39 protein-coding genes, 1 tRNA gene and 1 pseudogene are annotated in these 50,171 nt (G+C 70.2%); 22 read left to right on the forward strand and 19 right to left on the reverse strand.

The features are described from left to right. On the forward strand, window positions 1–598 hold a 598-nt coding region (locus tag ITX44_RS39005), incomplete at its 5' end, for a galactose-binding domain-containing protein (protein ID WP_205364484.1). Between the two features lie 64 nt (window positions 599–662). Here the strand turns inward: ITX44_RS39005 and ITX44_RS39010 are convergent. The 3 genes from ITX44_RS39010 to ITX44_RS39020 all read right to left on the reverse strand — a co-directional run bounded on the left by ITX44_RS39010 (window position 663) and on the right by ITX44_RS39020 (window position 3,145). Then, window positions 663–2,255: a SpoIIE family protein phosphatase gene (locus tag ITX44_RS39010; protein WP_205364486.1), complete on the reverse strand. Its 1,593-nt coding sequence runs from the start codon at window positions 2,253–2,255 to the stop codon at window positions 663–665. A gap of 172 nt (window positions 2,256–2,427) precedes the next feature. Next, entirely contained in the window at window positions 2,428–2,886 is a 459-nt protein-coding gene (locus ITX44_RS39015) for a type II toxin-antitoxin system VapC family toxin (protein ID WP_205364488.1), read from the reverse strand. Further along, window positions 2,876–3,145, reverse strand: coding sequence for a type II toxin-antitoxin system Phd/YefM family antitoxin (locus ITX44_RS39020; protein WP_205364497.1), 270 nt, complete (start codon window positions 3,143–3,145; stop codon window positions 2,876–2,878). The genes ITX44_RS39015 and ITX44_RS39020 overlap by 11 nt, the downstream gene beginning before the upstream one ends. A gap of 382 nt (window positions 3,146–3,527) precedes the next feature. On the opposite strand from ITX44_RS39020, the gene ITX44_RS39025 reads away from it, so the two are divergent. Beyond that, window positions 3,528–4,277 carry a vWA domain-containing protein gene (locus ITX44_RS39025; RefSeq protein WP_205364499.1) on the forward strand — a complete coding sequence of 250 codons (750 nt, stop codon included), beginning with the start codon at window positions 3,528–3,530 and terminating at the stop codon, window positions 4,275–4,277. A 79-nt stretch (window positions 4,278–4,356) separates the two neighbouring features. On the opposite strand, the gene ITX44_RS39030 is transcribed toward ITX44_RS39025, so the two are convergent. Then, a complete protein-coding gene (locus ITX44_RS39030) occupies window positions 4,357–5,469 on the reverse strand; it encodes a YopA family protein (protein WP_205364501.1) in 1,113 nt (370 codons plus the stop codon). A 381-nt stretch (window positions 5,470–5,850) separates the two neighbouring features. On the opposite strand from ITX44_RS39030, the gene ITX44_RS39035 reads away from it, so the two are divergent. The 4 genes from ITX44_RS39035 to ITX44_RS39050 all read left to right on the forward strand — a co-directional run bounded on the left by ITX44_RS39035 (window position 5,851) and on the right by ITX44_RS39050 (window position 13,096). Next, the gene (locus ITX44_RS39035) at window positions 5,851–7,113 is read left to right on the forward strand and encodes a helix-turn-helix domain-containing protein (protein ID WP_205364503.1); all 1,263 of its coding nucleotides are present in this window, start codon (window positions 5,851–5,853) and stop codon (window positions 7,111–7,113) included. Window positions 7,114–7,190: 77 nt separating this feature from the next. After that, on the forward strand, window positions 7,191–7,670 hold the full coding sequence (locus ITX44_RS39040) for a flavoprotein (RefSeq protein ID WP_372441101.1): 480 nt from the start codon (window positions 7,191–7,193) through the stop codon (window positions 7,668–7,670). 91 nt (window positions 7,671–7,761) lie between these two features. Then, window positions 7,762–8,586: a hypothetical protein gene (locus tag ITX44_RS39045; protein WP_236062454.1), complete on the forward strand. Its 825-nt coding sequence runs from the start codon at window positions 7,762–7,764 to the stop codon at window positions 8,584–8,586. A 478-nt stretch (window positions 8,587–9,064) separates the two neighbouring features. Next, on the forward strand, window positions 9,065–13,096 hold the full coding sequence (locus ITX44_RS39050) for a glycoside hydrolase family 3 C-terminal domain-containing protein (RefSeq protein ID WP_205364515.1): 4,032 nt from the start codon (window positions 9,065–9,067) through the stop codon (window positions 13,094–13,096). 145 nt (window positions 13,097–13,241) lie between these two features. Here the strand turns inward: ITX44_RS39050 and ITX44_RS39055 are convergent, their stop codons facing one another. After that, the gene (locus ITX44_RS39055; protein WP_205364517.1) at window positions 13,242–13,976 is read right to left on the reverse strand and encodes an SMI1/KNR4 family protein; all 735 of its coding nucleotides are present in this window, start codon (window positions 13,974–13,976) and stop codon (window positions 13,242–13,244) included. Window positions 13,977–14,252: 276 nt separating this feature from the next. Here ITX44_RS39055 and ITX44_RS39060 point away from each other — a divergent pair, with 276 nt between their 5' ends. From ITX44_RS39060 to ITX44_RS39070, 3 genes are all read left to right on the forward strand, one after another. Next, on the forward strand, window positions 14,253–15,665 hold the full coding sequence (locus ITX44_RS39060; RefSeq protein ID WP_205364519.1) for a family 2B encapsulin nanocompartment shell protein: 1,413 nt from the start codon (window positions 14,253–14,255) through the stop codon (window positions 15,663–15,665). A gap of 45 nt (window positions 15,666–15,710) precedes the next feature. Further along, window positions 15,711–16,940 carry a family 2 encapsulin nanocompartment cargo protein terpene cyclase gene (locus ITX44_RS39065; RefSeq protein WP_205364521.1) on the forward strand — a complete coding sequence of 410 codons (1,230 nt, stop codon included), beginning with the start codon at window positions 15,711–15,713 and terminating at the stop codon, window positions 16,938–16,940. Window positions 16,941–17,018: 78 nt separating this feature from the next. Beyond that, window positions 17,019–17,939: a geranyl diphosphate 2-C-methyltransferase gene (locus ITX44_RS39070; protein WP_205364523.1), complete on the forward strand. Its 921-nt coding sequence runs from the start codon at window positions 17,019–17,021 to the stop codon at window positions 17,937–17,939. A gap of 50 nt (window positions 17,940–17,989) precedes the next feature. Here ITX44_RS39070 and ITX44_RS39075 read toward each other — a convergent pair whose 3' ends face one another. The 6 genes from ITX44_RS39075 to ITX44_RS39100 all read right to left on the reverse strand — a co-directional run bounded on the left by ITX44_RS39075 (window position 17,990) and on the right by ITX44_RS39100 (window position 23,677). Further along, entirely contained in the window at window positions 17,990–19,810 is a 1,821-nt protein-coding gene (locus ITX44_RS39075; protein WP_205364525.1) for a YcaO-like family protein, read from the reverse strand. Next, window positions 19,807–20,619: a nitroreductase family protein gene (locus ITX44_RS39080; protein WP_205364535.1), complete on the reverse strand. Its 813-nt coding sequence runs from the start codon at window positions 20,617–20,619 to the stop codon at window positions 19,807–19,809. Before ITX44_RS39080 ends, ITX44_RS39075 begins: the two co-directional genes overlap by 4 nt. Window positions 20,620–20,796: 177 nt before the next feature. Further along, window positions 20,797–20,985, reverse strand: a complete 189-nt coding sequence (locus tag ITX44_RS39085) for a hypothetical protein (protein WP_205364537.1) — start codon at window positions 20,983–20,985, stop codon at window positions 20,797–20,799. A 190-nt stretch (window positions 20,986–21,175) separates the two neighbouring features. Next, window positions 21,176–21,484 carry a hypothetical protein gene (locus tag ITX44_RS39090; protein ID WP_205364539.1) on the reverse strand — a complete coding sequence of 103 codons (309 nt, stop codon included), beginning with the start codon at window positions 21,482–21,484 and terminating at the stop codon, window positions 21,176–21,178. Beyond that, window positions 21,481–21,711 (reverse strand): hypothetical protein, encoded by a 231-nt coding sequence (locus tag ITX44_RS39095; protein WP_205364547.1) that lies wholly within the window; start codon window positions 21,709–21,711, stop codon window positions 21,481–21,483. Before ITX44_RS39095 ends, ITX44_RS39090 begins: the two co-directional genes overlap by 4 nt. 238 nt (window positions 21,712–21,949) lie before the next feature. After that, window positions 21,950–23,677, reverse strand: coding sequence for a ricin-type beta-trefoil lectin domain protein (locus ITX44_RS39100; RefSeq protein WP_205364555.1), 1,728 nt, complete (start codon window positions 23,675–23,677; stop codon window positions 21,950–21,952). A 399-nt stretch (window positions 23,678–24,076) separates the two neighbouring features. Here ITX44_RS39100 and ITX44_RS39105 point away from each other — a divergent pair, with 399 nt between their 5' ends. Then, complete coding sequence (locus ITX44_RS39105; protein ID WP_205364564.1) at window positions 24,077–25,222, forward strand: acyl-CoA dehydrogenase family protein; 1,146 nt, start codon at window positions 24,077–24,079, stop codon at window positions 25,220–25,222. 159 nt (window positions 25,223–25,381) lie between these two features. On the opposite strand, the gene ITX44_RS39110 is transcribed toward ITX44_RS39105, so the two are convergent. After that, window positions 25,382–27,340: a non-ribosomal peptide synthetase gene (locus ITX44_RS39110; protein ID WP_205364566.1), complete on the reverse strand. Its 1,959-nt coding sequence runs from the start codon at window positions 27,338–27,340 to the stop codon at window positions 25,382–25,384. 193 nt (window positions 27,341–27,533) lie between these two features. Here ITX44_RS39110 and ITX44_RS39115 point away from each other — a divergent pair, with 193 nt between their 5' ends. Both ITX44_RS39115 and ITX44_RS39120 read left to right on the forward strand, forming a co-directional pair. After that, window positions 27,534–29,366 (forward strand): condensation domain-containing protein, encoded by a 1,833-nt coding sequence (locus tag ITX44_RS39115; RefSeq protein WP_205364568.1) that lies wholly within the window; start codon window positions 27,534–27,536, stop codon window positions 29,364–29,366. Continuing rightward, entirely contained in the window at window positions 29,360–30,709 is a 1,350-nt protein-coding gene (locus tag ITX44_RS39120; RefSeq protein WP_205364570.1) for an MFS transporter, read from the forward strand. Before ITX44_RS39115 ends, ITX44_RS39120 begins: the two co-directional genes overlap by 7 nt. Before the next feature lie 78 nt (window positions 30,710–30,787). Here the strand turns inward: ITX44_RS39120 and ITX44_RS39125 are convergent, their stop codons facing one another. Beyond that, window positions 30,788–32,602, reverse strand: a complete 1,815-nt coding sequence (locus ITX44_RS39125; RefSeq protein WP_205364572.1) for an ABC transporter ATP-binding protein — start codon at window positions 32,600–32,602, stop codon at window positions 30,788–30,790. Between the two features lie 452 nt (window positions 32,603–33,054). Here ITX44_RS39125 and ITX44_RS39130 point away from each other — a divergent pair, with 452 nt between their 5' ends. Together ITX44_RS39130 and ITX44_RS39135 are read left to right on the forward strand one after the other, a co-directional pair. Further along, entirely contained in the window at window positions 33,055–34,575 is a 1,521-nt protein-coding gene (locus ITX44_RS39130) for an arabinofuranosidase catalytic domain-containing protein (protein WP_307795695.1), read from the forward strand. A gap of 520 nt (window positions 34,576–35,095) precedes the next feature. Beyond that, the gene (locus tag ITX44_RS39135) at window positions 35,096–36,517 is read left to right on the forward strand and encodes an ATP-binding protein (protein ID WP_205364574.1); all 1,422 of its coding nucleotides are present in this window, start codon (window positions 35,096–35,098) and stop codon (window positions 36,515–36,517) included. A 312-nt stretch (window positions 36,518–36,829) separates the two neighbouring features. Here ITX44_RS39135 and ITX44_RS39140 read toward each other — a convergent pair whose 3' ends face one another. After that, window positions 36,830–37,054, reverse strand: coding sequence for a hypothetical protein (locus ITX44_RS39140; RefSeq protein WP_205364576.1), 225 nt, complete (start codon window positions 37,052–37,054; stop codon window positions 36,830–36,832). Window positions 37,055–37,229: 175 nt separating this feature from the next. On the opposite strand from ITX44_RS39140, the gene ITX44_RS39145 reads away from it, so the two are divergent. Both ITX44_RS39145 and ITX44_RS39150 read left to right on the forward strand, forming a co-directional pair. Beyond that, window positions 37,230–37,508: a hypothetical protein gene (locus tag ITX44_RS39145; protein WP_205364578.1), complete on the forward strand. Its 279-nt coding sequence runs from the start codon at window positions 37,230–37,232 to the stop codon at window positions 37,506–37,508. After that, window positions 37,505–37,933: a type II toxin-antitoxin system VapC family toxin gene (locus tag ITX44_RS39150; RefSeq protein ID WP_205364580.1), complete on the forward strand. Its 429-nt coding sequence runs from the start codon at window positions 37,505–37,507 to the stop codon at window positions 37,931–37,933. Before ITX44_RS39145 ends, ITX44_RS39150 begins: the two co-directional genes overlap by 4 nt. A 121-nt stretch (window positions 37,934–38,054) precedes the next feature. Here the strand turns inward: ITX44_RS39150 and ITX44_RS39155 are convergent. Beyond that, window positions 38,055–38,128 (reverse strand) — tRNA-Gly (locus tag ITX44_RS39155). A gap of 472 nt (window positions 38,129–38,600) precedes the next feature. Between ITX44_RS39155 and dcd the strand changes: the two genes are divergently transcribed. Then, entirely contained in the window at window positions 38,601–39,176 is a 576-nt protein-coding gene (gene dcd / locus ITX44_RS39160; protein WP_205364582.1) for a dCTP deaminase, read from the forward strand. Between the two features lie 23 nt (window positions 39,177–39,199). On the opposite strand, the gene ITX44_RS39165 is transcribed toward dcd, so the two are convergent. Both ITX44_RS39165 and ITX44_RS39170 read right to left on the reverse strand, forming a co-directional pair. Then, window positions 39,200–40,087, reverse strand: a complete 888-nt coding sequence (locus ITX44_RS39165; protein ID WP_307795696.1) for a Yip1 family protein — start codon at window positions 40,085–40,087, stop codon at window positions 39,200–39,202. Window positions 40,088–40,227: 140 nt separating this feature from the next. Then, window positions 40,228–42,492 carry a (Fe-S)-binding protein gene (locus ITX44_RS39170; RefSeq protein WP_205364584.1) on the reverse strand — a complete coding sequence of 755 codons (2,265 nt, stop codon included), beginning with the start codon at window positions 42,490–42,492 and terminating at the stop codon, window positions 40,228–40,230. A 376-nt stretch (window positions 42,493–42,868) separates the two neighbouring features. Between ITX44_RS39170 and ITX44_RS39175 the strand changes: the two genes are divergently transcribed. The 5 genes from ITX44_RS39175 to ITX44_RS39195 all read left to right on the forward strand — a co-directional run bounded on the left by ITX44_RS39175 (window position 42,869) and on the right by ITX44_RS39195 (window position 48,131). Further along, complete coding sequence (locus tag ITX44_RS39175; RefSeq protein ID WP_205364587.1) at window positions 42,869–43,684, forward strand: LCP family protein; 816 nt, start codon at window positions 42,869–42,871, stop codon at window positions 43,682–43,684. A gap of 154 nt (window positions 43,685–43,838) precedes the next feature. Further along, window positions 43,839–45,704 carry a molecular chaperone DnaK gene (gene dnaK / locus ITX44_RS39180; RefSeq protein WP_205364595.1) on the forward strand — a complete coding sequence of 622 codons (1,866 nt, stop codon included), beginning with the start codon at window positions 43,839–43,841 and terminating at the stop codon, window positions 45,702–45,704. After that, window positions 45,701–46,381, forward strand: coding sequence for a nucleotide exchange factor GrpE (gene grpE, locus ITX44_RS39185; protein ID WP_205364597.1), 681 nt, complete (start codon window positions 45,701–45,703; stop codon window positions 46,379–46,381). Before dnaK ends, grpE begins: the two co-directional genes overlap by 4 nt. 75 nt (window positions 46,382–46,456) lie before the next feature. Further along, a complete protein-coding gene (gene dnaJ, locus ITX44_RS39190; RefSeq protein WP_205364599.1) occupies window positions 46,457–47,650 on the forward strand; it encodes a molecular chaperone DnaJ in 1,194 nt (397 codons plus the stop codon). 4 nt (window positions 47,651–47,654) lie between these two features. Then, a complete protein-coding gene (locus ITX44_RS39195; protein ID WP_307795697.1) occupies window positions 47,655–48,131 on the forward strand; it encodes a heat shock protein transcriptional repressor HspR in 477 nt (158 codons plus the stop codon). A 143-nt stretch (window positions 48,132–48,274) separates the two neighbouring features. On the opposite strand, the gene ITX44_RS39200 is transcribed toward ITX44_RS39195, so the two are convergent. Next, entirely contained in the window at window positions 48,275–49,861 is a 1,587-nt protein-coding gene (locus tag ITX44_RS39200) for a phosphodiester glycosidase family protein (RefSeq protein ID WP_236062455.1), read from the reverse strand. Between the two features lie 110 nt (window positions 49,862–49,971). Next, a pseudogene (locus tag ITX44_RS39205) lies at window positions 49,972–50,171 on the reverse strand (cytochrome P450); the annotation flags it as partial.

The following is a 50,171-nucleotide window of genomic DNA, read 5'->3' on the forward strand; positions in this document are numbered from 1 at the left end:
GCTGCGGGTCAGCGGGTCCACCAGCACCCAGGTCGGCACGGCCACCGGCACCTCGTTCACGGTCACCGGGCTGACCGCGTCCACCGCGTACACCTTCGACGTGGTCGCCGCCGACGCGGCCGGCAACATCTCCCAGCCCTCCAACCAGGTGAGCGTCACCACCGACGCCCCCTCCGGCACCACCAACCTGGCGCTGCACAAACCCACGACGGAGAGCAGCCACACCCAGGTCTACGGCTCCGCCAACGCCACCGACGGCGACCCGAACACGTACTGGGAGAGCGCCAACAACGCCTTCCCCCAGTGGCTCCAGGTCGACCTGGGCCAGGACGTCCCCGTCAAGCGGATCGTGCTCGCGCTGCCGCCGTCCACCGCCTGGGGCACCCGCACCCAGACCATCTCGGTCCAGGGCGGCGACCCCTCCCCGACCACCACCCTGGCCCCCGCCGCGAACTACACCTTCAACCCGTCGACCGGCAACACCGTCACGATCACCCTCCCCTCCACCGCCACCGTCCGCTACGTCCGCCTCAACTTCACCGCCAACACGGGCTGGCCGGCCGGCCAGATCTCCGAATTCCAGATCTTCAGCGCCTGACCTCCCCCTTTCAGCCCCCGCCGGCCACGCGCACCCGTACGTCCTTCCCCGCGCGTGGCCGGTGTCAGGGCCGGTCCGCCCCAGCGCCGTCCCCGACACGGGCGAGCAGGATCGCGATGTCGTCGGCCTGTCCCCGCTCCAGGTCGGAGACGATGAGGTCGGCCAGGTCGCCGGGATCGTCGGGGCCGTCGTCGAGGAGGGCCCGGAGCCGGTGCTCGCCGCTGTCCAGGTCCGAGCCGCGCGATTCCAGCAGGCCGTCGGTGAAGAGCACCAGGGTGTCGCCGGCGCGCAGCCGGATGTGGGTGGTGGGGTAGTCGTCCGCCGCGTCGGGCCGCGGCAGGCCCAGCGGGAGCCCGCCGGCCGCCTCGACGGGTGCGCTGTGGCGGTCCGGGCCCTTCACGATCGGGTAGGGATGCCCGGCGCGGACGAGCCGGCCCGAGCCGGTTCGGGGGTCGAGATGAGCGCACGCGCAGGTGGCGAGGAGATCCGTGTCCATGTCGCGCAGGTACGCCGAGGCCCGGGCCATGATGGCCGACGGCGAGTGCCCCTCGGTCGCGTAGGCGCGAAAGGCGGCCCGTAGCTGCCCCATGACCGCCGCGGCATGGACGTCGTGGCCCTGGACGTCGCCGACCACCACCGCGAGCGTGCCGTCGGGCAGGGGCATCGCGTCGTACCAGTCGCCCCCCACCTGATGGCCGCCGCGGGCGGGCTGGTAGCGCACGGCCAGCCGTACCCCCGGCACCTGCGGGATGTGGCCCGGCAGCATCGCCTGCTGGAGCGCGACCGACATCGCGTGCTCCCGGTCGTAGAGCAGGGCCCGCTCGAGCGCCTGCGCGGCGGCCGACCCGAACGCGAGCATCAGATTGCGTTCCTCGGCGCTGAAGACCCGCTTCCCCTCGTACAGGATCGACAGCGCGCCGGTCGGTCGGCCCTGCGCCGCGAACGGGATGATGGCGGTCGACGTGAGCACCGTCGGCTCGATGTACGGCCACAGCCGCGGGTACCTGTCGCGTACGTCCTCGCGCGTGACGTACATGGCCTGCTGGGTACGGATGGCCTCCGCGATGGGCAGGTCGGCATCGACCCGTTCCGTCCCGAGGTCGCGCAGCAGCTCCGCCGGGAGCCCGGTCGTGGCCAGCAACTGCCGCCGGTCCTGGTCGAGCACACTGAGCACCACCCCGGAGGCGCCGAACACGTCCAGAAACGGCTGACCCGTGAAGAACGCGAGCAGGTCGTCAACGGTGAGCACCTGCGCGAGTTCCGCGCCGATCGCCTGCACCACGTCCGACTGATGCCTCCACTCCGATGCGAGCACCCCCTGCCGCGCCGCGTGCCCCAACTCGGCGTCCGCGCTCCGCACCGTACCTACCACCCGCGCCGGCCGCCCCTCCTCGTCCCGCCGCACCGACGCCTGCGCGTGCACCCACCGGACGCGCCCGTCGCGCGACCGAACACGGAAATACGTGCCGTAGTCCGACGCGGCGGCCAGCGCGGCCACGGCATCGTCCAGCACGCCGGGCAGATCCTCGGCCAGAAGCCGGTCCCTCACCGCCTCGATCTCACCCACGAATTCCCCCGGCGGAAAGTCCAGCGCGACCGCCGCTCCCGGGGTGAGCGCTATCCGGCCCGACCCCATGTCCCACAGAAAGCCGCCCATTTCGTTTTCCCGGAGATATTCCGGCAGCTCCGCCGCCAGTATCGACCGCACGTCTCCCCGAGCCGCCGAACCCGTCCCCTGAATTCCCCGTCCGCCACCTCTTCCCATCCCGACCTCCACCCGGGTCCGGTGCACCGCCCTCTCATTTCACGGTACAGCGGGGGCCGGGGCCCTATCGGTCGTGGAGGACGAGCGGCCGGGTGACGGGGACGACGGTGAGGAGACTGTCGAGTCCCCGGTAATCGTCGGGGCTGGTGGTGTAGAGGGGGAGTTCCTCGGCGATAGCGATGGCGGCGATCATGAGGTCGGCGACACGGCGTCGGGGTTTGCGTCCGGCGCCGATGACGGCGGCGCACAGTCTGCCGTAGATTCGGGCGGCTTCCGCGTCGAAGGGGACGGGATCGAACTCGTTCTCGGCACGTTGCAGGACGTCCAGGCGGCGGGCCCGCTCGGCGTGCTCGTCGTAATCGTCCTGTTCGTCGTTCCGCCGGACCTCGTGCGGTCCTGCGGAGAGTTCGGCCAGGGTGACGGCACTGATCGCCACTTCCGCCGGGAGTTCTTCGGGGTCGATCCACTTGCGCAGGATGACGATGTCGGTGTCGCTGAGCCCTTGCTCGTGCTCAGCGGGCATAGGGGTCGTCCGTCTCCTGCTCGGCGGTGGCGTCCTGGTCGTCGCGGAAGGCCTCCAGGGAGACATCCGAAGCGGTCCGCGACATGGCCGCGAACTCGCCTCGTGGGACGAACCTCCTGCGCCGCCGCAGCGGGATCAGCTCCCCGATTCGGTGCCCGTCCCGGGTGACTGTGAAGGACTGCCCGTTCTCGACGGCGTCCATGATCTCTCTGGAGCGGTTCCGCAGGTCGCGCTGGGTGATCTCGGGTTGCGCGGTCATGCGGAACGCGGTATCACTCGGTGCTACCGCGTGCTCCGCTTCTTGCCGCCGACGACGAGGCATCCCTCTGATCTGCGCGGACGGCGCACTGCATGTGGTCGAGCTGAAGTGAATTACCTGGTCGGCTCGGACGAGGACCGCCAACGGATTCGCGAAGAGCTCGGCATCGAATCCCGCCGAGCCGGCGCCATGGTGCTGATCGGGCACTCTTCGGTGCGGCCGTCCGTACCCGAGGAATCCATCGACGAGGCACTCCGCATATTCGGCACCCACGTGAATCGTGTCTCGCCTGACGAACCGGTCGAACTCCTCATCGCCGATCTACGGGAGATCTTTGGGATTCGGGCCCGCCCGGGGTGCGGAAGCTGGATAATCACACGCCATGGCCATCGATTACCGCAAACGTCCCAAGTCGCCCGCTGCCGCGATCAGCCTGGAGAAGGTCGCCCGCCGCGCGCCCGGCCTGGTCAACCTGTACAAGAGCGCCGCGGTGTCCCTGGCCAAGCGGGAAGTCGGCGGGCAACGGGCCGCGGTGTATCTGGTGCTGGACCGTTCCGGCAGCATGCGCCCGTTCTACCGGGACGGCTCCGTGCAGCACCTCGCGGAGCGTACGCTCGCGCTCGCGGCCAACCTGGACGACGACGGGGTGGTGCCGGTCGTCTTCTTCTCGACGGACGTCGACGGGGTCGCCGAGATCAGCCTCGACGCGTATCGGGATCGGATCAACCCGCTGCACGAGGGCATGGGCCGCATGGGCCGTACGAACTACCACTTGGCGATGCAAGCCGTCGTCGACCACTACCAGTCCTGCGGGGCCACCGATCCGGCCTTCGTGGTCTTCCAGACGGACGGCTCGCCGACGTCCAAGGCGGCGGCCGAGCATGTGCTGTGCATGGCGGCGTCATTGCCCATCTTCTGGCAGTTCATCGGTTTCGGGAACGACGAGTTCCGGTTCCTGCGCAAGCTCGACGAACTGCCCGTACCGCAGCGGCGGGTGATCGACAACGCGGGCTTCTTCGCCGCCGGCACGTGGCCGAAGGCCGTCTCGGACGAGGACCTCTACGACTCGCTGCTGGAGGAGTTCCCGTCATGGCTTGCGGCGGCGCGCGACGCCGGCATCGTCAAGAGCTGACGCGGTTGCATGTCCCGTCCGATGTCGCCGTCTTCCGGGCAGCCTGACGGCTACCGAGGGCTCGATGTTTTGTGCAATCTTACGCCCAAGGTACGTCTTCGACTTCGCCCACCCAGCGGTTCAGCTTCGCAAGGTGAGCGTACGGGCCGCGGTATCCGAGGGATTCCAGGATCAGCAGAGTAAGGTAATGACGGGTGAGCAGCCATGTTTCAGTGACCACCCCGGGGATTCGGTAGATAGCGTCCTGTGAGCCGCTTGGGTGCACCAATTTGTTGCGGACCCATGTTGTGACATCTGGGCCGTCCATTTGAGCTCCGAACTCCTGGTGTCTTCTTTCGGCCAACTTTGCGAGGGCGGGCAGGGCCTTGTCATCGATCGACCGATCGATCCCTGCATTTGTCAAAACCTCTCGCAGTAGCGAATGTGCAGAACGCCTGTGATACTGGGATTCGCTTAATTGTCCATTCAATACAAGGCGCTCCCACATGACATGTTCCAGGCCGGCTGCTCCGATCATCACGCGTTGCTCGACGAAGCCTGTGTCGTGGGTCGCTGCGATTGCGTAACTGATCTGGAGCCAAAGAGGCTCGACTCTGGCCGGGTCGCTGAAGGTAGGTATCAAGGCGTCGAGCAACGTTGCCAGTCCTTCGCTGTCCAGCGCGTTCCACCAACCGCCGCTGTTCTGCCGGGCAGGATCGCAATGCCGGGCCGCCCATTCCTCCCATACGAGATTGTTGTGAGAGTCGAGTCCCACAGGAAGGAACGGTGCAACCCATCGGCCCAGACCGAAGGAGACCCCAGCGTGTAGGGCTTTCAGAACGGGGTCGGCTTGTGTCGCAGTGAAGGCCGCGCCGTCACCTCTCACTATCTCCATGACATGGGTCATCACGTAGACGTTGGCCCTGTTCAAGTCATCCCAGACGTCTTTGTGGTCGGGGCGCACATCAATTGTGATCTTCCATCCCGAGACCTCGTGTACCCACCGTCCGCCGGTCCACAGCCTATCTCCCTGACTCGTCCTCTCGGCTAGATCGTGCTGCCCCGAGAAGCGTGGAACGTTGAACCAGTGGGCAATGATCCGCTGCAGCGGCGCTGCCGGATTGCCCAGAACTGCCCCGTTCGTCCAGCCATCGAATCGCCCCCGGACCCCTACCGCCAGGGTTACGTCCCCGTAGGGGCGACGAATCTCCAAGGTCACAGCGTCTCGCGGCACGGGAAGGTTGTCTGGAACAGGATCTACGTGCCAATCGATTCCTGGCTTGGGCGAGCAGCACAGCTCGATGCGACTGGGTGCATTCTGTCTGGTGGCTCCGCGTACCGGACCGTCATACAGGACGACAGCATCTCCGGGCGCGTTGAAGGCGTAGACACCGCTGAGAGGTTCTGAAGCTGAGTCCCACCGTGAAGTGTCCGTCATGTTGGCCTTTCGTGGGTGTACTCGTGTCATCGATGGGCGAGACCCCGGACGAGCTCCGGAGCGTGACTTATGCAGAATATGCATGGCGTACGCCGACGGTGCTTCTAACCTTGGCAGATGGGGAAGGATCGGCGACGGCGGAGGGAGCCGGCGCGTATGGCTGGGGAGCAGGACGAGGCGAAGAGGATTGGCGAGATTTTGCGGCGTGCGCGGGTGGTGGCGAGGCGTTCGCAGAGCGCGGTTGCAGCGGCGCTGGGGTACCACCAGTCCAAGATCAGTCGCCTCGAACAGGGCAGAGGCGTGCAGGACTTGCACGTGCTTCGTGCCGTTGCTGCTGAACTCCGCATCCCCTTGCACACGCTCGGGTTGGCGTCTGTTCCTGTTGCCGCCGACGTGGATCGAGAAATGACAGAGGACATGTACCGCCGAACCTTCCTTGCCGCCGGCGCCGCCACGCTCGCCACTCCGGCACCCCCGACGCGAGCGTACTGTGAACTCGTCCAGTCACTGCTGCCCGGCACGACACCCGCTGGTACAGGTGAAGACGACGTTCGCCGGTTGGGGGCGCGGATAAACCGGCTGCGTTCTCTCTTCTCTGCTTGTGACTACGCCCGTCTGGAGCTTCAGCTTCCTGCTCTCATCGGTGATCTGAGACGGGTTGGAGGCAACTCCTTTGAGGTGACAGGCATGCTGGCCGCCGCATACCAGACCTCGGCGAGCCTGCTGCTCAAGCAGGGCGACCACGGGCACGCGTGGCTGGCGGTCGGTCGAGCCATGGGCGAAGCCGAGCGATCGGGTGACCCGGTCGTCCTTGCATCCAGCGTCCGGCTGCACGCCCACCTCCTGGCCCGCGAAAACCATGCTCCTCAGGCCGTCGTCTTGATCCGGCACGCTGCAGACCAACTCGTCGGTTCCTACGACCGACGGTCCCCACGGCATCTGGCCGTCCTGGGGATGCTCCTTTTGCGCGGTGTGACTGCCGCCGCGCTGGGTAGCGACCGTGGCTCCGTGCGAGACTTCCTCTCCGAGGCCCGTGACGTCGCTGGGAGCATGCCGGGCAGTCCGCCGGACAAGTGGTCCAACTTCAACTTGGTCAATGTGGAGTTGCATGCGGTGAACGCCTCCGCAGTCCTCGGTGACGCCGGTATGGCGCTGGACGCCGCGAAGCCGCTTATGCATCGGCACATTTCCGTTCCCGAGCGTCGTGCGGCGTTGTGGACCGACGCCGCTCACGCCTACAGCCAGCAGGGGCGGCTCTTCGACGCCTACCAGGCGCTCCGGGTCGCCGAGAGCTGCGCCGCCCAGGACGTACGCCGCCCTGCGGTACGGGAGTTGGTTGCGGACTTGGCCGCACGTGACCGGCGCCGGGCTGTGCCGGAGTTGTATCACTTCGCCCGCCAATTGGGTGTGGCCGTGTGAGCTCAGGTTCCGTAGGCACCAGGGTGAAGAGGCCGTTCCTGTACGTGGTCGTGTGCGCGGCCGGGGTTGCCGGGGGCGTGAGCAGACTCATCTCGACTGCGCAGGAACGCGGCTGGAGCGTGGGTACGGTGGCCACGCCGCTGGGCCTGAACTTCGTCGACGAAGAGGCGATCGTGGCGCAAACTGGCTATCCGGTCCGGTCGGCATGGCGGCGGCCGGGGGAGGAGCGTCCGCTGCCGCCAGCCGATGCGATCGCGGTGGCACCGGCGACGTTCAACACGATCAACAAGTGGGCGGCGGGCATTGCCGACACCCTCGCGCTGGGCATCCTGGCGGAGGCGTACGGGCTGGGCATTCCGACAGCCGTCCTGCCGTACGTCAACAGCGCGATGGCCGCGCACCCGGCGTACGGCGAAAGCCTGTACCGGCTGCGGAGCATGGGTGTGCTGGTCAGCGGTTACGAGCCGCACCCGCCCAAGTCGGGTGGGGGCGCCGACCGTTTTCGCTGGGAAGAGGCGCTCGACCTGTTGGAACCGGCACTGCGGGCGAAGCGATGACAGGCGCCGTCACGGTCGACAGCTGACGACCACGGCGTTGGCGGGACTCTCTTCGTTCCTGTCCTCCGGCTTGCCTTGTCCGCTGCATTGAATGCAGTTCGTGCATGGACGGCAGCACTGGGCGCATGAGCTCTGGATCGCGGTTGGCCACACACGCTTTGGTCTTTCCAAGGCGACAACGGCAACCCGATCGGGAGACCCCATGAGGCATGCGAGCGAACACAGCACGTCGCGTACGTCAGCGCAACGACAGCCGGGCAGTGTAGGCAGCGAGGACGCGGTGCGCGAGGCGCTGCTGTATACCCGCGGAACGGCAGGACTGGCTTCCGTGCCGTACGTGGTGCGATGGAGCGGGGAACAGGACGGCGCTGTGCCGGTGGTGGTGCGGCGGGACCGTCGGGGGATCGGGTATGGCGACGAACGAGCCTTCGACCGGGACGAGCGGGGGGTGTTGTGGTCGCGGACGCCGTCCGAGCCGGGGCGGGGCAGGCCGGAGTTCGGGAAGGTGCACAGTCTGCGGCAGCGGCTTGCCATGGCCGGACTGCGTTGCCAGGTTTGTGGCGGGCCGGCCGACCGTACGGCCGACGGAGCGCTGTGGTTGATCGATGCCCGCGACGACGAGTTGCTCTCAGAACGGGAGGAGACGTTCCACCCGCCCCTGTGCCGTCCATGCGCTCACCGATCAGTCCGTGCGTGCCCGCACTTGCGGTCAGGGGTCATCCCAGTGCGCGTCCGCGCTTTTGCGCCGAGCGGCGTCAGCGGTGTCTTGTACGCCCCAGCCGGGCTGACGGCGCAGCCGGTCGAAACCGGCACGTTCCGGTTTGGTGATCCGCGCCTGCCGTGGGTGCGGGCCCATCAGTTGCTGATGCAGCTGGCCGACTTCTTCGTTGTCGATCTCGACGACCTCGATACCTGATCTGCCTGTCCGCCCCTTTCGTGGAGGAAGTGCCATGGCTTCCGTACGGAATGTGACCGAGTCCTTCTCGCCGGAGTTGGCTTCTGGGTGCACGTGGAGGATCACTACAACCAGCGGCTCTTCAGGCTCGCCCGGCGACTTTCGACGACTTTAGTCAGAAATGCCGCGGATGGGCTCGCCATATGCGTGGCCCCGCCAAACCGCGTCCGACCACTTAATTTCCAAGCCAGAGTGCTGATATGACGCCTCCTGTGCAACCATGCGAGCCCTGACAGAAGCCTTGACTTTTGCTCATAGCAAGCTAAACAGTGGATGAGTCAAGTTCTCATCGGTTCGGTGGGCGGCCGCGTGTGCGGTGCTTCGCGCGCGAGAGGAGACAACGTTGTCGGCCTGGGCGGGCCGGCAGGCCCCCTCACCGGTGCCGGCGTACTCCCCATGAACCTGTGCCCCAGCGGCGCGTGACGTGAAGGAGACAACTATGCGCTCCCGAAGACTGAGAACATCGGCCGGACGAATGGTGGCCGCCGCGATAGCGGCGACCGTGGTGGCCGGGGTGCCGGCCATCGCGCAGGCGCAGGCGAGCCCCCAGGACGCGGCGCAGTCGACGCAGCCGATCTACCTGAACACGCACTACACGTTCGAGCAGCGGGCGGCCGATCTGGTGTCGCGGATGACGTTGCCGGAGAAGGTGGGGCAGCTTCAGACCAACGACGCGCCGGCCATCCCGCGCCTTGGGGTCCAGCGCTACACGTACTGGAGCGAGGGCCAGCACGGCATCAACCGGCTCGGTGCCGACACCGCGGCCGGCGGCCAGGGTGAGCTCGACGTGACGGCGACCAGCTTCCCGGTGAACTTCGCGTCCACCATGTCCTGGGACCCGGAGCTGACGTACCAGGAGACCACGGCGATCTCGGACGAGGCGCGCGGCTTCCTGGACAAGTCGCTGTGGGGGACCGGGCAGAACAACCTCGGCCCGTCCGCGTCGGACTACGGCGACCTCACCTTCTGGGCGCCGACCGTCAACATGGACCGCGACCCGCGCTGGGGGCGGACCAACGAGTCGTTCGGCGAGGACACCTACCTGGCGTCCACCATGGCCGGCGCGTTCGTCGACGGCTACCAGGGCGAGACGATCACCGGCAAGCCGCAGACCCCGTACCTGAAGGTCGCGGCCACCGCCAAGCACTACGCGCTGAACAACGACGAGAACAGCCGGCACACCCAGAGCGCGAACACCACCGACGCGAACATCCGGGACTACTACACCAAGCAGTTCGCCGGCCTGGTGCAGAAGGCGCACGTGTCCGGCGTGATGACGTCCTACAACGCGGTGAACGGCACGCCCGCGCCCGCCGACACGTACACCGTGAACGAACTGCTCCAGGCGACGTACGGCTTCGGCGGTTACACCACCTCGGACTGCGGCGCGGTCGGCGACGTCTACTCCTCCGGCGCCCACAACTGGGCACCCCCGGGGTGGACCACCAACGGCACGACGTGGACGAACACCACCACCGGCAAGCAGGTCTCCGCGGCGGCGGGCGGCCAGGCGTACGCGCTGCGCGCCGGCACCCAGCTGAACTGCGCGGGCGGCGAGTTGACCACGCAGAACATCGACGCGGCGATCTCGCTGGGCCTGTTGACGCCCGGGGTGATCGACAGCGCGCTGACGAAGCTGTTCACGGTACGTATGCAGACCGGGGAGTTCGACCCCGCGAGCAAGGTCGCCTACACCAAGATCACGAAGGACCAGATCGAGTCGCCCGCACACCAGGCGCTGGCCGAGAAGGTCGCGGCGCAGGACCTGGTGCTGCTGCAGAACAACAACGTCGCGGGCACCTCGTCCCCGCTGCTGCCGGCCGACCCCGCCAAGCTGAACAACATCGTCGTCGTCGGCAACCTGGCGAACACGACGACGCTCGGCGGCTACTCCGGCCGGCCGACCCTCGAGGTCGACGCCGTGCAGGGGATCACCGCGGCGGTCAAGGCGGCGAACCCGTCGGCGACCGTCACCTTCGACGCCTGCGGCACCTCGACCACCGCCAAGACGCCCGCGGCGTGCTCCGACGCGACGCAGACCGCGATGAAGGCCGCCGACCTGGTGATCGTGGTCGTCGGCTCGGATCTCGGCGTGGCCGACGAGGGCACGGACCGCTCGACGCTGGCCCTGCCCGGCAACTACGACTCGCTGATCAGCCAGGTCGCCGCCGCCGGCAACCCCCGTACGGCGATGGTCATGCAGGCCGACGGCCCGTACGACATCCAGGCCGCGCAGCAGGACTTCCCGGCGATCGTGTTCAGCGGCTACAACGGCGAGAGCCAGGGCACCGCGCTGGCCCAGGTGCTCTTCGGCGAGCAGAACCCCTCCGGGCACCTGGACTTCACCTGGTTCGCCGACGACTCGCAGCTCCCGTCGATGGACTCCTACGGGCTCACCCCGTCCCAGACCGGCGGACTCGGCCGCACCTACATGTACTTCACCGGCAAGCCGACCTACCCGTTCGGCTACGGCCTGTCGTACTCCCGGTTCGCGTACTCCCACGTGAAGGTCGGACCCGGTGCCGTGTCCGCCGACGGCACGGTGAAGGTCGGCTTCGACGTCACCAACACCGGTACGGTCGCGGGCTCGACGGTCGCCCAGCTCTACGCGGCGCCGCAGTTCACCGTGCCCGGCGCCGAGTTGCCGAAGGAGCAGCTGGCGGGCTTCAAGAAGACGGCGGTGCTCGCGCCGGGGCAGACCCAGCACGTCAACCTGTCCGTCAAGGCCGCCGACCTCAGCCAGTGGGACGAGAGCGCCCTGAAGCAGGTCGTCCGCCCCGGTGCCTACGAGTTCCGCGTCGGACCCGACTCCGCCACCGTGGCCGGCTCCGGCACGGTGCGGGTGCACGGCGCCATCACGCCGCGGGTGCAGACGGTCACCGTCCAGCCGGACCAGGTGGTCTTCAAGCCCGGCGAGACGCTGAACCTCACCGACACCAACCCGTGGATCGCGCCGGACACGAATTCCGCGCTCGAGCAGAATCACGCGGCCGCGGACCACATCGTCGAAGCGGCCGACAACGACCAGTCGTTCGCCGACCTGTCCCACGCCCATGTCACCTACCGCACCAGTGACCCGCGGGTCGCCACGGTCAGCGGCACCGGCGTGGTCACCATGCGGGCCCCCGGCGCCGCGTCGGTCGACGTGACGGTCAACGGCGTGACCGGCACCGCTCCGATCGTGGTGCAGAACCCGTTCAGCCTGCAGGCGGCGGGCGTCGTGCAGCCGAACAGCACGATCACCGCGACCGCGACGTACGCCAACACCAGTGCGCACGCCGTCCACAACCTGTCGATGAACCTGACCGTGCCGAGCGGCTGGACGGCGACGGCGACCTCACCGGTCACGGTGTCCGACGTCGCTCCCGGCCGGCAGGTGACGGCCACGTGGAGCGTCACGATTCCCGCCGGCACGAAGCCGGGCACCAAGGCGGAGCTGGACGCGACGGTGGCGTTCACCGGCGCGGCCGGCGTCTACACCGAGGCGGCGGTCAGCTCGATCTCGGTGACCTCGGGTGCCACGCCCGTACAGGTCACCCCGGTGGTGACCGGGATGAGCCCGCCGGCCGGTTCGCTGAAGGTGGTCCTGAACAACCCGTCGGACACCCCGACGACAGTGACGGCGGTCAACTGGAAGCTCGGCAGCGCAACGGGCACGCAGCCGGTCAGCGCCACCATCGCGCCCCAGACGTCCACCACCGTGGACGTACCGATGACGGACATCAGCTTCGCCAAGCCCTACTCCTTCACGGTGACCAGCGCCATCGCCGGTGACCTGACCTCCGAATCCTTCTCCGGCCACGTCACCTTCCTGCCCGTGGTCAACAAGAGCCTCGGCACGTCGTGGACGCTTTCCCAGGTCCAGGACGGCCCCGCGGTGGACCTGGCCACGACCGCCGACGGCACCTGGGAGACGCTGGACTCCTCCCAGCCCTACGGCGGCGCGTCCGACCTGTCGGGCAAGGTGTGGCTCAACTGGGATGCTTCGAACCTCTACATCACGGCCGACCTGACCGACGACGTCTTCTCCGAGCCCGCCACCGGGGCCGACATCTGGCAGGGCGACTGCTTGCAGTTCGCTGCCACGTCGGGCGTCCCCGGCGCGTCGGCCACGGAAAGCACCGCCTCGGTCAACGGCCACTACGAGTACGGAGCCGCCCTCACCTCGGCCGGCGCCCAGTTGTACCGCTGGATCGCCCCGTCCGAGGGCAGCGGCCAGGTCACGAACGCGACCGTCCACGTGACCAGGGACGAGACGACCCACACCACCCTGTACGAGATGGCCCTGCCGTGGAGCGACCTCACCTCGGTCCAGCCCGTGGCGAACAACGTGTTCTCCTTCGCCCTCGACGACAACGACAAGGACAACGGAGTCCGCAAGGGCTACACCCAGTGGGGCGACGGCATCGGCACCAGCAAGGACGTGGCCGGCTTCAACATGGCCCAGCTGATGCCGGCCGGCGCATCCTGACCCCTTCGTCGTAGCCCGAGATCCGTACGATCACCTCGTGCCGGGGCGCGGATACGCCCCGACGCGCGACGCGACACGGCCGCCCGGCCCGCACGCGGAGCCCTTCGCTCCCCGCGCGGGCCGGGCGTCTTGCCGGACTGCGTTGTCAGAGCCATCCGTTACGGTGCCGGCACCGATACGGTGTCCCGGGTGCGGTGCTGGCCTGGGCCTGTCGGGTGGCGTGGGTCAGCCATTCCATGTACCAGGTGGTGAAGGTCAGGGGCTTTGCCGGCGCGTCGGCGGGGTGCAGTGGGGCGAGGTCGACGTCGTCGCAGCGGGCGTCGGCCCAGATGTGGCCGCGTTCCGGGCCGCTGACGACGAGCCATCGGCGCTCGGCGCATCCGATGTGGCACAGGCAAATGGCCCCGACGGTACGGTCGTTGGACCACATCACCTCGGCCCAACGTGTGTCCCAGACCTCGTACGCCGAGTCGTAGTCGTTCACGTCCTCGAAGTCGTCCTCCGCCGGGCGCTCCGCCGCCAGCTCCGGGATGCGATCGGCGTGGGGCGATTTGACGGGGAAGGGCTCGGCGAGGCGGTCGAGGTCTGTCATGTAGCCGCCGTCGCCTTCCCACCGCCAGTCACCGCCCTCGGTACGGCGTATGGGGAAGATGCCGTAGGCCGGGCCGGCACCCCCGGCGCCCACCTCCAGGAGGAAGGCCCGGTAGTCGTCCGGCAGCCGGATGCCCAGGCGGCTCTCCAGATCCGACAGTTCGCCGATCGACAGCGGTTCGGCCAGGGCGAAGCCGTGCCCGAAGTATCCGAAGACCTTGCCCGCGCCGGGCAGCGAGGCAAGCCCCTGCACCTTTTCGCGTACGCCTGCCCATGAGCCCGAAGTCATGCGCACACGTTAGGGGACCCTGCCGACAAGGCCACAGCGCCGGGGGCCGGGACCTTCAGGGCAGCCGACACCGCCGACAACCCGGACAAACCTTCTGCCAGTCATATCACCGTATCGGGTGAATGAGATCGGCTTCGTAGGGCCAGGCGGATGAACCGGCTGTTACTGTTCCACTGGATCTGGGCGGGTTACTTCGTATTTGCACCACTTTATTCCACTGCTTCAGTGACGCGCACTCCTGCCGCCCACCGTGCTACAGAAAGGAGAGCTCGCCCGATGACAACCGATGTCGAGCCGGAAGCCGCACCGGATGCACCCACGCGGTCCAGCCTGGACACGGCGGCCGCTCGTAATCTCGCCACCACGACCAAGTCCGCACCGCAGATGCAGGCGATCACCTCGCGCTGGCTGCTGCGGGTTCTTCCCTGGGTGGAAACCAAGGGCGGTACGTACCGGGTGAACCGTCGGCTGACCCACATCGTCGGCGACGGGCGGGTGGAGTTCGTTCAGGACGGCTCCGATGTCCGGGTGATTCCCGCCGAGCTCGGCGAACTCGCCTTCTTACGTGGCTACTCGGACGGGGAGGTGCTCACCCAACTCGCCGGGCGGTGCGTCCAGCGCGACTTCCGCGTCGGCGAAGTGCTGGTCGAACGGGGCACGCCCGCCGAACAGCTGCACCTGATCGCCCACGGCCGGATCAGGCGGACATCCGTCGGCCAGTACGACGACGAAGTCACCGTCGACGTCCTCACCGACGGCGACCGGTTCGGAGACGACGCCCTGCTGGACGCGGACGCCGGGTGGGACAGCACGGCCGTCGCGGAGACGGCCGGCACCCTTCTCACCCTGTCCCGCGCCGATTTCGCCGCCGTCCTGGCGGCGGCGCCGAGCCTCCAGGCCCACCTCCAGGAGTTCGGCTCACGTCCCGGCCGGCCGCAGAACGGGCACGGCGAGGCGGAGATCGCGCTGTCGGCGGGTCACACCGGCGAGCCCGCACTGCCCAGCACCTTCGTCGACTACGACCCGAAGCCCCGGGAGTACGAACTCTCCGTCGCGCAGACGATCCTGCGGGTCCACACGAGGGTCGCCGACCTCTACAACGGGCCGATGAACCAGCTCGAGGAGCAGCTCAAGCTCACGATCCAGGCGTTGCGCGAGCGGCAGGAGTACGAGCTGGTCAACAACCGGGAGTTCGGTCTGCTGCACAACGCGGACTTCAAGCAGCGCGTCCAGACCCACTCCGGCCCGCCCACCCCGGACGACCTGGACGAATTGCTCTCCCGGCGCCGTGACTCCCGGGTCTTCCTCGCCCACCCCAGGGCGATCGCGGCGATCGGGCGCGAGTTCAACGCCCGCGGGATCTATCCGAACCACGTCGACCTCGGCGGGCAGCAGGTCCCGGCCTGGCGCGGGGTGCCGATTCTGCCGTGCAACAAGATCCCGGTCACCAAGGAGAACACCAGCTCGATCCTCGTCATGCGCACCGGTGAGGACAACCAGGGCGTGGTCGGCCTGCACCAGACGGGTCTGCCCGAGGAGTACGAACCGGGCCTGTCCGTGCGGTTCATGGGCATCGACGAGAAGGCGGTCACGTCCTACCTCGTCAGCACGTACTACTCCGCCGCCGTCCTCGTACCGGACGCGCTCGGTGTCCTGGAGAACGTGCAGGTCGCCCGCAGGCCCGACTAGCGGGGCCCGCGCCGGAGGGTCACCCACCTCACCAAGGAGTCACGTATGCGCGCCCCTGACATTCCCCCGCCGCGGACGGGTCCGCCCACAGCGGCTTTCCCGGCGCCGGCCACGAGTTCCACGAGCTCCACGAACTCCGGCGTGGAGCGGATCCTGCGCGGCCCGAGCGGCCTGGGCACGGCGGCCCTGCATCTCGTACGCAACGAAAACCAGCCGACATCGCCGGCACCCCGGACCTCGCCGGACGACCTGCCCGAGTTGCCGGAGTCCTGGGACCCGTCGGCGGCCCCCGCGGAAGGCACCCCGGTCCCGGGCCTGTACTACCACCCCGTGCCCGAGCCCGACCCGGCACGCGTGGAGGAGGTCGGCCGCAGGATCAAGGCATGGGCGCTGGACGAGGTCGACCTGTATCCCGAGGACCTGGAGGACCAGTTCGACGGCTTTTCCGTGGGGCGCTACATGGTCGCCTGCCATCCGGACGCCCCCACCGTCGAGCACCTCATGATCGCCACCCGCCTGATGGTCGCCGAGAACGCGGTGGACGACTACTACTGCGAGGACCTCGGCGGCTCGCCCATCGGTCTCGGCGAACGCCTGCTGCTCGCGCACACCGCCCTCGACCCCCTGTACACGACGAGCGAATACGTACCCCCGTGGACGCGATCGCTCGAGTCGGACGCGCCCCGACGCGGCTACCGCTCCGCCATGGAGTACTTCGTGCGCGCCGCCAGCCCGTCCCAGGCCGATCGGCTCCGGCACAACATGGCCCGTCTGCACATGGGATACCTCGCCGAGGGAGCGTGGGCACAGGAAGGCGTCGTGCCCGAGGTATGGGAGTACCTGGCGATGCGCCAGTTCAACAACTTCCGTCCCTGCCCGACCATCACCGACACCGTCGGCGGTTACGAACTGCCGTCCGAGCTGCACGCCCTGCCCGCCATGCAGCGGGTCATCGCGCTCGCGGGCAATGCCAGCACGATCGTGAACGACCTGTACTCGTACACCAAGGAACTCGCTTCCCCCGGCCTGCACCTGAACCTGCCCGTGGTGATCGCCGAACGCGAGGGCATGTCCGTCCGCGAGGCGTACCTGAAGGCGATCGAGGTCCACAACGAGCTCATGCGCGACTTCGAGGCCGAGGCGGCGGCCCTGGCCGCGGTCTGCCCCGTCCCGAGCGTGCAGCGCTTCCTGCGGGGCGTCGCGGCGTGGGTCGACGGCAATCACTACTGGCACCGGACCAACACGTATCGCTACAGCCTGCCCGACTTCTGGTGACCCGACTTTCCACAGCCCGACGTCCGGCAGCCCGGCGTCCGGCACCCCCGACTTCCGTAAAAAGGAGTGAAGTTATTCGTGACCAGCCCTGAGCTCACTCGCGACGCCGCCCCCGCCGGCGCGGCCGCCGTCATCCCCGCGCCGGCGACGCCCTACCAGGGGGACATCGCCCGCTACTGGGACGGCGAGGCCAGGCCGGTGAATCTGCGGCTCGGCGACGTCGACGGCCTCTACCACCACCACTACGGCGTCGGCGCCGTCGACCACGCCGCCCTCGGCAACGGCGGCAACAGCGGCCACAGCGGCGACGCGAGCGACAGCGCGTACGAGAAGCGGCTGATCGCCGAGCTCCACCGGCTGGAGTCGGCGCAGGCCGAACTGCTCCTGGACCACCTCGGCCCCGTCGGACGCGACGCCACCCTGGTGGACGCCGGCTGCGGCCGGGGCGGCTCGATGGTCATGGCCCACCAGCGTTTCGGCTGCACGGTCGAGGGCGTCACCCTGTCGTCCGGCCAGGCGGACTTCGCCAACCGCCGCGCCCGCGAACTCGGCATCGACGAGCACGTCCGGGCCCGCGTCTGCAACATGCTCGACATGCCCTTCGAAACCGGGCAGGCGATGGGCTCGTGGAACAACGAGTCGAGCATGTACGTCGACCTGCACGACCTGTTCGCCGAGCACTCCCGTGTCCTCGCGACCGGCGGTCGCTACGTGACCATCACCGGCTGCTGGAACCCGCGTTACGGCCAGCCGTCGAAGTGGGTCTCCCAGATCAACGCGCACTTCGAGTGCAACATCCACTCCCGCCGCGAGTACCTGCGCGCCATGGCCGACAACCGGCTCGTGCCGCACGCCGTCATCGACCTCACCCCCGCGACCCTGCCGTATTGGGAGTTACGCGCCACGTCGTCGCTGGTCACCGGTATCGAGGAGGCGTTCATCAACTCCTACCGGGACGGTTCCTTCCAGTACCTGCTGATCGCTGCCGACCGCGTCTGACCCATGCGGGGCTCGTGCACGAGGGCGGGGTCGGCCGGGAAGGAGGCTCGCTACGCGAAAGCATGCGGATCGAGCGGCTCCTCGTCGCCGAACCCCGCGTCCCGCAGAAGAGTCCGTACGTCATCGCGCGCCGTCGGATCCGAGTCGTACCCGAAGGTCAGCGGAATCAGCTCCGGGTCGAGGACGCGTACGACGTGCAGGTCCGGCCCTCCGGAGGGGTAGGTGTACCAGCAGGCCCGCTCGCCGATCGGCCCGGGCCGGGCGACGGGGAACGGGAACTCGCCGACGTCGAGCTCCGGACCCTCGAGCATCCAGTCGAGCTTGGGACGCCACTGCGGCAGGTTGTACAGCCCGGCGTGATCCGCCGGCCGGAACACCTGCGTGACCTCGATGTCCATCTCGATGGGGTGCCGGGTCTGCAGGACGGCCTCGGTCGCGGCCTTGGCGACCGCGTCCTCGACGTCGTCGGCCGCGGCCGCGCCCAGGGCGACGGCGCGCTCCGTGTCGGCCCGGACCAGGACCACCGGGACGCCGGTCGGGCTGGGCAGCACGAGCGCGTGCGCCGACGCCTGCCCGGCCAGGTAGTCCATCAGCTCGCGTGCCTCCCCGCGCAGTGAGGAGGGGCGGATCCGGGACGGCGGCCGGGCCGGGCCGACGAACCGTGCCCGCTGGAAGGCGTCCCGCTCCACCAGCTCCAGCCAGGCGCGACGCCGGGCTCCGTCGTACGTCGGATGCGCGGCGACCCCGTTGGACGAGACGGCCGACGGGCTCAGCCACGCGGGGATGCGGGTGAACGGGAAGAACACCAGCGCCGCGGGGATCCATACGGGGCCGTCCCGGTCCTCGCCCCGCACCCACCACTCCTGGCCGTCCGGGTCGAAGGTGCCGAGGCCGAGGCGATCGCGCTGCGCCGGCGCGTAGTCGATGATCGACCTCGGGTCCAGCCAGGCCCCGGACAGGTCGCGGGCCGCGGCGCGGTGCAGGTCGTCGGCGGGTACGTCGCCGGCCGCGAAGCGCTCCGCGCCCTCGGCCTGGCACTTGGCCTCCGCGAGCAGGGGGTCGGTGGCCGCGCCGGCCGCTCGCGGGTAGCCGTTGCCCCGCAGCGCTTCGCGGTCGGCCAGCGCGGGGAAGTTCGCGAGGTTCGGGAAGGCGCTCCAGCCGCTGACCACCGTGATCGTCCGTTCGGCGGTGATCTGCCAGCGATCGGTGGGCGTGCTCGCCGTCACGCTCAGCCGTCCGGCGCGCGCGTTCCAGATGTCGCCCGGCTCCCGTACCACGCCGGTCGTCGAGCCGGTGCGGAGATCGATGACGCAGGGGTGGTCGCCGAGGGAGGCCGCTTTCCGGGCCGCCGCCAAGGCTTCTGCCAGCGCCTGGGCGTCGGGGCGGTCGCCCGCGACGGACAGGTCGTGGCCCGCGGCCAGCAGCGCGTAGACCTGGCACCGGTTCAACCCGCTCAGCCGGGAGACGAAGACGCGGAACGCGGCCCGGGCCGGCTCGGGGTCGGTACCCGGCCAGAACGCCTCGTCCGCGGTGTGGACGAGGGTTCCCGCGGCCAGGCGGGCGGGGTGCCGCAGGACGTCCGCCAACGCGGCGGTGTCCGCGACCGGGGGCCGGGCCTCGTCCGCGGTGCCGAGGAGGCCGGCCGCGTCGAGCGCTTCGGCGATCGCGGCGGCGTCCTCCCCGACGAGATCGGCGAACCGCCCCACGCTGTGGTGCAGCGACTGGGACAGGGCCACCGGGGGATGACTGCCGTCCAGCTGAATGTCCACGCGCGCCGCCCCGTCGATGACGGCGACGTGCGAGGGTTCGGCGGCGACGATGACCCGGGCTTTGAGGACGCCGGTCACGGGGCCGGTCACGAAGTCGGTCACGGCGCCACCACGACGAGGAAGAGCAGCGGTACGGCCGGTCCGCTCAGCAGCGCCTGCACGGCCCGGTCGTCGAAGCCGCCGATGGGGCGGACCGCCAGGCCCAGCGCCGTGGCGGCCAGGCTGATGTGGTGCATGGCGGCCCCGCATTCCATGAGGGCGAACCGCCAGCCGCGGTCGCCGTACTTGTGGACGGTACGGGTCGGGTCCGCCGCGATGAGGACAGCCGCGGCGCCCTGGTCCAGGGCACGCAACACCCCCGGTTCGGGCCCGAACAGCCGGGGCAGCTCGCCGGCGTCGACCGTGCCCGCTTCGAGGACCGCGGCGCGGTCGTGGTCGACCGCGAGGATCCGGCGCGGCGCCCCGGCGTCGTCGGCGCCGATGACCCAGAAGTGCAGCGGGTAGAGGGCGCCGCCCGAGGCGACGGCACGGTGGCCGCCCGTTTGCGGCCGGTACGCACCGTAGGCCAGCCCGATCGCGGCTTCCAGGCTCGCCGCGGGCCGGGGGACCACCGAGCCGAGATCGGCGGACCGCCGACGGGACGCCAACTCGTCGATCCGCGCCGGGTCTTCCACCGGCTTCGGCTCCAGGGCGGGCGCTCCGGTCACGGTCATCCTGGGCATGTCGTAGGCCAGGAACGGATCGTGGCCCGCGGGCAGCCGAACAGGGCTGGACGAGGCGGCGTGAAAGCGCCGCCAGCTGTCCCGGCCGCCGGTGACGGCGCCGATGTGTTCCAGCGCGACGATCAGGTCCTGCGTGGGATCCGATGCGTTCGTCGGATCCGTCGAATCCGTCGAATCCGCCGTTTCCACCGGAGTGGATTCATCTGCCGGCGGGCGTGTCAGCCCACGAAGCAGGGACAAGATCTGCTCGATCTCGTCCCTGGTTCCGTCGACCCGTACCTCGCCTCCCGACCCTCGGATCAGGACGTGGTCGTCGTTGTCCGTCAGACTCCCGACGAAGGCCGGAAAAGCCACTGTCGTGCGGCCTCAGCTCAGCGGGGGGCGCAGTTCGTCATGACCGTCGACCGCGGAGGTGGCCAGATCGACCACGCTCACGGCCGCGCAGTTCCCGGAACAGAAAAGGCAGAAGGAGATTTCCTCGTTGGCAGCGGACTCACCGGAGTGGGCTGCCTGAGCCGCCTCCGGCTGGTGCTCTCGGACCACAGTGATCTTCATCCCTGCTCCTGTCACGTCGGCTGGGCCATCACTGTAAGTTCGGCCCGACACAGCCGCACCGGGCCATGGGGAAAGTTGCCGGTCGATGTGCCGCGGTGGGGGTGACTGCCTGTGCGAGGGGCCACCTTGACGCTGAGTGCGGGACGGAGCGCATTCTCCGGGGCATTCCGTAATCGGGGTCGGTCCGGCCTCAGTCGAAGGTGATCCATATGAGGTCGCAGATCCGTATCTGCCGTTCGCCCGGGTAGATGCTGTAACTGAAGAAGACCCCTTCCCGGGGCACCGCAACGCTGTACCAGATGACCTCGTCGATCTCCATCGGCAGTCCCGGCGGCGTCTTGCCCGATGTGATGGCGTCGCCCACTTCGAGGGCCAGTGCGCGGAAAAAGAGGACCATCTGGTCGTGGAGTTCACGGAATCCCGAGTTTCCCATTGCGTCCAGGACTTCGGCCGCCCTCAGTTCGGCGACGGCCGTCCAGCCGCGTGACTCGGGCGTCACTCTCCGCCTCCGAGCAGGTCCGGCAGACGTACCAGGTAACGGCCTTCGACCGTCGCGGTCAGACGTTGTTGGCGGTCGGGCACGGTGTCGAACATCGCCTCCATCCACCACAGATTCAGCACGTCGTCGAGTTCCGGCCCCTGGAGCGCCCGCCCGAGCGCCTCGTGGAAGGCCTTTCGCTTCGCCGTCCCGAGCGCCGCGCCGATCGCGTCGATCGTGCGCGGCAAAGGCCGTGTTCTGCTGTCGTACCCGGAAGGGACGGGCGGTGTCCTCAACGTGTGTCTCCTCGGTGCGGGTGGGCCGGACTTCCGGCCCGTCGGCTCCGGTCAGACGCTAGCCACCTGACGGACGGGGCGTGAGCGGTTTCGCTGTTCCGGTACGGGGCCGGGGCACGGACCTCGAATCGGCCCGGGCGGCAAAAAGCCCCAGGTTCTTCACCTGGGGCTTTTTCATGAAGCGAAGCCCTTATGCCAGGGCGAACTTCTGGGCGCCGGAGCCGTTGCAGTCCCAGATCTGGAGCCGGGTGCCGTTCGCGGTGGCACCCGACGGCGAGTCGATGCACCGGCCGGTGGTCGGGTTGGACATCGAACCGTCGGAGTTGACGACCCAGTTCTGGTAACCCCCGCCGTTGCAGTTGGCCAACTGGAGCTTCGTGCCGTTCGCGTTGACGCCGCCGGCGATGTCCAGGCACTTGCCGAGGGTCTGCAGGGTCTGGCCGCTCCAGGTCCACTTCTGGTCGAGAGAGGTGGCCTGCTGGCAGTCCCAGAGCTGGACCGCGGTGCCGTCGCCGCCGGTGTCGTCACCCGCGACGTCCACGCACTTGCCGCCGGGACCGTAGATCGGGGTGCCGATGGCGAACTTCTGGGCGCCGGAGCCGTTGCAGTCCCAGATCTGCAGCCGGGTGCCGTTCGCGGTGGCACCCGACGGCGAGTCGATGCACCGGCCGCTGGTCGGGTTCCGCAGCGAGCCGTCGGTCTGCCGTACCCAGTTCTGGTAGCCGCCGCTGTTGCACGTGGCGAGCTGTAGCTGCGTACCCGCGGCGCTGTTGCCGCCGGCGATGTCGAGGCACTTGCCGAGGGTCTGGAGGGTCTGGCCGCTCCACGTCCAGTGCTGGTCCTTGGCATACGACTGGCAGTCCCAGAGCTGGACCGCGGTGCCGTCGCCGCCGGTGTCGTCACCCGCGACGTCGACGCACTTGCCGCCCGGACCGGTGATCGTCTGGCCGGTCACCGAACCGCCGCCGCCCCCGGAGCCGGGCGCCTTGTTGTACACGGCCACCGAGTCGACGACCAGCTTGCCGCCGGAGACCGTGGCCGAGTTCGGGCCACCGCCGAAGGCGTCCGGGAAGCCGCCGCCCATCGCCAGGTCGTAGATGATGAAGAACGGGTGGTCGATCGCGTTGGCCCAGGTCGTCGCGTCCACCTGGTTGGCGTAGACCGTGTAGAAGTTGTTCCCGTCGAGGTAGAACCGGACCTGCTCAGGCGACACCGAGCGGTCGATCTCCACCGCGTAGTCGTGGAAGCCGGTCTGGCAGCCCGAACAGGCGCGTTCACCGGAGCCGATGCCGGTCGACTCGTTGCACGGCCCGCCCGGGTTCACGCCGCAGTGGATGGTGCTGAAGACGGAGCTGCGGCCGTTGATGTCCTCCATGATGTCGACCTCGCCGGAGGTCGGCCACGAGGTGCCGGTGCGCAGGGTGGAGCCCAGCATCCAGAACGCCGGCCAGTAGCCCGCGCCGTTGGCGGTGGTGACGTTGGGCTGCTGGAGGACGGACTCCATGCGTACGACTCCGCCGGCCGGGGCGCCGAAGGTGGCCGCCTGGGTCTCCACGCGCCCCGACGTCCATCCGCCCCGCGGGTCGGTACCGGAGTGCAGGGCCTGGAGCACCAGATGACCCTGGCCGTCGTAGTAGACGTTCGACGTGCTGTTGGTCATGGTCTCGATCTCGCCGGTGCCGAAATTGCTGCCCGGCCCGGTGTCGTACTTCCACAGACTCTGGTCGATGCCGGTGCCGGACGCACCGTTGAAGTCATCGCTCCAGGTGAGCGTGAACCCCGACGGCGCCGGGGGCACCGCCGCCTCGGCGTTCACCGTCACGCCGGCGGTGACCGCCACCGTGACCGCGACGACGGGAACCAGGACGATCGCTCTCTTCCACCCGCCGCGCCGCGGCCTTCCGAATCTCAGGCGCATATGTCCGTCCTCCATGGGAAAGGCATGTTTTCGCGTGTCCGCTACGACATCTCTGGCGGGATGCAACAGGGTCTGCGGCGCTGGGGCACGTCAGCCTGTCCCGCGGCGGTGGGCGCCCAGGAATGTCATGCACACAGCTTGTCGATCAGCCCGACGTTCGACAAGACGGCGGGAGCTTGGACCCTCACGGGGCACTTGGCGCCGCGGGACGCCGGCCGAGTCGGTGCGGGGGTCCGGCCGTATCCGCCGTGAGCCGGCCCCGCGGGCGCTACGCTTCCCCGATCCGCCTGTTGTCCAGACCTCTGCGGGCCCGGTCCAGGCTGTCCGGGCGGGTTCCGAGAGGTTCCGAGGGGTGCCGTGGGGGCGTCGGCCCCCGAGCCGCCTGGAGGGAACCCGCCGATGCAGGACCACCTGCTGGACGCCGAGCACCGGGACTTCGCCGCGATGGCGCGTGCCTTCGTCGCCCGCGAGATCACCCCGTACCACGAGGAATGGGAGCGTGCCGGGCTGGTCGACCGTGACGTCTGGCGGGCCGCCGGAAAAGCCGGGCTGCTCGGCTTCGACGTGGCCCCGGAGTACGGCGGCGGGGGCACGGACGACCTCCGCTATCCCGTCCTGCTCGCCGAGGAGCTGATCCGCGCCGGCGCCACCGGCGTCGGCTTCGGCCTGCACAACGACGTCGTCGCCCCGTACCTCAACCAACTGGCCACGCCCGAGCAGCGCGAGCGCTGGCTGCCGGGCTTCTGTTCCGGCGACCTGGTGACCGCCATCGCCCTCACCGAACCCGGCGCCGGCAGCGATCTGCAGTCGATCACCACCAGCGCCGTCCGCGACGGCGACGCCTACCTGCTCAGCGGCACGAAGACCTTCGTCACCAACGGCGTCCACGCCGACCTGGTGATCGTCGCCGCGCGGACCGACCCCGAGGACCGGCTGCGCGGCGGTCTCTCGCTGCTCGTGGTGGAACGCGGCATGCCCGGCTTCGGACGCGGGCGGCCACTGGAGAAGATCGGCCGCCACGCCCAGGACACCGCGGAGCTCTTCTTCGACGACGTCCGGGTACCGGCCGCCAACCTCCTCGGGCGGCAGGGGCGCGGTCTGCGGTACCTGATGGAGAACCTCCAGCGCGAGCGGCTGAGCATCGCGGCGGCGGCCGTCGCCGGCGCGGAAACGGTCTTCGCCGCGACCCTGGAGTACTGCAGGACGCGGACCGCGTTCGGGCAGCCCATCGGCGGGTTCCAGCACATCCGGTTCGAACTCGCCGAGATGTCCACGGAGATCGAGATCGCCCGGACCTACGTCGACCAGTGCGTGGTCGACCACAACGCGGGCCGGCGCGACCCGGTACGGGCGGCCCGCGCCAAGTGGTGGACGACCGACCTCCAAAAGCGCGTGGTGGACCGCTGCCTCCAACTCCACGGCGGCTACGGCTACATGCGTGAGCAGCCGGTCGCCCGCGCCTTCGTGGACACCCGGATGATGCCGATCTACGGCGGCACCAACGAGATCATGAAGGAGATGATCGGCCGCTCGCTGGGGGTCTGACCCGGCAGCCGCGCCGGCCGGGGGCAGGGCTCCCGCCCCCGGCCGGTCCGTACGGTCACGCCCGGCCGGTCCGTACGGTCGCGCCCGACCGGTCCGTACGGTCGCGCCCGGCCGGTCCGTACGGTCGCGCCCGACCGGTCCGTACGGTCGCGCCGAACCTCAGACGGCGGCGGCCCGGGCTCCGGATCTGGCGCCGGATCTGAGGAGGCGGATCGCCTCCGCCACCTCTGCCACGGTGTCGTACTCGAAGAACAGTTCCACGGGAACCTCGACCCCCCAGCGGGCGTGCATCACGCCCGCTATCTGCATCATGGACAGCGAGTGCCCGCCCAGGTCGGCGAGGTCGTCGCCGGGCAGCACCCGATCCACGCCGAGCACCTCGCGGCAGATCCCGCAGACCTCGTCCAGCAGGGCGTCCGACGGTCCGGGCGCGGCAACGGGTATCGCAGCGGAAGCGGGAGGGGCCGGGGCTGCGGCCGGGGCCGGGGCGGACGGATCGGGCAGGGCCCGCCGGTCGACCTTCCCGTTGGCGGTGAGCGGGAAGCGCTCGAGGACGACCACCGCGCTCGGCACCATCGACGACGTCAAGGCCGCCCGGGCGAAGTCCCGTACCTCCGCGGCGGTCGGCGCGGGGGTGTCCGCGAGGGGTACGACGTAGGCGGCGAGCGACGAGCCGCCCGGGCCGCCGTCGTACACCGTCACGACCGCCCCTGCCAGGCCCGGCATCGCACCCAACCGGGCCTCCACTTCCCCCAGTTCGATACGGTGACCGCGGATCTTGACCTGGCCGTCGGTGCGGCCGACGAACTCCAGCAGTCCGTCGGGGCGCAGGCGGCAGCGGTCGCCGGTGCGGTACATCAGGGCTCCCGCCGGGCCGCCCGGCTCGGGGACGAAGCGCTCGGCGGTCAGCTCGGGCCGGCCCGCGTAGCCGAGGGCCACCCCGGTGCCGGCGATGCACAACTCGCCCGTCACGCCGGGTGCGACCGGCTCCAGAGCGTCGTTCACCAGCCTCAGCCGGGTGTTGGCGACCGGCCCGCCGATCGAGATCGTCTCCGGCGCGGCCGGCACCCGCCAGAGCGTGGACAGGACCGTCGTCTCGGTCGGTCCGTAGGCGTTGATCAACGCGCCCACCCTGGCACGCAGTTCCCGGGCCAGGCCGACGGTGAGCGCTTCCCCGCCGGTCATCGCCACCACGTCCGGCGCGTCGAGACCTGCGTCGAGCAGCAGCCGCCACTGGGAGGGGACGGCCTGCATCCGGGTGATCGCGCGGTTGCGAACGAGCCCCACCAGGGCGCGCGGGTCGCGCAGTTGGGCGTCGGTGGCCAGGACGAGCTCGGCGCCGGTGGCGAGCGGGACGGTGAGTTCGGCCATCGCGATGTCGAACCCGGCTCCGGCCACCGCCAGCCAGCGGTCGCCGGGCCCGCACGGCATCTCCTGCGCCAGCTCCAGCACCACGTTGAGCAGCGAGCGGTGGCCGACCAGGACACCTTTGGGGCGGCCGGTCGAGCCGGAGGTGTAGATCAGATACGCCGGGTCGAGCGGACCGGCCGCCTGCGCGCGGGGTACGCCCGGTGCGCCGGCCGGCGCCGCAGGCTTCGCCTCGGATCCCGTGCCTGCGTCCGATCCCGTGCCTGCGTCCGATGCCGCGCCCGCGTCCACCTCCGCGTCCAGGTCGTCCACGAGCAGCAGTGCGGCGCCGCCGGAGTACCGGTCCTTCACGTCGCGCGTCGTCAGTACGAGTTCGGCGCCGGCGTCGGCCAGCACGAACGCGATCCGGTCGGCGGGCAGGGCCGGATCGACCGGCAGGTGCACCCCGCCGGTCTTCCACACCGCCAGCAGGCCGGCCACCAGATCGGCCGAGCGGGGCAGGCACAGGGCGATCCGGGTGCCTTGAGCGACCCCGCGGGCCCGCAGCCGTGCCGCGATCCGCTCGGCCGCCGCGTCCAGCCCCGCGTAGGTGAGGCGCTCGTCCCCGCAGGTCAGCGCCGGTGCGCCGGGCGCCTGCGCCGCGTACTCCTCGAACAGCCCGAGCACCGTGGTGGCGGGCAGCACCCGCTCGATTCCCCTGGGTCCGATGGGACGGGCGGGGCGGGTGCGCAAGGGTGCGCTTTCGTACATGTCTCTCCCTATGCCGAAGGGCGTACCGAACGCGTGGATTCTAGGAAGGTCTGGACCATTGATCGGGCATTACGGCAGGATAGGTCTGAACCAATCGCGGCGGGGATCCGCGGTGGCCGAGGGCGGCGAGGGGACCGGTATGCGGGACGGCGAGGCGGGCAGAGCGAGCAGAACCGGGTACGAGGAGCGTGCGGTGCGCTTCGGGGGCGGGACGCCGCGCAGTGGCCCGCTCACCCTGGGGCAGGGGAACATGCTCCGCTGCATCGCGGACAACGAGCCCGCCCACATCAACATGCACGTCGTCTGGGACGTCCCCGCGGGCACCCCGCTGGAGGTCGTCACCGGCGTCCTCGCCGAACTCCACACCCGGCACGAGTCGTTACGGACCACCTTCCCCACCGACGGGCCGGAGCCGGTCCAACTGGTCCACGCCGGCGGCGAACTCACCGTCGAAGTCCACCGGGCCGAAGGCGAACCCGCCCTGTTCGCCGAGGAGTTGGGGCTGCGCAGGCGCGCCGTCGCGTTCGACCCCGCGGGGGAGTGGCCCGTGCGGGCCGCCGTCGTCACCGCCGAGGGCCGGCCGACCCACCTGGTGCTCGCGCTCTCGCACGCCGCCGTCGACGCCACCGCGCTCGGGATCCTGCGCCGGGAGTGGCTCGCCCTGCTCGCCGGCCGGACCCTTCCCGAACCCGCCCCCGTACGCCCGGTGGACCTCGCCGTGATCGAGCGCTCCGAGGAGGGGCGCCGCCGCACAGCCGCCTCGCTGCGGTACTGGAGCGGGCAACTGCGTACCATTCCCCAGGCGATGTTCGCCCATCCCCGGCTGCCCGTGCCCGTGGCGGACGCGCCCCCGGCGGGCTGGACCCCGCGGCTGCGCATCCGTTCCCGCACCGCCGCCGCGGCGCTCGACGTCCTCACCGAACGCACCGGCGTCACCCGCTCCACCCTGGTGCTGACCGCCCTCTGCGCCCTCGCCGCGCACCGCGCCGGGCAGCGGCAGGCCGTCGTCACCACCCTGTCCGCCAACCGGTTCCTGCCCGAACTCTCCACCTACGTCGGCACCGTGGCCCAGGACGCGCTGCTGTCCGTCACCGCCGACGCCGAGGGGTTCGAGGCACTTGCCAGGAAGGTCCGCCGCAGGACCCAACTGGCCTACCCCAACAGCTGGTTCGACTCGGGAGACCTGTGGACCGCGATGGACGCCGCGGCCGAGGAGCGGGGCGCCCGGTTCGCCCGCGACTGCGTCTTCAACGACCTCAGCCCGCTGGGTCTGGACGGCGGAGTCCTGCGCGGCGCCGCCGACCCGCGCGACCCGGCCCAGCAGATCCAGTTGACCTGGCTTCCCCACGAGCCGCTCAACGTCGAACTGATGCTGTGGGTGTACCGCCTCGACGGCGAACTCGACCTCTCCTTGTGGGCCGACCCCGCGCTGCTGCCCGCCGCGGACGCCGAGGCGTTCGGCCGCGGACTCGCCGCGCTGCTCATCGAGGCGGCCCGCGGCGACGTCAAACTCGACGAGCTGGCGGACATCACCGGCCTCGCCCCCGCGGCCCGCGGCCCGCGCTGGGTGGTGAGCGACTCCAGCTGGATCGACCTCGACCAGGTCGCCGCGGCCGTGGCCACTGCCGCCGGAACCCTTTCCCTGCCGCGGCCGGCCGCCCTCGCGACGACCGCCGAGCCCGACGCCGCCCTGGGCCACCGGCTGGTCTGCCGGGTGGGAATGCCGGGGCCCCGGGCGGGCGGCCCGAGCGGGCCGGAAACCGAGGGAGACGGAACCGGGGCCGGGGCCGGTGGCGGTGGCGGTACCGGCGGCGGTGGCGAGCGTGTCGAGGAGGAAGCCGCAGCCGTCGCCGCGCGGTTGCACGCCGCCTGTACGGGGGCGCTTCCGGGGCGGCCCGCGGTGATGGCCCCCCACTGGTACGTGATCCACGAGGGAGTGCCCGAGGATCCGGGCGACCCGGCCGCCTGGGCGGCGCTGCCGGTGCTTTACGCGGGGAACGGCCGGGCGCCGCGGTACGGATGCTGACCGCTCGCCCCACCCGGCCCGGCACCGCGAAGGCGGGTCGCCGGCCCCGCGGGTTCGACCTGTACTTCACCGCGCGCGTGGTGTCCCTGCTCGGGGACGCCATGCTCCAGGTGGCCCTCACCGTCGCCGTGCTCGACGCCGGGTTCGGCACCAGCGGCGTCGGCTACGCCCTCGCGGCGTGGCTCGCGCCGGTCGCCCTCCTCGTACTCTTCGGCGGCGCCCTCGCCGACCGCTTCGAGCCGCGGAACGTCATGGTCGCCGCGGACGCGGTGCGGACCGTCACCCAGCTGGTCTTCGCCCTCTCCTTCGCCGCCGGCGCCCCCGCGCTCTGGCAGATCCTCGCCCTCCAGGCCGCCGGCGGCGCCGCCACGGCGATGTTCACCCCGGGCAGCGCCACGATGGTCCCCCGCCTCACCGCCGACATCCAGCGCGGGAACGCGGCACTGAGGATCGCCGAGGCGTTCACCACCCTCCTGGGCCCCGCGCTCGGCGGCCTGCTCCTCGCCGGCTTCGGGGCGGCGGCGGTCTTCGGCGCCGACGCGGCCAGCTTCGCCCTGAGCGCGCTGTGCCTCACCGCGATCCGGCTCGGCCGGCCGCAGGACCGCGCCGCGCGCCCGGCGCCCGCCCCGATGTGGCGTGCGCTCGCCGAGGGGTGGCAGGAGTTCCGTTCCCGTACCTGGCTGTGGAGCGTCATCGCGCTGTGGTCGCTGTACGGGCTGCTGGTGTTCGGCCCGGCCCTGCCGCTGAGCGCCGCGGTCGTCGTGGCCGCGCACGGGTCGGCCGGCTTCGCGGCGGTCACCTCGGCATTCGGCGCCGGGACGGTGGCCGGCGCACTGCTCGCCCTGCGGTTCCGGCCCGTCCGGCCGCTGGCCGCGGGCGCCCTGTCGGTCGCCGCCTTCGCCCTGAGCCCGCTGGTGGTGGCCGTCCCCTTGCCACTCTTGGCCGTTGTCGCGGGCAATCTGGCCGCAGGCACGGGGTTCGCCTTCTGGGGAGTGCTGTGGGCGACCACCCTCCAGACCCAGGTCCCGCCCGCCGTCCTCAGCCGGGTCGCGGCGTACGACGTCGCCGGCTCCGTCCTCGCCCTGCCCGCCGGCCGCGCCCTCGCCGGCCCCGCCGCCTCCGCTTTCGGCCCCCGCGCCCTCCTGACGGTCTGCACGGCCGGCGCCCTGCTGATCTCCGCCGCGATGCTGGCCGTCCCCGCGATCCGCAACCTGCGCACCGCCGCGCCGACCCCTGCCCCATCCGTCCGCCCATCCGCGTTCGCCGATCCCGAGCGCGCCGGCCGCGACATGGGGACCGCCCCCGAGCCGGACCTGGAACCGGCCCCGGCCCCCTCCCCGTAACGGCCGCCCCACAAGGCGGCCGATCGTCACGGCGTACGGGAGTGCGTGACCCGCCGGGGAGGGTACTCGGCGGTCGGGTCAGGGCAGCACGGGACGCGCGGCGTCGTCCTCGAGGAAGCCGCCCGACTGATGCCGCCACAGCTTCGCGTAGGCGCCGTCGCGGGTGAGCAACTGCTGGTGGGTGCCCTGCTCGACGATCCGTCCGCGGTCGAGGACGACGAGCCGGTCCATGCCGGCGACGGTGCTCAGCCGGTGCGCCACCACGAGCGCCGTGCGCCCGTCCATGAGCCGCCACAGCGCCTCCTGGACGAGGATCTCGCTCTCGGAGTCCAGGGCGCTGGTCGCCTCGTCGAGCAGCAGGATCGGGGCGTCGCGCAGGATCGCCCTGGCGAGGGCGACCCGCTGGCGCTGTCCGCCGGACAGCTTCACGCCGCGCTCGCCGACCATCGTGCCGAAACCGTCCGGCAACGCGTCGGCGAACTCCGTGACGTGCGCCGCCTCGGCGGCGCGGCGGATCTCGGCGTCAGTGGCGTCCGGCCGGGCGAAGGCGATGTTGTCCCGCAGCGTGCGGTGGAACATCGCCGGGTCCTGCGGTACGTAGGAGATCAGGCCGCGCAGGTCCCGCTGCCTGATCCTGCTGATGTCCTGGCCGCCGACCACGATCCGCCCGCCGTCGATGTCCGTCATCCGCAGCAGCAGCCGGGCCAGCGTGGTCTTGCCGCCGCCCGACCGTCCGACGAGACCGACCCTCGCCCCGCTGGGCACGGTCAGGTCGAGGTTCTCGAACAGCGGCTCCGCGCCCCCGTGCGCGAAGGTCACCTGCTCGAATCGGACGTCGGCGCCCCGGTTCGCCACCGGCTCCGGCTCCGCCGGGTCGAGCACGGTCGGCGGGGCCAGCAGCAGTTCGGTGAACTGCGCGGCCTCCGTCATCGAGCTCTCCAGGCGGCGGTAGATCTGGTTGAACTCGAACATGATCCGCGTGGCGTTGGTGTAGTACGTGAACGCCACCACGACCTCCTCCACGCCGTGCCGGCCGCCGCCGAGCGTGACCGCGAGCAGCAGGCCGAGCGCGTTGGTGAGCACCGACATCGGCGCGACCAGCGTGTCGATGCGCAGGTTGCCGTAGTCCCACGACCGCAGCGACAGCAGCCGCGAGTGCGCGACGCGCGACCGGTGCTCCGCCGCCTCACGTTCCTCGGCGCCGAACGCGCGGACCGTGTCCATGTTCATCAGGACGTCGGCGACATGGCCCGACACCCGGGCGATCGCCGCCTCGCGCCGGTCGACGAGTGCCTGGCGGCGCCGGATGAGCGGTGCCGTGCACAGGGCGGTCAGCGCGATCAGTGCCAGCAGCACGACGACGAGCAGTGGCTGGTACTGCCAGAGCACCACCGAACCGAACAGCAGCGGCACGAGGCTGCCCACGACCGAGAACGTCAGCGTGTCGGCGAACTCCTCGAAGCGGGAGGCGAAGCTCAGGACTCGCTTGGTCAGCGCACCGGCGAAGTTGTCGTGGAAGAAGGCGGCGTCCTTGGCGAACAGCTCGTCCATGCCGATCACGTACAGGTGCTCGATGCCGCCTGCGTCGACGCGGTTCAGGCAGTGGATGCCGATGCGCCAGCACGTCTCCGCGAGCAGCAGCACGCCGGCGAAGACGAGTACGTAGGGCACCATCGGCGCGACAGCGCCGCCCGCGTGGTCGGAGATCCGCCCCACGAGCTTGGCGACGACCAGTGGAGCCACGTAGTTGATCCCGATGTTGCCCAGCGCCGGCAGCAGCATCGCCGGCGCCGTCAGCCACCGCAGCCGGGCCAGCTCCCGCCCGTAGTAGCGCAGTGCCAGCAGCACCGAGCCCGGGCCCGGCGTGTCCTCGCGCGTGTCAGGCGATCCCATCCCCAACCCCGTGTCGTCGTACGGCGGCCGGCCACTTCGGGGCGGCTGCCCCCCCGGCGAGCCGCCGAAGGCCGGAACCGGCAGTCTGCCGAGCCGCCTCCCGCGCGGTCCAAGCGTTTTCCGGCGAACGCGGCGTCGAGCGAAAGGATCCGGACGCGGAGCACCCCACTCACCCTCTCGGCCTGTTTGTGCTTGCTTTATACCTAATATTCGGCCGATCGATGCCAGCTTTATCCCAAAGGTCTTTCGAAATGCCCATTAATGTGGGACCGCAGTCTTGACTTATGCCTAAGAGTCGGCTGAACATGTGTGCTGCGCCGCCACCGGATGCCGTCGTGTGCTGAGTGCTGAGCACAACCGGCGATCACTGACCATGCCCGACGATGAGCGCAGCTGCGACTCGGCTCAACGCCACGGGCGAAATGGCACCATGACATTTCCGGGAGGCATTTGTGCTGGTCATACCCACACTTCGACGCCGGACGCGGCTGCTGCTCGCGTTCCTGCTGGCGGTGGCGATCGCGGTGCCGCTCTTCGGCACGACGGCGACGCATGCCGCGGCGGCTTCATCGGGGCCCTGCGACATCTACGCGTCCGGTGGCACCCCGTGCGAGGCGGCGTACAGCACCACCCGGGCCATGTTCTCCTCGTACAACGGCCCGCTGTACCAGATCCAGCGCGCCTCGGACCAGAGCACCTTGAACATCGGCCTCGCGTCCGTCGGTGGTCCGGTCAACTCGGCGCCGCAGGTCTCCTTCTGCTCCGGTACGACATGCACCATCACGCAGCTGTACGACCAGACGCCCAACGCCAACAACATGCCCATCTCGCCCGGCAGTTCCTGCTCCGGCTGCTCGGGCAGCCTCTCCGGCCCCGGCCCGAACGGCTCGGACATCGGCGCGAACGCGATGGCGCTGCCGATCACCATCGGCGGCCGGAGCGCGTACGGCGTGCTGGTCAACAACATCGGCACCGGATACCGCAACAACGCCGCCAAGAACGTGCCCACCGGCTCGCAGCCCGAGGGCATATACATGCTCACGTCGTCGAACATCACCAGCGGCAGCTGCTGCTTCGACTTCGGCTCGGCCGAGACCAACGACTCCGACGACGGCAACGCGACCATGAACGCGATCTACTACGGCTCCGCCTGCTGGACCGGCGGCTGCACCGGCTCCGGCCCGTGGGTCGGCGGTGACCTCGAGAACGGCATGTACTTCAGCGCGGCCGGCCCCAATCCGTCGAACATCCCCAGCGAGACCGGTTCGTTCCTGACCGCGTGGGAGAAGAACAACGGCACGACGAACTTCACGCTGAAGTACGGCAACGGGCAATCCGGCGGGCTGACCCAGGCGTACTCCGGCGCCCTGCCGGGCGGCTACAACCCGATGAAGGTGCAGCCCTCCATCGAACTGGGCACCGGCGGCGACAACAGCCCGATGGGCACGGGAGAGTTCTTCGAGGGCGCCGTCACGAAGGGATTCCCGACCGACGCGACCGAGAACTCCGTGCAGGCCAACATCACCGCGGCCGGCTACGCGAACAACACCACCACGTTCCCGCCGCCCACCCAGTCCGTGATCAGCCTCAAGGCCCACGCCAACGGCAAGTACGTCGACGCGCCCAACAGCACCACCTCGCTCATCGCCGACGCCACCTCGGTCGGCACGAACGAGACCTTCACCATGGTCGCCAACAACAACGGCACCGTGAACCTGAAGGCGCGCTCCGACAACCAATGGGTCACCGCCGAGAACAACGGCAACTCACCCCTGATCGCGAACCGCGGCGGCCCCGGCCCGTGGGAGACCTTCTACCTCCTCCACAACCCCGACGGCAGCGTCAGCTTCCGCGCCTACAACAACCAGCACATCGTCACAGCCGAAAACGCCGGCGCATCCTCCCTGATCGCCAACCGCACGGCAATCGGCCCCTGGGAAGAATTCGACCTCGCCACGACCCCTTCCCGCTAACCTTCCGCGCCCGCCTTTTCCCTGCCCCGGCACCGGGGCAGGGGCAGGTGCTCTCTCCCGCACAAAAGCCCCAGGCCATTGGTCTGGGGCTTCTTTATGGAGCGGATGACGGGAATCGAACCCGCGCTCTGAGCTTGGGAATCACGGGGGGCACGGCCGGCGTGATCGCATGGCGTCGGCCCTTTGTCGTTCTGGCCGCGGTTTGACGGGCACGCCGGGTCTGGCCGCGGCTGTCCATGACGTACCGCTGTGCGTGGCGCGGAAGTGGTGCGCGTGAGGCCACGGGCGGGGCCGTGTCCGCTGGGCCCCGCAGGACAGGTGTCCGCCGGTGGCCACACCGGCTGGCAGTGTGCCCCACCCACGTTGGCGCCCGCCCCCTCTCCCGCCGTACGGCGGCCGGGATGCTCCCGCCTGGTGATGCATACCCCATTCGAGTGACTGGAAGGTTACTAACTTCAATGTTAGTAATCTCGGCGTTAGTGTTTCCCCTGAGTCGCTGGCCAGTGCGGAGGGATGACCGATGGTGGAATTCGTGGGCAGACGGAACGAGCTGAGGATGCTCGATCGCGAACTGAACAAGGTGGCGGCCGGTGCCGGCGGGCAGCGACCCGGACGGTGCGTGATGCTGCGGGGGCGCCGACGGGTGGGCAAGTCACGGCTGGTCGAGCAGTTCGCCGAGAGGTCCGGCGTTCCCTTCCTCTTCTATGCCGCGACCGGCGCCTCACCCACGGCGGACCTGGAACGGTTCGCGTCGGATGCGCAGTCGTCCACCCTTCCGCTGGCACATGTGGTCTCGGCCGCACGCCCGGCGACCTGGGATGCCGCCTTCGATGTGCTGGCGGCCTCCTTGCCGCACGACCGGGTGAGTGTGGTGGTCATGGACGAGGTGCCCTACCTGATGGATGCCGCGGGCGCCTTCGAGGGGGTGCTGCAACGGGCCTGGGACAGGGCTCTGGAGGCCAAGCCTGTTCTGCTGGTCCTGATCGGCTCCGACTTGTCCATGATGGAGGCCCTGAACAGCTACGGACGCCCGTTCCACCAGCGTGGACGGGAGATGGTCCTGGGTCCGCTCAACCCGGCCGAGGTGGGCGGCATGCTGGGCCTCGCGGAACCCGCCGACGCCTTCGACGCGGCCCTGATCACCGGTGGACTGCCCCTGATCTGCGCGGAGTGGCCGCACGGCGCCGGGATGTGGGACTTTCTGGGGACGGCACTCAACGATCCGGTGTCAGCCCTGCTGGTGTCGGCGGAGCGCTCACTCGCGGCCGAATTCCCGCAGCAGGCGCAGGCCCGTACCGTTCTCTCGGCGATCGGCACTGGTGAGCGGACCTTTTCGAACATCGCCCGCGCCGCCGGCGGAATCGGAGCGACCCCGCTCCAGCGCTCGCTGGGGCTTCTCAGTGAAAAGCGGGTGATCGCGGCGGAACTCCCGCTCTCCACGCGGCCTTCGAAAGACCGCCGCTACCGGGTCGCAGACCCCTACCTCCGCTTCTGGCTGAAGCACTTGGGCCCGGCGATGCAGGAAATCGAGCGCGGCCGGGGCGACCTGACCTTGCAGCGCATCCGCACCAACTGGACCAGCTGGCGCGGGAGGGCCGTCGAACCTCTGGTGCGCGAGGCACTAGCACGGCTCCTGCCCGACGCGAACCTGCCCGCCGCCCCTGCTATCGGGGGCTACTGGACCCGGACCAACGACGTGGAGATCGACATCGTCGGAGCCGACCGAGCGCCGATCGCCAAGGACCTGCTGTTCGTCGGTTCGGTGAAGTGGCTGGAGAACTCCCCCTTCGACAGCCACGATCTCGCAGCGCTGCACCGCCACCGCGCCGCCCTCACGCCCGAACCCGTGCCCACGGTTGCCGTTTCGCGCAGCGGGACCGCATGCACGGGTCCGGACGCCGCATACGGGCCCGCGGAACTCCTCGCCGCGTGGCCCTCCTGACCGTCATCCCGAAGCACGGCAACCGGCCCTCTCCGCCGACCCCATTCGACCACCACATATGGTGCTCAGTGGTGCAGGTTCTTTAATCGGTTCGGATAACACAAAAGGCCCGGGTCTTCGACCTGGGCCTTTTTCTTTGGAGCGGATGACGGGAATCGAACCCGCGCTCTGAGCTTGGGAATCACGGGGTGGGGGCCGGAAAGGCGCGCTGACCTGGTCGTACGGTGGTGGAGCGGGGGTGCGGCAGGCCCGCTGACGACTGCTTCTGGCTGGGGTTCACCGTCCTGATCGGGCATGTACAAGGCACGGCCGTCAGACAAGCCGCTGGCGCCAGCACCAGGGTTCACGTTCGCCGGATGGGTGCTCCACCTCGCCTGCTGCTCGTCGGACGACGAGGCGGCCTTCGTCCATCGCCACCTGGTCGCCGGGCAGGAGGAACAGAGGCCGGTCAAGCTGGAAGATCCAGTCGGGATCGAATCGCACCTCGTTCAGCAACAGCATCCGAGGCGCAGTCGCCGGTTCGTCGAAGACCCTCATGGCTCCATGATGTACGGCCTCGGGCTTGGGAGTGCCTGTCACTGCTGCTGGTGCGGCAGTGGTGCGGCGGCTCGCTGCCCGTGGCGGACTCGGCGCTGGTCCATACCCGTGCAGGTGACCCGTGCCCTTAATCTGGTAGCAGACGGCAGCTTACGTGCGGCGAAGGGGGATGAACATGACCACTGCACCTGGTGGCGTACCGCGCCCGTCCGGGGCCGCGGTGGCGCATCCGCTGCGGACCATCCGCGATATCAGGGACTCCCTCCCGGAGGACCAGGCCCGGCACTTCGACGCGGAGCTCGCCGACACCGAGCTGGACGCTCTTCCGGAGATGCTGAGCCGGTGGGTCCGACTGGCTACCGACGGCTTCGAGGAGTTCTTGCTGTCCCAGCCCTTCGAAGGGCTGGAATTCGGCGCACGCTCCTATGACGACGATCAGGCGGGCGATCGGTGATCTACCTGCTCGACACGAACGTCGTCGCTGAGCTCACTACGCGCCAACGGCCCGATCCCCGGGTCGTCGCATGGCTCCGCTCGACCGCGCGGCCCAACCGCTTCCTGAGCGTCATCACCGTCGCCGAGATCGAGGCCGGCGTGGCGGCCACCCCGGATCCCGCACGGCAGGCCCGGTACGCGGAGGTCCTCGCAACTGCCCGGCTGGAATATCGGGACCGCATCGCGCCCATCGGAGAGCGAGAGGCGGCGGCATACCTCGCCGTCCACAAAGCCCTGAAGACCGCCGGAACGACCATCGACCCACCGGACGCCCTCATCGCCGCCACCGCGCTGGCCAACGGCTGGACCGTGGCCAGCCGCAATACCAAGCACCTGGAACGTACTGGCGCCACCGTCATCAATCCCTGGGATTTCAATCCGTAGGCTGGGCGCTTTTCCGCGCCGCCGCTCCAGTCGGCCGAGATTTCCCGGGGACCCTTGATTGCATTTAAGTGAATGATTCCGGATGAAAAAATCCCCAGATTCTTGGTCTGGGGATTTCTTATGGAGCGGATGACGGGAATCGAACCCGCGCTCTGAGCTTGGGAAGCTCATGTTCTACCATTAAACTACATCCGCGAAAAGCGGGCCCGGGTGGGGCCTGCTCGTAGTGGAGAGTGTAGCGCATCGCGTGGGGGGGGATGGGGGACGCGGGGGGGGGGGGGGGGGGGGGGGGGGGGGGGGGGGGGGGGGGGGTAGGTTGGGGTGTAATGGTGCCCTTGGGAGGGGTGGGGGATCCCCTAATGTGTGGGTTTGTCGGCCACACGGAGTTGGGGAAGGGGCTTCATGGAGGGCAGCACAGTCGTGCGTTGCAGCGAGGGGCACGTGTTCAGCACCGCTTCGTTTCCCTTGCAGCGGTTGGGTGTTGAGCGGCTCGGGCCCGGGCGGCTGCTGAGGTGCCCGAAGTGTGCGCGGCTCAGGCACGCCGTGCCCGTCGGTGCCGGGAAGTAGATCCGGGCACAGGGGGCGGCCCGGCCTCTTACGGGTCGCCCCCGCCACTTCAGCCGCCCCGCGCTCTCACCGGCACCCTTCATCGCGTTAACCTCAAGGCGTGCTTCTCTCCGACAAGGACATCCGGACCGAAATCGACAACGGGCGCGTGCGCATCGACCCGTTCGAGCCGACGATGGTGCAGCCGTCGAGCATCGACGTGCGCCTCGACCGGTACTTCCGGGTGTTCGAGAACCACCGGTACCCGCACATCGATCCGGCGGTCGAGCAGCGCGACCTGACCAGGCTGGTCGAGCCGGAGGGGAACGACGCCTTCATCCTGCACCCCGGGGAATTCGTGCTCGCCTCCACGTACGAGGTGGTCAGCATCCCCGACGACATCGCCTCCCGGCTGGAGGGCAAGTCGAGCCTCGGGCGGCTGGGGCTGCTCACCCACTCCACCGCCGGCTTCATCGACCCCGGCTTCTCCGGGCACGTCACCCTCGAGCTGTCCAACGTGGCCACCCTGCCGATCAAGCTCTGGCCCGGGATGAAGATCGGACAGCTCTGCCTGTTCCGGCTGACCTCCCCCGCCGAGTTCCCGTACGGGTCCAGCCGGCACGGCTCCCGTTACCAGGGGCAGCGCGGCCCCACGCCCTCCCGCTCGTACCTGAACTTCCACCGCACCCAGGTCTGAGCCCCGGCACCGGCAGCGAACGCTCAGATCAGCGCCAGCTTGAACAGGATCAGCAGCGCCACGAGCTGAAGCGAAGCCGCACCCAGCGCCTTGCCCCACGGCAGATCGTGCGATTTGCTGACCATCGACGTGAGCAGCGCCGCACAGGCCACCCAGGTGAGCCAGCCCAGCAGCTGCACGAAGCCGTTGCCGCCGCCCAGGAAGAGGGCGAAGAACAGGCGCGGCACATCCGTCAGGACCGTGATCAGCATCGACAGGCCGACCGTGGGCGCCCACGCCCCGTCGCCGCCGAACTGCCGGGCCAGCGTGTTGGTCACCGCCCCCAGCGTCAGGGTGCCCAGCACCACCGCCACGCCCGTGGTGAGCACCCACGGAATGCTGGTGGACAGGCTCGCCGACAGGACGTCGTGGCGGGCCGCGTCGAAGCCGAAGACGGCGAGCAGACCGTAGACGAAGGTGACGGTCAGCGCCGGGGCCCACATGGTGTGGTCCCGCATCCGCCAGAAGGTCTGCGAGGGGCGCCGGACGATCCCGCTCAGCAGCTCCTTCCACGGCAGCCGCGGCCCCGCGGGCGGCGCGCTGCTCTGGCCGGCCCGGTACGTGGCGACGTTGTCGTACGCCTCCAGGTCCCGCTCTCGCCCGCGCCCGGGGTAAGCGTACGGTCCCGCGTTCTCGCCGCCGGGACCGCCGGGACTGCCGGGACCAGGCCCGTACGATCCTCCGCCCCGGTACTGCTCCGCGCCCCCGTACGCCCCAGGCCCTGCGCCCTGCGCCCCGTACGCCCCGTCGCCCATGGTGAACGCCCTGGTCCCGCCGGGACCGTCGTCGTACCCCGCCGGCCGGTGCCGAGGGCCGTGCCCCGGGCCGCCCGACGCGCCGCCGTCACCGTGTCGTTCCGTGAAACCAGCCACGCCATCGAACGTACCCGCTCGGGTTCGGCGCCGCCGCCGAGCAGCCGCCAAACCGCGTCCATTGCGGCCAACCTGTGACACGCCCGGGCGCGTCACAGGCCGCCGCCATGGATGCGGCTTTCAGCGGTTCTCCGGTGCGCTCAGGCCCCCGCCGCCGCCTGCTCGCCGAGCGGACCGCCGCCGCCCCCGGCCGCCACCGGGGTGCGCACGGAGTCCAGCAGGAGCTGCGCCACGTCGACCACCTGGACGCTCTCCTTCGCCGTGCCCTCGTTCTTGCGGCCGTTGACCGAGTCGGTGAGCATGACCAGGCAGAACGGGCAGGCGGTGGAGATGACGTCCGGGTCCAGGGACAGGGCCTCGTCGACGCGCTCGTTGTTGATGCGCTTGCCGATCCGCTCCTCCATCCACATCCGGGCGCCACCGGCGCCGCAGCAGAAACCGCGCTCCTTGTGGCGGTGCATCTCCTCGTTGCGCAGACCCGGCACCTTGGCGATGATTTCGCGCGGCGGCGTGTAGACCTTGTTGTGCCGGCCCAGGTAGCAGGGGTCGTGGTACGTGATCAGACCCTCGACCGGGGTGACCGGGACCAGCCGGCCCTCGTCCACCAGGGTCTGCAGCAACTGGGTGTGGTGGATGACCTCGTACTCGCCGCCCAGCTGCGGGTACTCGTTGGACAGCGTGTTGAAGCAGTGCGGGCAGGTGGCGACGATCTTTTTCGCGGCGCGCGGCTTGCGGGTGGCCGGGTCGTCCTCGTCCTCGCCGAAGGCCATGTTGAGCATCGCGACGTTCTCGACGCCCAGTTGCTGGAAAAGGAATTCGTTGCCCAGGCGGCGGGCGGAGTCGCCGGTGCAGTTCTCCTCGCCGCCCATGATGGCGAACTTCACGCCGGCGATGTGCAGCAGCTCGGCGAACGCCTTGGTGGTCTTCTTGGCGCGGTCCTCCAGGGAGCCGGCGCAGCCGACCCAGTACAGGTACTCCACCTCGGTGAGGTCCTCGATGTCCTCGCCGACCACCGGGACCTCGAAGTCGACCTCCTTGGCCCAGGCCAGCCGCTGCTTCTTGGGCAGGCCCCAGGGGTTGCCCTTCTTCTCCAGGTTCTTCAGCATCGTGCCGGCCTCGCTCGGGAAGGACGACTCGATCATCACCTGGTAGCGGCGCATGTCCACGATGTGGTCGACGTGCTCGATGTCCACCGGGCACTGCTCGACGCAGGCGCCGCAGGTGGTGCAGGACCACAGCACGTCCGGGTCGATGACGCCGTTCTCCTCGGCGGTGCCGATCAGCGGGCGCTCGGCCTCGGCCAGGGCGGCGGCGGGCACGTCCTTGAGCGCCTGCGCGGACGCCTTCTCCTCGCCCTCCGCGGTCTTCCCGCCGCCGGCCAGCAGATACGGCGCCTTGGCGTGCGCGTGGTCGCGCAGGCTCATGATCAGCAGCTTGGGGGAGAGCGGCTTGCCGGTGTTCCAGGCGGGGCACTGCGACTGGCAGCGGCCGCACTCGGTGCAGGTGGAGAAGTCGAGGATGCCCTTCCAGGAGAATTCCTCGACCTTGGAGACGCCGAAGACGTCGTCCTCGCCCGGGTCCTCGAAGTCGATCGGCACCCCGGCGGAGGTCATCGGCTGGAGCGCGCCGAGGGCGGTCCCGCCGGTGGCGTCGCGCTTGAACCAGATGTTGAGGAAGGCCAGGAACCGGTGCCAGGCGACGCTCATGGTGGTGTTCAGGCCGAGCACGATGGCCCACACCATGGTGACGCCCAGCTTCACCATGGCGACGGCGTACACGGTGTTCTGCAGGGTGCCGGTGCTCAGCCCGCGGAAGGCGGCGACCAGGGGGTACGAGACGAAGTACGCGCCCTCGTAGTGGTTCACGCCGTGCAGCGCGCCCTCCAGGCCGCGCAGGGTGAGGATGGCCAGGCCGATGACGACGATCACGTACTCGACGAAGTACGCCTGCCAGGCGGTGGAGCCGGCGAACCGGGACTTGCGGCCGGCCCGGGAGGGCAGGTTCAGCAGCCGGATGGTGATCAGCGTCAGGATGCCGAGCGTGGTGAAGGCGGCGATGAACTCGGTGTAGACCTCGTACGGCAGCCAGTTGCCGACCACCGGCAGGATCCAGTCGGCCTTGAAGAGCTGGCCGTAGGCGTTGACGATCGTCAGCACCAGGGTGAGGAAGCCGACCGCGACGAACCAGTGGGCGACGCCGACGACGCCCCATTTGTTCATCCGGGTGTGCAGGACGAACTCACGGGCGAGCGTCTTTGTGCGCGACACCGGGTCGTCGGTGCGGGTGCCGGCCGGCACGGGCTGGCCGAGCCGGACGAACGCCTGGATCCGCGCGACGGCGAGGCCGAACAGCGCGACGCCTACCGCGGTGAGGACCAGCGACACGATGATCGCGGCGAGTTGCATGAGGGCTCCTCGGGCCTGCGCAGCCGATGCGTACGGACTTTGCTTCGGTTGTGGCTTCTGGCTTCTGGCGTGGCTTCTGGGTGGGTCTCGGTCGACCGTCCTGCTCGGCGGTCTTGCTCGACCCTAGGTCGTACTGAGCGGTAACTTACCCGGTCTCCGCAGAGGCTACCCGGGTTTCCGGGCGCCTTGAAGTCGCACCGCTCGTGATCTGTGTCGCGCGGCGTACGGCCTGAGCGGCCGCGGTTGAAAAGTCCGTATTCGTGACAATCATGGATCAAACGGCGCGGCGCCGGAACGGCGCCCGGACGACACGGCGACGACTGCGACGACTGCGACGACGGCTACGGCGACGACCACGACGAGGAGGTGTCCCGGGATGCGCTCCGTGCTGCGATGGGTGGCGATCTGCACCGGGCTGCTCCTGGTGGTCGCGGCGGGCCTGGGCTGGGCGACGTACCGCAAGTTCAGCGGCAATATCCGCACCGACCGGGCGTCGGCGCGGCTGCTGGCCCAGGACGCCCGGCAGCGGCCGCCCGCAACGGCGCCCGGCAGCCGGAACATCCTGATGCTCGGGGGCGGCGGGCTCGGCGGCGCGGACGGCGCGATCCTGCTGCACCTGTCGGCCGGGCGGCACCGGGCCACCGCCATCGGCGTACCGAGCGACCTGATGGTGCGCACCCCGGCCTGCCCGCGCCCGGGTGGCGGGCGCAGCCCGGCGGCGTACGAGCGGTTCGGCGCCGCCTTCCGGGCCGGCGGCGCGGCCTGCTCGATCCGGGCCTTCGAGCACATGACCGGCATCCGGGTGGACCACCACCTGGTGGTTGACGCCGAGGGGCTGCACCGGCTGGCCGCCGCGGTGGGCGGGGTGAACTCCGCCGACGCGGCCCGGGACCGCGGCGGCGACCTGCTGCGCGATCTGGCCCGCGGCGCGGGCAGCGGCCTTCGCCATCCCGCCCGGCTCTACGGCATCCTGAATACCGCGACCTCCTCCATCACCGCCGACCCGGGGCTGAGCTCGCTGCCGGCGCTGTACGAGCTGGCGGGCTCGTTGCGGGGACTGCCGGCGGACGGGCTGGTGTTCCGTACGGTGCCGGCCACCGCGGACCGCGCCGGGCGCGACGTACCGCGCGAGCCGGCGGCGGGGAGGCTGTTCGCCGCGGTACGGGCGGACCGGCAGCCGGGCGCGACATGACGTGCCGACCCAACGCTCATCATGTCCGGCTCAGAAATGCGCACCCTGGGCGCGCTTAAGTTGAGCCGACCCGACTCACCTCTGTTGACACCCGAACCCGGTTGATGCACTCTTGAGCCAGTTCCACTCAAGTAGGCTCCTGGAGGAATCAACCATGGCACGTGCGGTCGGCATCGACCTGGGCACGACTAACTCCGTCGTCAGCGTTCTGGAGGGCGGCGAGCCCACCGTCATCACCAACGCGGAGGGCGCCCGGACCACGCCGTCCGTCGTCGCCTTCGCCAAGAACGGTGAGGTGCTGGTCGGCGAGGTCGCCAAGCGCCAGGCCGTCACCAACGTGGACCGGACCATCCGGTCGGTGAAGCGCCACATGGGCACCGACTGGAAGATCAACCTCGACGGCAAGGACTTCAACCCGCAGCAGATCTCCGCGTTCATCCTGCAGAAGCTGAAGCGGGACGCGGAGTCGTACCTCGGCGAGAAGGTCACCGACGCGGTCATCACCGTCCCGGCGTACTTCAACGACTCCGAGCGCCAGGCCACCAAGGAGGCGGGCGAGATCGCCGGCCTCAACGTGCTGCGCATCGTGAACGAGCCGACCGCCGCGGCGCTCGCCTACGGCCTGGACAAGGACGACCAGACGATCCTGGTCTTCGACCTCGGCGGTGGCACCTTCGACGTGTCGCTGCTGGAGATCGGCGACGGCGTGGTCGAGGTCAAGGCCACCAACGGTGACAACCACCTCGGTGGTGACGACTGGGACCAGCGGATCGTCGACTACCTGGTCAAGCAGTTCCAGTCCGGCCACGGCGTGGACCTGGGCAAGGACAAGATGGCCCTCCAGCGCCTGCGCGAGGCGGCGGAGAAGGCGAAGATCGAGCTGTCCTCGTCCACCGAGACCTCGATCAACCTGCCGTACATCACCGCGTCGGCCGAGGGCCCGCTGCACCTGGACGAGAAGCTCACCCGCGCCCAGTTCCAGCAGCTCACCGCCGACCTGCTCGAGCGCTGCAAGGTGCCGTTCCACAACGTCATCAAGGACGCGGGCATCCAGCTCTCCGAGATCGACCACGTGGTGCTCGTCGGTGGCTCCACCCGTATGCCCGCCGTCGCGGAACTCGTGCGCGAGCTGACCGGCGGCAAGGAGGCCAACAAGGGCGTCAACCCGGACGAGGTCGTCGCCATCGGTGCGTCGCTCCAGGCCGGTGTCCTGAAGGGTGAGGTCAAGGACGTCCTGCTGCTGGACGTCACCCCGCTCTCGCTCGGTATCGAGACCAAGGGCGGCATCATGACCCGCCTGATCGAGCGGAACACCACGATCCCGACCAAGCGCTCGGAGATCTTCACCACGGCGGAGGACAACCAGCCGTCGGTGCAGATCCAGGTGTACCAGGGCGAGCGGGAGATCGCGGCGTACAACAAGAAGCTGGGGATGTTCGAGCTGACCGGCCTGCCGCCGGCCCCGCGCGGGATGCCCCAGATCGAGGTCACCTTCGACATCGACGCCAACGGCATCATGCACGTGGGCGCCAAGGACCTGGGCACGGGCAAGGAACAGCGGATGACCGTCACCGGCGGCTCCTCCCTGCCCAAGGACGAGGTCGACCGGATGCGCTCCGAGGCCGAGCAGTACGCGGAGGAGGACCACAAGCGCCGCGAGGCCGCCGAGACCCGCAACCAGGGTGAGCAGCTGGTCTACCAGACCGAGAAGTTCATCGCGGACAACAAGGACAAGCTCCCCGAGGACGTCCGGACCGAGGTCGAGGCCGCGGTCGCGGATCTGAAGGAGAAGCTGAAGAACGAGTCCGCGGACGAGGCCAACACCACGGCGATCCGCGAGGCCACCGAGAAGGTCGCCGCCACCAGCCAGAAGCTGGGCCAGGCGCTGTACGCCAACGCCCAGGCCGACGGCGGCGCCGCGGCCGGCGCCACGGCGGGCGGTCCCGCCGACGCCGCAGCGGACGACGACGTGGTGGACGCCGAGATCGTCGACGACGAGAAGAAGGACGGTGCCGCGTGACGGAGGAGCCGAAGGGCTTCGAGGAGCCCGACGTCCCTTCCGAGGCCACTGAGGAACCGGCGTCCGCGAAGGACGCCGGGGCTGCCGGAACCGCCGGTTCCGCCGATGAGGCGGCTCCGGCGGCCCGCGGCGGGGACGGAACCGAACTGGCGGCCCTGCGGGCCCAGCTCGACCAGGCACGCAGTGCGCTCACCGAGCGCACCGGCGACCTTCAGCGGCTGCAGGCCGAGTACCAGAACTACCGCCGGCGGGTGGAGCGCGACCGGATCGCCGTCAAGGAGATCGCGGTGGCGAACCTGCTCACCGAACTGCTCCCGGTGCTCGACGACATCGGCCGGGCGCGCGAGCACGGCGAACTGGTCGGCGGCTTCAAGTCGGTGGCCGAGTCGCTGGAGACGGTGGCGGCCAAGCTGGGCCTTCAGCAGTTCGGCAAGGAGGGCGAGCCCTTCGACCCGCTGGTGCACGAGGCCCTGATGCACAGTTACTCGCCGGATGTCACGCAGACCACATGCGTGCAGATCCTCCAGCCCGGGTACCGCATCGGTGAGCGCAACTTGCGGCCCGCCAGGGTCGCGGTCGCCGAACCGCAGCCGGGCAGCCCGGCCAAGGACCAGGCCAAGGAGGACACCGCGACAGCGGCGGACGACGAGGAGAGCGGTGGCCCCGACGAGGGCTGACCGCCGGGCGGCCGGGTGCCACCGCGCACCCGGCGCCGCAAGGCGTATACGTGACGGAGAGGAGGGACGTCGGGGATGAGCATCAGCAGGGATCTGTTGGAGAAGGACCTGTACAAGGTTCTCGGCGTCCCCAAGGACGCCACCGAGGCGGAGATCAAGAAGGCGTACCGGAAGCTCGCCCGCGAGTTCCACCCGGACGCCAACAAGGGCGACGCCAAGGCCGAGGAGCGCTTCAAGGAGATCTCCGAGGCCAACGATGTGCTGTCCGATCCCAAGCGGCGCAAGGAGTACGACGAGGGCCGCGCGCTGTTCGGCAACGGCGGCTTCCGGCCGGGCCCCGGCGCCGGCGGCCCCGGCGGCTTCAACTTCGACCTGGGCGACCTGTTCGGCGGCGCCCAGGGCCCGGGCGGCACCACGGGCACAGGCACCGGCGGCGGCTTCGGCGGCGGCCTGGGCGACGTGTTCGGCGGCCTGTTCAACCGGGGCGGCACCACCCGGGTGCAGCCGCGCCGCGGCCAGGACATCGAGTCCGAGGTGACGCTGAGCTTCACCGAGGCGGTGGACGGGGCCACGGTCCCGCTGCGGATGTCCTCGCAGGCGCCCTGCAAGGCCTGCTCGGGCACCGGCGACAAGAACGGCACCCCGCGGGTCTGCCCGACCTGCGTGGGCACCGGCCAGGTCGCCCGCGGCTCGGGCGGCGGCTTCTCGCTCACCGACCCCTGCCCGGACTGCAAGGGCCGCGGCCTGATCGCGGAGAACCCCTGCGAGGTCTGCCACGGCAGCGGGCGGGCCAAGAGCTCGCGCACCATGCAGGTACGGATCCCCGCCGGGGTCACCGACGGGCAGCGGATCCGGCTGCGCGGCAAGGGCGCGCCCGGCGAGCGCGGCGGCCCGGCCGGCGACCTGTACGTGGTGGTGCACGTCGGGCCGCACCCGGTCTTCGGGCGCAAGGACGCCAACCTCACCGTCACGGTGCCGGTCAGCTTCGTCGAGGCGGCGCTAGGCGGCGAGATCAAGGTGCCCACCCTGGGCGGCCCCCCGGTCACCCTGAAGCTGCCCCCGGGCACCCCCAACGGCCGCACCCTGCGCGCCCGCGGCAAGGGCGCGGTCCGCAAGGACGGCTCGCGGGGCGACCTGCTGGTCACCGTCGAGGTGGCGGTTCCGGACAGGACCGAGGGCAAGGCGCTCGACGCACTGGAGTCGTACCGGGAAGCGACCGCGGACCACGATCCGCGGGCGGAGCTGTTCAAGGCCGCAAAGGGAGCGTGAGGCGATGAATGTCGACGGCGGCGGGATGGGGCCCCGTGGGCCCCGGTCGGGCCGCAATCCGTACCAGTTGACCGAGGAGACGCCGGTCTACGTCATCTCGGTGGCGGCCGAACTCTCCGGACTGCACCCGCAGACGCTGCGGCAGTACGACCGCCTCGGCCTGGTCTCGCCCGACCGGACGGCCGGCCGCGGCCGACGCTACTCCGCGCGCGACATCCAGCAGCTCCGCGAGGTGCAGCGGCTCTCCCAGGACGAGGGCATCAACCTCGCCGGCATCAAGCGGATCATCGAACTGGAGAACCAGGTGGCCGCCCTCCAGGCGCGGGTGGCGGAGCTGTCCGCGGCCGTCGAGGGCGCCGCGGCGGTCATCCAGGCCCGCGAGGCCGCCGTCCACGCCTCCTACCGGCGGGACCTGGTCCCGTACCAGGACGTCCAGCAGACCAGCGCGCTGGTGGTGTGGCGGCCCAAGCGGGACGGCTGACGGCACGCACACAGGACCACGGATGCGGCCCGGCGGTACCGAGTACGTACTCGGTACCGCCGGGCCGCATCGCGTACGGCGGCCGTACGCGCCGCCGACGGATTCACCTGACCGTCGGCGGCGTACGGCCGATCCGGCGGACCTCAGTGGCCCGGCAGCACCTCGATGGTGTCGCCGACCGCGCGCTCGCCGGTGGCGTCGGACGGGTGGTTGAGCAGCGTGCCGCCCACGGTGAAGGCGGTGGAGCCGCCGCCGTCCAGGTTCATCGCCTGCACCGCGCCGAGCGAGCGCATGAAGTGCGCCGCCTCGGAGATGGTGAAGCCCTCGCTGCCGCCGGTCAGCCGGCCATCGACGGTGACCAGCAGCAGCCGGCCACGGGCGTCGATCCCGGCCATGGTGCGCGGCTGCCGGACGTTCGCCCAGGCGTAGCCGAACGACAGGTCCTGCGGGTCCACGGTGCCCTCGGCGGCCGCGTCGATCGCGATCCGCCCGTCGGCGACCAAGGTGGGGGCGGCGCTGACCACGCTGTCGCCGGCGCCGAGCCGCACCTGGCGGCCGGCGGTGTCCCGTACGGTGTCGCGCACGTCCACCCGCTGCCCGGGCACGGCGTGCGCGGTCAGCCAGTCCGCCGCGGCGCCGATGCCCTGGAGCACCGAGCCGCCGGCCGGCACGCTGCCGCCGCGGGCGCCGACCGAGACGACCCGGCCGTGCCCGTCGAGCATGACCTGCGTACCCGCGCCGCCGGGCAGCGCCGCCCCGAAGGCCGGGGTGAACAGCACCAAGTCGTCGCTCTCGTGGCAGGTGACGTCCTGCCAGGGCAGCGCGGAAGGCGTCGCGCCCGGCCGGCCGCAGTCCCGTACCGTGCCGGGAAGGCGGTTGATGCCCTGGACGGCGTACGAGGAGCCGCCCGCGCGGGCGGTGGCGGTGCTGGTCAGCCTGGCGATCCGGACGTGACGGCCGCCGTCGGAGAGCACCAGCGCGGTCCGCGCGCCCGCCGCCATGGAGGCGACCTCGCCGTCGTACGCGGCCAGGCCGGACGGGATGCCCTGGACGCCGTCGGAGTCCGAGGTGACGAAGAAGCCCGCGTTGACGCCGACCAGGGAACCGAGCTTGGCCGCCACCGCGGAGGTGGTCTCGCGCTGCGTCACCGAGCCGTCGTGGGTGCCCTCGACCGTGCCGGTGAAGCGGTGCGGGTCGATCACCGCGACGTGGACGTTCTCCACGTCAGCGGGCTGCTCGGCGTCGTAGCCGGTCCACTCCACCGCGGTGTGGAAGCCGGTCGCCGCGATCGCGGAGGCGACGCTCTGCGCCTGCGCCTGGGTGGCGTACGAGCCGATCCGTACCCGCTGCCCCATGGCGCCGTGCGGGGTGTCGGCGTAGTCCGGCCACGCCACCGTCTCCACCCGCGGCCGGTAGCCGGCGCCCGTCAGCTGCGCGGCGGTCTGCTGCGCCCACGCCTGCGGCCCGACCTCGACGTCCACCGCCGCGCCGGTCAGCCTGCTCGTCCCCGGGTCCTTGACGGTCACCGTCCACGACGGCGCCGCCGACGCGTCGCGGATCGTGCCGGTGCGCACCTGCACGCCCGGCGCCACGTCCTGTACGGTCCACGTCGCCTGCGGCCCGGCGGCCGGCTCCTGCGCCCGGGCCGGCCCGGTCAGCCCCAGCGGCGCCACGGCGGCCACCACGGCGACCGCGCCCAGCACACTGCGCCCACTCCTGATTCTCGCCATGGCCGCCATCCCAGCCGCCGCGCGCGAACACCCCGCCGACCGGTGCATGAGGCACCGAAGAACACTCGGCGAACGGGGACGGGTCCCGGGGGGCGGCCGGACTCCCGGATTCAGCCCTCCAGCCGGACCGGCAGGCGCGTCACGCTGTTGCCGATGAAGCCCGGCAGCGGCGTCAGGTCCTCGTCCGGGACGGCCTGGACCAGCCGCGGGTAGGCGGCGTACAGCTCGCGCAGCGCGATCCCCGCTTCGAGGCGGGCCAGCGGGGCGCCCAGGCAGTAGTGGGCGCCGTGGCCGAAGGACAGGTGGCGGG

It is taken from the genome of Actinacidiphila acididurans (genome assembly GCF_016918855.1).
GTDB lineage: Bacteria > Actinomycetota > Actinomycetes > Streptomycetales > Streptomycetaceae > Actinacidiphila > Actinacidiphila acididurans.

Bases quoted from the DNA above. Each gene is read 5' to 3' on its own strand.
- ITX44_RS39025 (WP_205364499.1), top strand. From the start codon at position 3,528: ATGGCCATCGATTACCGCAAACGTCCCAAGTCGCCCGCTGCCGCGATC.
- ITX44_RS39055 (WP_205364517.1), bottom strand. From the start codon at position 13,976: ATGACTTCGGGCTCATGGGCAGGCGTACGCGAAAAGGTGCAGGGGCTT.
- dnaK (WP_205364595.1), top strand. From the start codon at position 43,839: ATGGCACGTGCGGTCGGCATCGACCTGGGCACGACTAACTCCGTCGTC.
- ITX44_RS39145 (WP_205364578.1), top strand. From the start codon at position 37,230: ATGACCACTGCACCTGGTGGCGTACCGCGCCCGTCCGGGGCCGCGGTG.
- ITX44_RS39045 (WP_236062454.1), top strand. From the start codon at position 7,762: ATGCAGTTCGTGCATGGACGGCAGCACTGGGCGCATGAGCTCTGGATC.
- ITX44_RS39050 (WP_205364515.1), top strand. From the start codon at position 9,065: ATGCGCTCCCGAAGACTGAGAACATCGGCCGGACGAATGGTGGCCGCC.
- ITX44_RS39140 (WP_205364576.1), bottom strand. From the start codon at position 37,054: ATGAGGGTCTTCGACGAACCGGCGACTGCGCCTCGGATGCTGTTGCTG.
- ITX44_RS39170 (WP_205364584.1), bottom strand. From the start codon at position 42,492: ATGCAACTCGCCGCGATCATCGTGTCGCTGGTCCTCACCGCGGTAGGC.
- ITX44_RS39015 (WP_205364488.1), bottom strand. From the start codon at position 2,886: ATGCCCGCTGAGCACGAGCAAGGGCTCAGCGACACCGACATCGTCATC.
- ITX44_RS39135 (WP_205364574.1), top strand. From the start codon at position 35,096: ATGGTGGAATTCGTGGGCAGACGGAACGAGCTGAGGATGCTCGATCGC.
- ITX44_RS39060 (WP_205364519.1), top strand. From the start codon at position 14,253: ATGACAACCGATGTCGAGCCGGAAGCCGCACCGGATGCACCCACGCGG.
- ITX44_RS39010 (WP_205364486.1), bottom strand. From the start codon at position 2,255: ATGGGCGGCTTTCTGTGGGACATGGGGTCGGGCCGGATAGCGCTCACC.
- ITX44_RS39035 (WP_205364503.1), top strand. From the start codon at position 5,851: ATGGCTGGGGAGCAGGACGAGGCGAAGAGGATTGGCGAGATTTTGCGG.
- ITX44_RS39175 (WP_205364587.1), top strand. From the start codon at position 42,869: ATGCGCTCCGTGCTGCGATGGGTGGCGATCTGCACCGGGCTGCTCCTG.
- ITX44_RS39120 (WP_205364570.1), top strand. From the start codon at position 29,360: ATGCTGACCGCTCGCCCCACCCGGCCCGGCACCGCGAAGGCGGGTCGC.
- ITX44_RS39195 (WP_307795697.1), top strand. From the start codon at position 47,655: ATGAATGTCGACGGCGGCGGGATGGGGCCCCGTGGGCCCCGGTCGGGC.
- ITX44_RS39065 (WP_205364521.1), top strand. From the start codon at position 15,711: ATGCGCGCCCCTGACATTCCCCCGCCGCGGACGGGTCCGCCCACAGCG.
- ITX44_RS39020 (WP_205364497.1), bottom strand. From the start codon at position 3,145: ATGACCGCGCAACCCGAGATCACCCAGCGCGACCTGCGGAACCGCTCC.
- ITX44_RS39100 (WP_205364555.1), bottom strand. From the start codon at position 23,677: ATGCGCCTGAGATTCGGAAGGCCGCGGCGCGGCGGGTGGAAGAGAGCG.
- dnaJ (WP_205364599.1), top strand. From the start codon at position 46,457: ATGAGCATCAGCAGGGATCTGTTGGAGAAGGACCTGTACAAGGTTCTC.
- ITX44_RS39110 (WP_205364566.1), bottom strand. From the start codon at position 27,340: ATGTACGAAAGCGCACCCTTGCGCACCCGCCCCGCCCGTCCCATCGGA.
- ITX44_RS39125 (WP_205364572.1), bottom strand. From the start codon at position 32,602: ATGGGATCGCCTGACACGCGCGAGGACACGCCGGGCCCGGGCTCGGTG.
- ITX44_RS39200 (WP_236062455.1), bottom strand. From the start codon at position 49,861: ATGGCGAGAATCAGGAGTGGGCGCAGTGTGCTGGGCGCGGTCGCCGTG.
- ITX44_RS39105 (WP_205364564.1), top strand. From the start codon at position 24,077: ATGCAGGACCACCTGCTGGACGCCGAGCACCGGGACTTCGCCGCGATG.
- ITX44_RS39085 (WP_205364537.1), bottom strand. From the start codon at position 20,985: ATGAAGATCACTGTGGTCCGAGAGCACCAGCCGGAGGCGGCTCAGGCA.